58 protein-coding genes and 1 tRNA gene (1 of these 59 cut by a window edge) are annotated in these 54,994 nt (G+C 72.2%); 38 read left to right on the forward strand and 21 right to left on the reverse strand.

All coding sequences use genetic code 11. The annotated features are described in order from the left end of the window. Positions 1 to 349 precede the first annotated feature (349 nt). The 14 genes from VF746_17820 to VF746_17885 form a co-directional block, all read right to left on the reverse strand. Positions 350 to 496 carry a lasso RiPP family leader peptide-containing protein gene (locus VF746_17820; GenBank protein HEX8694284.1) on the reverse strand — a complete coding sequence of 49 codons (147 nt, stop codon included), beginning with the start codon at positions 494 to 496 and terminating at the stop codon, positions 350 to 352. Between the two features lie 212 nt (positions 497 to 708). Next, positions 709 to 837 carry a hypothetical protein gene (locus VF746_17825; protein ID HEX8694285.1) on the reverse strand — a complete coding sequence of 43 codons (129 nt, stop codon included), beginning with the start codon at positions 835 to 837 and terminating at the stop codon, positions 709 to 711. A 100-nt stretch (positions 838 to 937) separates the two neighbouring features. Further along, complete coding sequence (locus tag VF746_17830; protein ID HEX8694286.1) at positions 938 to 1,060, reverse strand: hypothetical protein; 123 nt, start codon at positions 1,058 to 1,060, stop codon at positions 938 to 940. A 35-nt stretch (positions 1,061 to 1,095) separates the two neighbouring features. Then, the gene (locus tag VF746_17835) at positions 1,096 to 2,931 is read right to left on the reverse strand and encodes an asparagine synthase-related protein (GenBank protein ID HEX8694287.1); all 1,836 of its coding nucleotides are present in this window, start codon (positions 2,929 to 2,931) and stop codon (positions 1,096 to 1,098) included. Continuing rightward, entirely contained in the window at positions 2,928 to 3,335 is a 408-nt protein-coding gene (locus VF746_17840) for a lasso peptide biosynthesis B2 protein (protein ID HEX8694288.1), read from the reverse strand. Before VF746_17840 ends, VF746_17835 begins: the two co-directional genes overlap by 4 nt. Beyond that, the gene (locus VF746_17845; GenBank protein HEX8694289.1) at positions 3,335 to 3,655 is read right to left on the reverse strand and encodes a PqqD family protein; all 321 of its coding nucleotides are present in this window, start codon (positions 3,653 to 3,655) and stop codon (positions 3,335 to 3,337) included. The genes VF746_17840 and VF746_17845 overlap by 1 nt, the downstream gene beginning before the upstream one ends. Positions 3,656 to 3,899: 244 nt before the next feature. Then, complete coding sequence (locus VF746_17850; protein ID HEX8694290.1) at positions 3,900 to 4,274, reverse strand: hypothetical protein; 375 nt, start codon at positions 4,272 to 4,274, stop codon at positions 3,900 to 3,902. Positions 4,275 to 4,479: 205 nt separating this feature from the next. After that, positions 4,480 to 5,160, reverse strand: a complete 681-nt coding sequence (gene yihA, locus VF746_17855) for a ribosome biogenesis GTP-binding protein YihA/YsxC (GenBank protein ID HEX8694291.1) — start codon at positions 5,158 to 5,160, stop codon at positions 4,480 to 4,482. A gap of 181 nt (positions 5,161 to 5,341) precedes the next feature. Further along, positions 5,342 to 5,725, reverse strand: coding sequence for a hypothetical protein (locus tag VF746_17860; protein HEX8694292.1), 384 nt, complete (start codon positions 5,723 to 5,725; stop codon positions 5,342 to 5,344). Between the two features lie 364 nt (positions 5,726 to 6,089). Then, entirely contained in the window at positions 6,090 to 7,337 is a 1,248-nt protein-coding gene (gene clpX / locus VF746_17865) for an ATP-dependent Clp protease ATP-binding subunit ClpX (GenBank protein HEX8694293.1), read from the reverse strand. A 63-nt stretch (positions 7,338 to 7,400) separates the two neighbouring features. Beyond that, positions 7,401 to 8,027 carry an ATP-dependent Clp endopeptidase proteolytic subunit ClpP gene (clpP, locus tag VF746_17870; GenBank protein HEX8694294.1) on the reverse strand — a complete coding sequence of 209 codons (627 nt, stop codon included), beginning with the start codon at positions 8,025 to 8,027 and terminating at the stop codon, positions 7,401 to 7,403. A 95-nt stretch (positions 8,028 to 8,122) separates the two neighbouring features. Next, on the reverse strand, positions 8,123 to 9,421 hold the full coding sequence (tig, locus tag VF746_17875; GenBank protein ID HEX8694295.1) for a trigger factor: 1,299 nt from the start codon (positions 9,419 to 9,421) through the stop codon (positions 8,123 to 8,125). Positions 9,422 to 9,466: 45 nt separating this feature from the next. Further along, positions 9,467 to 9,547: transfer RNA gene (locus VF746_17880), tRNA-Leu, on the reverse strand. Between the two features lie 450 nt (positions 9,548 to 9,997). Beyond that, positions 9,998 to 10,240 carry a hypothetical protein gene (locus tag VF746_17885; GenBank protein HEX8694296.1) on the reverse strand — a complete coding sequence of 81 codons (243 nt, stop codon included), beginning with the start codon at positions 10,238 to 10,240 and terminating at the stop codon, positions 9,998 to 10,000. Between the two features lie 474 nt (positions 10,241 to 10,714). On the opposite strand from VF746_17885, the gene VF746_17890 reads away from it, so the two are divergent. After that, a complete protein-coding gene (locus VF746_17890) occupies positions 10,715 to 10,939 on the forward strand; it encodes a hypothetical protein (protein ID HEX8694297.1) in 225 nt (74 codons plus the stop codon). Positions 10,940 to 11,132: 193 nt separating this feature from the next. Continuing rightward, positions 11,133 to 11,471, forward strand: a complete 339-nt coding sequence (locus tag VF746_17895; protein HEX8694298.1) for a hypothetical protein — start codon at positions 11,133 to 11,135, stop codon at positions 11,469 to 11,471. 192 nt (positions 11,472 to 11,663) lie between these two features. Here VF746_17895 and nth read toward each other — a convergent pair whose 3' ends face one another. The 3 genes from nth to VF746_17910 form a co-directional block, all read right to left on the reverse strand. After that, positions 11,664 to 12,329, reverse strand: a complete 666-nt coding sequence (gene nth, locus VF746_17900; protein ID HEX8694299.1) for an endonuclease III — start codon at positions 12,327 to 12,329, stop codon at positions 11,664 to 11,666. Positions 12,330 to 12,599: 270 nt separating this feature from the next. Further along, positions 12,600 to 12,920, reverse strand: a complete 321-nt coding sequence (locus VF746_17905) for a hypothetical protein (GenBank protein HEX8694300.1) — start codon at positions 12,918 to 12,920, stop codon at positions 12,600 to 12,602. Between the two features lie 26 nt (positions 12,921 to 12,946). After that, the gene (locus tag VF746_17910; protein HEX8694301.1) at positions 12,947 to 13,423 is read right to left on the reverse strand and encodes a hypothetical protein; all 477 of its coding nucleotides are present in this window, start codon (positions 13,421 to 13,423) and stop codon (positions 12,947 to 12,949) included. A gap of 126 nt (positions 13,424 to 13,549) precedes the next feature. Here VF746_17910 and VF746_17915 point away from each other — a divergent pair, with 126 nt between their 5' ends. From VF746_17915 to VF746_17935, 5 genes are all read left to right on the forward strand, one after another. Next, on the forward strand, positions 13,550 to 13,822 hold the full coding sequence (locus VF746_17915) for a hypothetical protein (protein ID HEX8694302.1): 273 nt from the start codon (positions 13,550 to 13,552) through the stop codon (positions 13,820 to 13,822). A gap of 207 nt (positions 13,823 to 14,029) precedes the next feature. Then, positions 14,030 to 14,542, forward strand: a complete 513-nt coding sequence (locus VF746_17920) for a hypothetical protein (protein HEX8694303.1) — start codon at positions 14,030 to 14,032, stop codon at positions 14,540 to 14,542. 159 nt (positions 14,543 to 14,701) lie between these two features. Next, the gene (locus VF746_17925; protein HEX8694304.1) at positions 14,702 to 15,574 is read left to right on the forward strand and encodes a glycerophosphodiester phosphodiesterase; all 873 of its coding nucleotides are present in this window, start codon (positions 14,702 to 14,704) and stop codon (positions 15,572 to 15,574) included. Positions 15,575 to 15,651: 77 nt separating this feature from the next. Further along, positions 15,652 to 16,251 carry a BON domain-containing protein gene (locus tag VF746_17930; GenBank protein HEX8694305.1) on the forward strand — a complete coding sequence of 200 codons (600 nt, stop codon included), beginning with the start codon at positions 15,652 to 15,654 and terminating at the stop codon, positions 16,249 to 16,251. Between the two features lie 818 nt (positions 16,252 to 17,069). Then, on the forward strand, positions 17,070 to 18,293 hold the full coding sequence (locus tag VF746_17935) for a tetratricopeptide repeat protein (GenBank protein ID HEX8694306.1): 1,224 nt from the start codon (positions 17,070 to 17,072) through the stop codon (positions 18,291 to 18,293). Positions 18,294 to 18,858: 565 nt separating this feature from the next. Here VF746_17935 and VF746_17940 read toward each other — a convergent pair. After that, positions 18,859 to 18,999: a hypothetical protein gene (locus VF746_17940; GenBank protein HEX8694307.1), complete on the reverse strand. Its 141-nt coding sequence runs from the start codon at positions 18,997 to 18,999 to the stop codon at positions 18,859 to 18,861. 260 nt (positions 19,000 to 19,259) lie between these two features. On the opposite strand from VF746_17940, the gene tilS reads away from it, so the two are divergent. The 5 genes from tilS (at position 19,260) to cdaA (ending at position 24,957) form a co-directional block, all read left to right on the forward strand. After that, the gene (gene tilS / locus VF746_17945; GenBank protein HEX8694308.1) at positions 19,260 to 20,618 is read left to right on the forward strand and encodes a tRNA lysidine(34) synthetase TilS; all 1,359 of its coding nucleotides are present in this window, start codon (positions 19,260 to 19,262) and stop codon (positions 20,616 to 20,618) included. Beyond that, entirely contained in the window at positions 20,611 to 21,171 is a 561-nt protein-coding gene (gene hpt, locus VF746_17950; protein ID HEX8694309.1) for a hypoxanthine phosphoribosyltransferase, read from the forward strand. Before tilS ends, hpt begins: the two co-directional genes overlap by 8 nt. Positions 21,172 to 21,208: 37 nt before the next feature. Continuing rightward, on the forward strand, positions 21,209 to 23,176 hold the full coding sequence (gene ftsH, locus VF746_17955; protein ID HEX8694310.1) for an ATP-dependent zinc metalloprotease FtsH: 1,968 nt from the start codon (positions 21,209 to 21,211) through the stop codon (positions 23,174 to 23,176). A 114-nt stretch (positions 23,177 to 23,290) separates the two neighbouring features. Then, entirely contained in the window at positions 23,291 to 24,160 is an 870-nt protein-coding gene (gene folP, locus VF746_17960) for a dihydropteroate synthase (GenBank protein ID HEX8694311.1), read from the forward strand. Further along, positions 24,157 to 24,957 carry a diadenylate cyclase CdaA gene (gene cdaA, locus VF746_17965; protein ID HEX8694312.1) on the forward strand — a complete coding sequence of 267 codons (801 nt, stop codon included), beginning with the start codon at positions 24,157 to 24,159 and terminating at the stop codon, positions 24,955 to 24,957. Before folP ends, cdaA begins: the two co-directional genes overlap by 4 nt. 205 nt (positions 24,958 to 25,162) lie before the next feature. Here cdaA and VF746_17970 read toward each other — a convergent pair whose 3' ends face one another. Then, positions 25,163 to 25,456 carry a type II toxin-antitoxin system RelE/ParE family toxin gene (locus VF746_17970; GenBank protein HEX8694313.1) on the reverse strand — a complete coding sequence of 98 codons (294 nt, stop codon included), beginning with the start codon at positions 25,454 to 25,456 and terminating at the stop codon, positions 25,163 to 25,165. After that, entirely contained in the window at positions 25,453 to 25,698 is a 246-nt protein-coding gene (locus tag VF746_17975; GenBank protein ID HEX8694314.1) for an addiction module protein, read from the reverse strand. Before VF746_17975 ends, VF746_17970 begins: the two co-directional genes overlap by 4 nt. A 152-nt stretch (positions 25,699 to 25,850) precedes the next feature. On the opposite strand from VF746_17975, the gene VF746_17980 reads away from it, so the two are divergent. The 9 genes from VF746_17980 to VF746_18020 all read left to right on the forward strand — a co-directional run bounded on the left by VF746_17980 (position 25,851) and on the right by VF746_18020 (position 37,051). Then, positions 25,851 to 26,546 carry a YggS family pyridoxal phosphate-dependent enzyme gene (locus tag VF746_17980; protein ID HEX8694315.1) on the forward strand — a complete coding sequence of 232 codons (696 nt, stop codon included), beginning with the start codon at positions 25,851 to 25,853 and terminating at the stop codon, positions 26,544 to 26,546. Beyond that, positions 26,543 to 27,067, forward strand: coding sequence for a DivIVA domain-containing protein (locus tag VF746_17985; GenBank protein ID HEX8694316.1), 525 nt, complete (start codon positions 26,543 to 26,545; stop codon positions 27,065 to 27,067). The genes VF746_17980 and VF746_17985 overlap by 4 nt, the downstream gene beginning before the upstream one ends. Before the next feature lie 3 nt (positions 27,068 to 27,070). Beyond that, complete coding sequence (locus tag VF746_17990; GenBank protein HEX8694317.1) at positions 27,071 to 27,907, forward strand: purine-nucleoside phosphorylase; 837 nt, start codon at positions 27,071 to 27,073, stop codon at positions 27,905 to 27,907. A 132-nt stretch (positions 27,908 to 28,039) separates the two neighbouring features. After that, positions 28,040 to 28,432, forward strand: coding sequence for a hypothetical protein (locus tag VF746_17995; protein HEX8694318.1), 393 nt, complete (start codon positions 28,040 to 28,042; stop codon positions 28,430 to 28,432). Continuing rightward, complete coding sequence (locus tag VF746_18000; protein HEX8694319.1) at positions 28,433 to 29,164, forward strand: GNAT family N-acetyltransferase; 732 nt, start codon at positions 28,433 to 28,435, stop codon at positions 29,162 to 29,164. It begins immediately after the preceding gene. Between the two features lie 311 nt (positions 29,165 to 29,475). Next, positions 29,476 to 32,715 carry an isoleucine--tRNA ligase gene (gene ileS, locus VF746_18005; protein HEX8694320.1) on the forward strand — a complete coding sequence of 1,080 codons (3,240 nt, stop codon included), beginning with the start codon at positions 29,476 to 29,478 and terminating at the stop codon, positions 32,713 to 32,715. Positions 32,716 to 33,157: 442 nt separating this feature from the next. Further along, positions 33,158 to 33,748 carry a signal peptidase II gene (gene lspA / locus VF746_18010; GenBank protein ID HEX8694321.1) on the forward strand — a complete coding sequence of 197 codons (591 nt, stop codon included), beginning with the start codon at positions 33,158 to 33,160 and terminating at the stop codon, positions 33,746 to 33,748. Continuing rightward, complete coding sequence (locus VF746_18015) at positions 33,732 to 34,691, forward strand: RluA family pseudouridine synthase (GenBank protein HEX8694322.1); 960 nt, start codon at positions 33,732 to 33,734, stop codon at positions 34,689 to 34,691. The genes lspA and VF746_18015 overlap by 17 nt, the downstream gene beginning before the upstream one ends. A 440-nt stretch (positions 34,692 to 35,131) precedes the next feature. Beyond that, positions 35,132 to 37,051 (forward strand): Xaa-Pro dipeptidyl-peptidase, encoded by a 1,920-nt coding sequence (locus VF746_18020; protein HEX8694323.1) that lies wholly within the window; start codon positions 35,132 to 35,134, stop codon positions 37,049 to 37,051. Between the two features lie 52 nt (positions 37,052 to 37,103). Here VF746_18020 and VF746_18025 read toward each other — a convergent pair whose 3' ends face one another. Then, positions 37,104 to 37,652, reverse strand: a complete 549-nt coding sequence (locus VF746_18025) for a hypothetical protein (protein HEX8694324.1) — start codon at positions 37,650 to 37,652, stop codon at positions 37,104 to 37,106. Positions 37,653 to 38,176: 524 nt separating this feature from the next. On the opposite strand from VF746_18025, the gene VF746_18030 reads away from it, so the two are divergent. The 17 genes from VF746_18030 to VF746_18110 all read left to right on the forward strand — a co-directional run. Next, a complete protein-coding gene (locus VF746_18030) occupies positions 38,177 to 38,668 on the forward strand; it encodes a chemotaxis protein CheW (protein HEX8694325.1) in 492 nt (163 codons plus the stop codon). A 49-nt stretch (positions 38,669 to 38,717) separates the two neighbouring features. Then, positions 38,718 to 39,080 carry a response regulator gene (locus VF746_18035; protein HEX8694326.1) on the forward strand — a complete coding sequence of 121 codons (363 nt, stop codon included), beginning with the start codon at positions 38,718 to 38,720 and terminating at the stop codon, positions 39,078 to 39,080. Between the two features lie 107 nt (positions 39,081 to 39,187). After that, positions 39,188 to 41,152 (forward strand): chemotaxis protein CheA, encoded by a 1,965-nt coding sequence (locus VF746_18040; GenBank protein ID HEX8694327.1) that lies wholly within the window; start codon positions 39,188 to 39,190, stop codon positions 41,150 to 41,152. A gap of 457 nt (positions 41,153 to 41,609) precedes the next feature. After that, positions 41,610 to 42,254, forward strand: a complete 645-nt coding sequence (locus VF746_18045) for a chemotaxis protein CheC (protein HEX8694328.1) — start codon at positions 41,610 to 41,612, stop codon at positions 42,252 to 42,254. Continuing rightward, positions 42,247 to 45,009, forward strand: coding sequence for a tetratricopeptide repeat protein (locus VF746_18050; GenBank protein ID HEX8694329.1), 2,763 nt, complete (start codon positions 42,247 to 42,249; stop codon positions 45,007 to 45,009). The genes VF746_18045 and VF746_18050 overlap by 8 nt, the downstream gene beginning before the upstream one ends. 9 nt (positions 45,010 to 45,018) lie before the next feature. Beyond that, positions 45,019 to 46,155 (forward strand): DUF4388 domain-containing protein, encoded by a 1,137-nt coding sequence (locus VF746_18055; GenBank protein ID HEX8694330.1) that lies wholly within the window; start codon positions 45,019 to 45,021, stop codon positions 46,153 to 46,155. Further along, a complete protein-coding gene (locus VF746_18060) occupies positions 46,152 to 47,270 on the forward strand; it encodes a tetratricopeptide repeat protein (protein ID HEX8694331.1) in 1,119 nt (372 codons plus the stop codon). The genes VF746_18055 and VF746_18060 overlap by 4 nt, the downstream gene beginning before the upstream one ends. After that, on the forward strand, positions 47,267 to 47,620 hold the full coding sequence (locus tag VF746_18065) for a roadblock/LC7 domain-containing protein (GenBank protein ID HEX8694332.1): 354 nt from the start codon (positions 47,267 to 47,269) through the stop codon (positions 47,618 to 47,620). Before VF746_18060 ends, VF746_18065 begins: the two co-directional genes overlap by 4 nt. Further along, on the forward strand, positions 47,617 to 48,096 hold the full coding sequence (locus tag VF746_18070; protein ID HEX8694333.1) for a roadblock/LC7 domain-containing protein: 480 nt from the start codon (positions 47,617 to 47,619) through the stop codon (positions 48,094 to 48,096). The genes VF746_18065 and VF746_18070 overlap by 4 nt, the downstream gene beginning before the upstream one ends. Before the next feature lie 144 nt (positions 48,097 to 48,240). Then, entirely contained in the window at positions 48,241 to 48,861 is a 621-nt protein-coding gene (locus tag VF746_18075) for a GTPase domain-containing protein (GenBank protein HEX8694334.1), read from the forward strand. A 120-nt stretch (positions 48,862 to 48,981) separates the two neighbouring features. Beyond that, positions 48,982 to 49,386, forward strand: coding sequence for a hypothetical protein (locus VF746_18080; protein ID HEX8694335.1), 405 nt, complete (start codon positions 48,982 to 48,984; stop codon positions 49,384 to 49,386). Beyond that, positions 49,383 to 50,006, forward strand: a complete 624-nt coding sequence (locus tag VF746_18085; protein HEX8694336.1) for a hypothetical protein — start codon at positions 49,383 to 49,385, stop codon at positions 50,004 to 50,006. Before VF746_18080 ends, VF746_18085 begins: the two co-directional genes overlap by 4 nt. Positions 50,007 to 50,153: 147 nt before the next feature. Further along, the gene (locus VF746_18090) at positions 50,154 to 51,347 is read left to right on the forward strand and encodes a DnaA/Hda family protein (GenBank protein HEX8694337.1); all 1,194 of its coding nucleotides are present in this window, start codon (positions 50,154 to 50,156) and stop codon (positions 51,345 to 51,347) included. 2 nt (positions 51,348 to 51,349) lie between these two features. Next, entirely contained in the window at positions 51,350 to 52,966 is a 1,617-nt protein-coding gene (locus VF746_18095; GenBank protein HEX8694338.1) for a DUF4388 domain-containing protein, read from the forward strand. Beyond that, entirely contained in the window at positions 52,963 to 53,820 is an 858-nt protein-coding gene (locus VF746_18100; GenBank protein HEX8694339.1) for a protein-glutamate O-methyltransferase CheR, read from the forward strand. The genes VF746_18095 and VF746_18100 overlap by 4 nt, the downstream gene beginning before the upstream one ends. Continuing rightward, the gene (locus VF746_18105; GenBank protein HEX8694340.1) at positions 53,817 to 54,302 is read left to right on the forward strand and encodes a chemotaxis protein CheD; all 486 of its coding nucleotides are present in this window, start codon (positions 53,817 to 53,819) and stop codon (positions 54,300 to 54,302) included. The genes VF746_18100 and VF746_18105 overlap by 4 nt, the downstream gene beginning before the upstream one ends. Continuing rightward, positions 54,289 to 54,994: the 5' portion of a chemotaxis response regulator protein-glutamate methylesterase gene (locus VF746_18110; protein ID HEX8694341.1), read on the forward strand. Its footprint extends 443 nt past the window's final position; 706 of the gene's 1,149 nt are visible here — the first part of the coding sequence; the start codon lies at positions 54,289 to 54,291; its stop codon lies beyond the right edge, outside the window. Before VF746_18105 ends, VF746_18110 begins: the two co-directional genes overlap by 14 nt.

Here is a 54,994-nt window from a genome sequence, read left to right on the forward strand (position 1 = left end):
GACTCCCAGGGTGGAGAGCGCGTAGCGCGACGCCTGCAGCGGCGTCTGGAGAGGCTCGGCTACAAGGTGGAACTGCGGAAGGCCGCCTGAAGAGCGCGACCCCGGCTCCGTAGTTTCTATTCAGGGAGCGTCCGCGCGTAATTCACCCCGCGCCAATGGTTGGACGCGACCGAGGGATCTACTCCGCGTGTCTGGTGGCCCGGTGCAGTGCGCAGAAGCCGGCCTCGCTCCGGGGTGAGTAGATCCTTCGGTCGCCGCCAAGCATCGTGCCGAGGCAGGTTCGGCGCAGCGGCTCCCTCAGGATGACATCTTCTTTGCACAATCGATCGCAGAATCTGGTATCACTTCGTCAGGCTCTGCCGGGGCCCGGCTGCGGGAAGGGAGGGCCGGGGCGGAAGTTGATGAACTCGAGCGTGCGCCCGTGCTCGCCGCGCGTCTGCTCGACCGCGCTGCCGTGCCTGGTCACCGTCGGGGCGACGTAAGGCTTTCTGTCCATGCTGACATCCTTTCTCTTCCGTGATGCGGCGCAGCCCGTGGCGTGCGCCGCGAACGTTGCCAGCTCCGCCCGCCCTGCTCTCCCTCTTCCGCGGAACACGACGACGACGTGCAGAGAAAACGACCTGGGCCGGTGGGACCTCCGGGCCGCGTCTACTCCTCTACTTCACTGCCTTCCCGCGTCGTCTCCTCCGCGGGCGCTCGTCCACCGGCTCAGCCCAGGGGCCGGCCGCCGCGGAAGCCGATCAGCTCCAGGTTGCGGCCGCCGCGGCCCTGCGTCTGCACGACGGCGCTGCCGTGGGCGGTGACGGTGGGGGCGACGTAAGGCTTCTTCTCGGTCATGTTCGGGTCCTTTCGGTGGATGGGATCCGCGCCTCCGGGCGACGCCGGGAGCGCGGGTCGGTGGCGCGGCGGCGGGATGCCGCCGCGGGTGTCCTGCCGGTCAGCGCTCCTTCGGCCGCCACTCGATCAGCTCGATGAGCACCCCGCGCCGTCCCTGCGTCCGCACCACGGCGCCGCCGTGCGCGGTGACGGTCGGGGCCACGTAGGGCTTCTTCCCGGTCATGCTGACTTCCTTTCCTCTGCGTAACCTTCCGCCGGTCACGCGGCCGAGGCCGCGGCAGCCGGCTGCATCGCTTCCCTCGGGTACCACCGGCCCGACCTCACCACCAGCCACGTCTCCAGCGCCAGCGTGCACAGCAGGTGCGGCAGGTTCTCCACCTCGCCCTGGCGCGCGCGCTCGACGGCCGCGCGGAGCGCATCGGCGCGCACCCAGCCGGCCCGCGCCACCAGCGGGTCGACCAGCAGCGCCCGCAGCCGCGGCGCCTCGCGCTGCAGCGCCCACAGCACGCGCGCGTCGATCCCGCCCTTGCCGCGCCGCGCGCGCACCTCCTCGGGGAGCACGCCGCGCATCGCCTCTCGCAGCACCCACTTGGTGGTCCCCGGACGGGTGCGCAGCGCCACCGGCAGGCCCAGGCCGAGCTCCACCAGCGGGCGGTGCAGGAAGGGGTAGCGCATCTCCAGCCCCTCCTGGAACGGCCCGCGCTCCAGGAACCCCGCCAGCGCCGCCAGCCCCGCGCCGATCTCGTCCGCCCACACGCGCCCCCGCCGCGAGAGCGCCCGCCGCGCCTCGGGCGTGCGCTCGCGCATCCCCGTCCGCCGCGCGAACGCCGGCTCCACCCACGGCGGCACCGTGGCGGGCTCGAGGCGCCGGGCGAGCGGGCGCGGCAGCAGCGGCAGGAGCGCCTCGCGGCCGAAGACGCCGTAGAAGGAGATGCGCTGCGCCACCGCGTGCCGCGTGGCCTCGCGCGCGGCCTCGCGCACGCGGCCCCTCGCCAGCAGGTCGGCCAGGAAGGTGAGCGGCCCGGCCAGGTAGTGGTCCGACCCCTGCCCCGAGAGGAGCACCCGCCCCCCGGCGCGGCGGACCGCGTCGCACAGGCGGCGGTCGCGCGTCCAGTAGGGGAAGTGCGGACGCGGCTCGTCGGCCGCCACCGGCGGCGCCCCGTCGTCCTCCCACGGCCAGGGGTCGCAGAGCGTCTCGTTGCGCACACCCCAGCGGCGGAGCACGGCGCCCGAGAAGCGCGTCTCGTCCCCGTCGCCCAGCGAGTCGACGACGGTGACCGTCCCGCCCACCCCGCCGGGGACCTCGCCCGCCGCGGCCAGCGCCTGGGCCATGCAGACCACCGACGACGAGTCGAGCCCGCCGGAGAGCTGCGACCAGGTGTCGGGCCCGCCCGTCAGCCGGCAGCGCACCGCCTCGGCGAAGAGCGCGCGGAAGCGCTCCACCGCCTCGCGCTCGTCCGCGGCCTCCGCCGGCCGGAAGTCTTCCGCGCGCCAGTAGCGCCGCACCTCCGTCCGCCCGTCCTCGTGCACCAGGATGCCGCCGGGCGGGACGGCGCGGCGCCCCTCCCACACCGTCCGCTCCGGGTCCGCCAGGCCGCCGGCCAGGAAGCCGGAGACGAACGCCTCGTCGAACCCCGCCCCCTCCGCCAGCGCCTCCAGCCGCGAGGAGACCAGCAGCGTGCCGCCGACCGACGCGTGGAAGAGCGGGCGGACCCCGAACGCGTCGCGCGCGGCCACCAGGCGGCGGGCGCGGCCGTCCCACACCACGAAGGCGAAGTCGCCCAGCAGCGCGGGGACCGCCGCCGGCCCACGCGCCTCGAACGCCGCCAGCGCCACCTCCAGGTCCGGCGCGTCCGCCGCCACGGGCCCGGCGCCGCGCAGCACCTCCGCCCGGTTGTCCAGCCGCACGTCCCCCACCGCCGCCAGCGAGCCACGGCGCGCCGTCAACGGACGGAGGAAGGGCGGCCCGGCGGCGCCCGCGAACCCGTCGGCGGCGAGCGTCGCGTCGACGGGGGTCCCCGTCCGGCGCAGGCGGCGCGCGAGATCGCCCGGGAGCGACGGATCGGGCCCGGCGGCGCAGACGAAGGCGCTCATCCGGCCTGGGCGGGCATGGGGAGGAAGGCGGCGACGGTCTCGGGGTCCTCGTTCACCGGCTCGCCGTCCAGCTCCACCCAGGCGTGCGCGGCGAAGGGGAAGGGCTGCACCCCCAGCCTGAGCTCGGCGGGAACGCCGCGGCGGCGCAGCAGCACGTACAGCGCGAGCGACTGCTCCAGGCACACCGCCCGCCCGGGGAAGAAGGCCGCCGCCACCGCCACCGCGTACGCCGTCCGCTCCGCCAGCCCGCGTGGATCGGCGGGGCCAGGGCGGACGACGGCGCCCAGGCCGCGCGCCCGCGCCACCGAGCGCCCGAAGCCCCGCGCCTTCAGGTGCAGCCGCACCGCCAGCAGCAACAGCGCCGCGCGCAGCACGCCGGGCGGCGAGGACCCGCGCGAGCGCATCACGCCGCCTCCAGCACGCCGAGCGAGACGAGACGCGCCGCCAGCGCCGCCGCGTCGCGCTCCAGCACCTCGCGCGGGGCCTCGTACTCGGCCTCCAGCGCGTCCACCGCCTCGGCCAGCGTGGCGCCGCCGCCCAGCAGCTCCCACAGGCGCGTCGCCACCTCGTCCAGCCCGTAGAACTCGCCCGCGCGGTGGTCCAGCAGCACCGTGCGCCCCCCGTCGCGCGTGCAGGTGACGGAAGGCGCCGCGCGGAAGCGCGCGCCCGGCGCCGGGGCGGGCGCCGCGGCCGAAGCCTGCGTGCGTCGGAAGAGGCGGAACAAGAGCGTCGGGCTCCCCGGTTGCGGAAGGACTGTCGAACGTGGCAAGCGGAAGCTATCCCCGCTTCATTTGTGTCGCAATCACGCCGACGCACGTCCTCCGACACTCGTACGCAGTGGACGAAAACCCCAACGGTGTGGACGGATGTGCGTGCGCAGGGTGGCTTAATCCGTACGGTTGTGGACGCGAAGCGGCCCGGGCGCGGAGAGACTCCACGCCCGGGCCGCGGCCGGTCCGAATGGCGCCTTACGGCTTGAGGACGATGGCGGTGTTATTGTTCAGCTCCCAGTCCACCGTTTCGCCGCCGTTCAGCGCCAGCGGCTGCGACACGATCTCCGAGCCGCGCCGCAGCCGCGCCACGAAGCGGTACGAGCCCGAGATCGAGGGCGCGCGGAAGCGCAGCGAAGCGTTCTCGCGCGGCGTCACGCTCCCCAGCAGGTGCCGCTCGCCCTGCAGCGAGACCACGTAGACGGTGGCCGCCGAAGCGATCGCCAGGTTGTTGTGCACCAGCAGGGTGGCCTCCTCCCGCCGGTCCGAGCCGCGCCGCCCGCCGAAGCACCCCGCCAGCAGCGGCAGGGCCAGGACGAGCGCCGCCGCCCGCCGGATGCGCGCGCGCAGCATCTCACTTCCTCCCGTCGAACCTTCGTTTTGGTGGATGATCGACTACCCCGCGAGGGGCATGGGGTGTGCCATCCGCGGCGCACCATCGCCGGCCTCACACGGAGGAAACGGAGCTCACGGAGGATTCTCTCTCCGCTGACTCCGTCGACTCCGTGTGAGGCCAATCAGTTTGGGAGGCCAGTCAGTCTGGAAAGCCTGTGCGGGTTCAGCCGCCCTCCTCTCCGGCATCGTCCTCCCGGTCTTCGTCCCCCTCCTCCCCGCCCTCTCCCTCGCCCGCGTCGGGGAACAGCAGCGCCGAGAGCGTCTCCAGCAGCTCCTCGCGCCCGTCGCCCTTGAGCGCCGAGAAGGCGATCGCCTGGTCGGGGTCGATGCCGAGCTTGCGGACGGCCTTGGCGACGGCCTGCTCGCGCGCGGTGCTGCCCAGCTTGTCGCTCTTGGTGAGCGCGAAGAGCACGGGCACGCCCAGCTCGGCCAGGTAGTCCACCGAGCGCAGGTCGTCCTGCGTGGGCCCGGTGCGCACGTCGATGAGCTGCACCACGCCCACCAGGTCCTTGCTGGCCGAGAGGAAGCCGTGGATCAGCGGCTGCCAGCGGTCGCGCAGCTCCTTCGGCACCCGGGCGAAGCCGTAGCCGGGGAGGTCCACCAGGAAGAAGTCGCCCAGGTCCGAGCGCACGCGGTAGAAGTTGATCTCCTGCGTCTTCCCCGGCTGCTGCGACACGCGGGCGATGGCCGTGCGCGTGCGCCCCAGCAGCCGGTTGATCAGCGAGCTCTTCCCCACGTTCGAGCGTCCCGAGAACGCCACCTGGGCCACGCCCCGCGCCGCCTCGGGCTGGGCCTGCCCGATCTGGCCGATGGCGCCGGCGAACTCGACCGACTTGATCTTCATCGAGTGCGAAAGTGCGAGAGTGCGAGAGTGCGAAAGTGCGAGAGTGCGAGAGTACGGACGTACGAGGTACGGAGTACGATGTGCGAGGACTCTCGCCGCGCGGGGGACGTTCGCACGCGGGGAGGAGAGGCGCAAGGCGGGGGAAGCAAGGCGGGGCGCTCCGGAGGGCGGAGCGCCCCGCTCACTCGGGGTCGCGCAGGGCCTGGATCCAGTCGGGGACGGCGCCCTGCTTGGCGTAGCGGCCGGCGAGGAGGTCCAGGAGCGCCCGCCTTGCCTCGGCGCGGTCGGGCTCGGTGAGCAGGCCTTCGACCAGGAGCGAGAGCGACGCGGCGGCGCTCGCCTCGGAGACCTCGGCCAGCGAGGCCATCTCGCGCGTGAACCACTCGCGCAGCTTGCGCAGCGTCTGCGCGCGCGGCACGGCGGTGCGCCCGTCGACGAAGCTCTGCAGCCACGACGGCGCCATGTCCATGGCGTCGGCCACCTTGCGCAGCGAGGTGCGCTCCACGGCGCGCGCGGCGGCGTAGCGCAGCGTCTCGACCGAAACGCTCGCCCGGGGAGGGCGCATCACGCCCTCCCCGCCGGGGCGGCACGGCCCCGGTGTTCTCTTTGTACACTATGGTTTCTTTTACACTCGGAAGACTACGGCCTCAACGGCGTTCCAACAAGAGCGCTGATTTCGGGCGCATCTGTGCACTCTGTTCACTTTCGTGACGGGAGAGTACGAAAGTACGGAGTACGGGAATGTCGCGCGCCGAAGTTCGTAGGGTCGAGGCATGCCTCGACCGTCGGATGCTCGCCGTGCACCAATACCTGGGGACTCGCCCCTGCAAGCCAACCATCACCACGAACGAAAACGCGCGAGGGCGGCTTCTCCGGCCGCCCTCGCGCTTTCGTACTCCCGTACTTTCGTACTCCCGTACTTCTTTTCCCTACGCTTCCTTCTTCTTCCTCGGCTCCGCGGCCAGGATCAGCAGCGGCGGCACGCTCTCGCTCACGCACTCGGGGGTGACGACGACTTCGCGCACGTCCTCGCGCGAGGGGATGTCGAACATGATGTCGCGCATCAGGTTCTCGATCACCGCGCGCAGCCCCCGGGCGCCCGTGCCGCGCTCGATGGCCTGCTTGGCGATGGCGCGGATGGAGGCGGGGTCGAAGGTGATCCCCACGCCGTCCATCCCGAAGATCTTCTGGTACTGCTTCACCAGCGCGTTCTTCGGCTCGGTGAGGATCTTCACCAGCGCGTCCTCGTCCAGGTTCTCCAGCGTCACCACCACCGGGAGTCTCCCCACCAGCTCGGGGATCAGCCCGAAGCGCAGCAGGTCTTCCGGCTCCACGTCGCGGAAGGGGTTCGCCTTCTCCTCGTCGGTCCGCGCGCCCGGCCCCTCGCCGCTGAAGCCGATCTGCCGCTTGCCCGTCCTGGCCTCGATGATCTTGTCCAGCCCGTCGAACGCCCCGCCGCAGATGAAGAGGATGTGGCGGGTGTTGATCTGGATGTACTCCTGCTGCGGGTGCTTGCGCCCGCCCTGCGGCGGCACCGAGGCGGTGGTGCCCTCCAGGATCTTGAGCAGCGCCTGCTGCACCCCCTCGCCGGAGACGTCGCGCGTGATGGAGGGGTTCTCGCTCTTGCGGGCGATCTTGTCGATCTCGTCGATGTAGATGATCCCCCGCTCGCACTCGGCCACGTTGAAGTCGGCCGCCTGCAGCAGCCGCACCAGGATGTTCTCCACGTCCTCGCCCACGTAGCCCGCCTCGGTGAGCGTGGTGGCGTCGACGATGGTGAACGGCACGTGGAGGATCCGGGCCAGCGTCTGCGCCAGGAGCGTCTTCCCCACCCCGGTGGAGCCGATCAGCATGATGTTGGACTTGTCGAGCTCGACGTCGTCCATCACCCCCTGGTGGTTCACCCGCTTGTAGTGGTTGTAGACCGCCACCGCGAGCGACTTCTTGGCCTGCTCCTGCCCCACCACGTACTGGTCGAGGACCTCCTTGATCTCGACCGGGGTGGGCACGGGGGTGGCCGCGCTGGTGGCCTCCTTGATCTCCTCCTCGGCGAGGATCTCGTTGCACAGCGAGATGCACTCGTTGCAGATGTAGACCGAGGGCCCGGAGATGAACCGCTTCACCGAGTCCTTGGACTTGCCGCAGAAGGAGCAGCGGAGGTGCTTGTCGCTAGGCATGGCGCTACTGCCGGAGGTTGGCGGCCCCGCCGCCGGGGCGGCGGCGGGGCGTTCGGGATGGGATCAGCGGGTCTCGGCCACGGCGTGGGCCACCTCGACCACCTGCCCGCGGTGCTGGATCACGTGGTCGAGCAGGCCGTAGTCCTTCGCCTCCTCGGGGCTCATGAAGCGGTCGCGGTCCAGGTCCTCGGCGATCTTCTGGGGCGTCTGCCCCGTGTTGTCGGCGTAGATCTGGTTCATCCGCTCGCGGATGTACAGGATCTCGCGGGCCTGGATCTCGATGTCGGCCGCCGTCCCCTGCCCGCCGCCCGAGGGCTGGTGCAGCATGATGCGGCTGTTGGGCAGGGCGAAGCGCTTGCCCTTGGTCCCCGCCGCCAGCAGGAAGCTCCCCATGCTCGCCGCGATCCCCATGCAGTAGGTGTTCACGTCGCAGGAGAGGAACTTCATGGTGTCGTAGATGGCCATCCCCGCGTACACGCTCCCGCCGGGGGAGTTGATGTACAGGTAGATGTCCTTCTCCGGGTTGTCGGCCTGGAGGAAGAGGAGCTGCGCGATGATGACGTTGGCGACGTCGTCGTTGATCGAGCTGCCCAGGAACACGATGCGGTCCATCAGCAGGCGCGAGAAGATGTCGTAGCTCCGCTCGCCGCGGCTGGAGCGCTCGATCACGTACGGCGCGTAGATCGGCATGGTGCCTCGTTTTCCGTCTCTCGGGGTTTTCCGCTCTTGCCCCCACGCTCCCGGCGCGGCGCGCCTCGCGTACACCGCCCGGGGCGGCGGGTTCGTCAGCCCAGCGTGTTCTGCTGCCGGAGCCAGTCGAACACCTTGTCCTCGGTGATCTCGGCCTCCAGCGCCTGCATCTGCCCGCGCTTCTCCAGCTCCAGCCACACGTCGCTCTCGGTGCGCCCCTGCGCCCGGGCGATCCGCTCCACGCGCTCGTCCACCTCGTCCTGCGTGGCGCGCAGCCCCTCGCGGTCGGCCAGGTGCTCGATCACCAGGATGCGCTTGAGCGCGGCCTCGGCCTGCGGGCGCATGATCTGGCGCAACTGCGAGATCCGTTCCGCCTGCTCGGGGGTGGGCTCCGGCCGCTTCCCGCCGCGGTCGGGGTCCAGGCCCATCATGAAGTCCAGGTAGCGCGCCACCATCGACTCGGGGACCTCGATGGGGTTGGCCTCGACGATCTGCCCCACCAGGGCGTCGCGCACGGCCTGCTCGGCGCGGCGGCGGGCGTCGTCCTGCAGGTCGGCGCGCACGCGGGCCCTGAGCGCCTCCAGGGTGTCGAACTCGCCCAGCGACCGCGCGAGCTCGTCGTCGAGCGCGGGGAGCTCGCGGCGGCGCACCTCGTCCAGCCGGATGCGCATCTTCTGCGTCTGCCCGCGCAGCTCCTCCTCCACGTAGTCGTCGGGGAAGGTGACGTCGAACTCGCGCTCCTCGCCGGGGAGGAGCTGCATGATGGCGCGCTCGATCGGCTCGATGGCCTGCCCCTCGCCCAGCGCGAAGCGGTACGGCTGCGGCTCGGCGTCCTCCTGGTCGAGCGCGGTGATCTCCACCACCACCTCGTCGCCCTCCCCGGGGCTCGCGCCCTCGACGGGGTGCAGGGCGGCGCGCTCGGCGCGCAGCCGCTCCAGCACGGCGTCCACCTCGGCGTCGCCCACCTGCTCGGAGGGGCGGGGGACCACGAAGCCGCCGGTGCGCGCCAGGGAGAGCTGGGGCTGCACCTCGAACTCCACGTCGTAGTGCAGCTCGCCGCCCTGGCCGTGGTAGTGGAGGTTCTGCACCTCGCCCTGGTTGATCGGCTGCAGTCCCTGGCTGTCGAGCGCTTCCCGGTAGGTGTCCTGGATCACCTTCTCGACGGTCTGCTGCTCGATGGCCGCGCCGAACTGCTTCTCGACCAGCCCCTCGGGGATCTTCCCCTTGCGGAAGCCGGGCATGCGCACGTTGCGCGCGTACTGCGCGGCCACCGAGCGGCGGATCTTCTGCACGCGCTCGCCCGGGACCACGATGGAGAGGCGCCGGCTCGACGACGAGGGCTCGCTGACGGTGACGGTGAGGTCGGTGCCGCTGGTGGTGGTTTCCGCTGCCATTCCGGATCTATCTCGCGCTTGCTTGCGGCCAGGAAGAACGGGGAGTGCGAAAGGGGGGACTCGAACCCCCACGGCCGGAGCCACCAGATCCTAAGTCTGGCGCGTCTACCATTCCGCCACTTTCGCCCGAAACGAACCGCAAGATACAGCCGGGGCGACGGCGAGGTCAACCGAAAGGCACGCCGGGTAACGAAAGGCGCGGCAACGCCCTCGCGCCGTCCACGGTGGATCCCCAGGCGTGCGTAGGCCGAGGGTGCGAAGTGCGAAGTGCTCCCCGGCGGACTCCGGCGCGGCGGCCGGGGGCCCTCTCCCTGGCGCCCGAGGCGCCTGTCCCTCCCCCAAAACAGCCTGGGGGAGGGACCTCGGCGCTTCGCGCGACGAACCCGAGCGCGGGACGACGTGGGGTGCGCGGTTGAAGCCTCGCGGGGTTTGCGAGGCTTTCCGTGGTTCCAGCGGGTGTCTTCAGGCACTCGCGCCGAAACGGCGATCGCCGCGAGAGAAGCGTGGGCTCGCGGCGACCGGGTGTCCTGGGCCTCGCCGCGTACGGCCGCGCGGCACGGCGGACGGGGCCCGGGGTCAGCCCACCTCGGCCGGGGCCATCACGCCCAGCACCCGCTCCATGGCCATGGTGTGGCTGCAGGTGCGGTGGGTGCGGAAGTAGCCGCAGTCGCAGTGCCAGTGGCCTTCGCGGAAGTCGACCTCGTGGTGACCGTTCTTCCCGTCGAACTCTACTTCGAGGCTGCGGAAGTGAATGCGCTCCGGCTCCGAGGCGTACTCCTTCGCCTTCTGGATCTTGTTGATCATCCCGGAATCGAGCATTTCACCCTCCTCGGTGGATGGAAAAACATGAACGCCCGCGCAGCCATCGAGCTACGGGGCGTTCCTCATGGAGCGGTGCAGGGAGCGGGCTCGCTGCAGAAGCCAGGGATTTTCATGACCCACCTCCTCTCCTCGCAGCGAACCGCGGGTGGCGCCGCTCTCACCGGCGCCGACGCGCGGGCGGCGCACGCCGTCCACGCTGTCTGACTGGTCCGAAGCGCAAGGTAATCGCTCCCCCACTCCGCCCGCAACACCCTCGTGAGCGGTCGCGACGGGCCCGCCGCCGCTCGCAAGATCCGTTCTCCGGCCCAATCCCGCGCCGCGCCTGGCTGTCGAGGAGCGGTGGCGGATTCGGCGCGCCGGAGAAAGGCCGCGGCGGAGGAAAAGCAAACGCATGTCGTTGCGGGAACGCCTCTTGCGGCCGGGGCACGGCGTCGGCGCAAGAGGGGAGAGACCGCATACGCTGGAGGGAGCATGGCGGACCTGAAGCAGACCACCCAGACCCCGGGCGGGGGGAGCACCGCGGCCGGCAGCGGGATGACGCCGAAGGGGGCGGAGGGCGACCACAACCACGGCGCGGAGTTCGGCGCCTCCGAGCCCGGCACGGCCGGCACGGACCGCGACTTGGACCGCTCGGGCACCTCGAAGAACCAGGGCCACGGCCATCCGCGCGAGGAGCGCGGCGCGAGCCACGACTGAGAGGTACGGAGTACGGAGTACGAAAGTACGGGCGTGACGAGCCGGCGCGTCCCGCCCGTACTTTCGTGCTTTTCGTCCATCGCCCGTGCACGCCGTGCGAGTTCATTTCTGCCGAAGATTTTCCGAAACCGGGAGATCCGACGGGGGTATCATCCCGCGGTGGTTCGTCATGATTTCTCCCGGAGGGAAAACGATGCGGCCGATGATCGACATGGGGGCGGCGGGCGGCGTGGACCCCGGGCGGCTGGAGCGCGGGGTGGGGCTCCAGACGCTGCGGGTGGGGCCGGGGCAGTACCAGGTGACGGGCGGGCGCGAGGTGCACTGGGTGGACCTGCGCTCGCCCTGGAACCCGCGCTGCGACTGCGGCGACCACCTCTGGCGCGAGCGCGTCTGCAAGCACATCCTGGCCGCCCTGCTGCGCGAGGGAGACCCGCAGGTGATCGCCGCCGTGGGCGCGCTGGTGCGCGAGCTGCGCGCCCGGGCCACCCCGCCGCCCCGCCTCGGGCGCCGCCTGTATCCGATCGGCTCCTGACGCGGCCCGGGGACAATTCGCAGCAGGACAGCGCGTCACGCCGCCGGGCTCCTCCGTATCCTTTGAGCGCCGCCATCGGCGCTCGTCCCAGAGCCGCACGATCCAGAGCAGTTGAAGCCTCGCGCGGTTCGCGAGGCTTTCTGCCGTCGTTGCCGCGGCTTCAGCCGCCCGGACCGGGGGTCGCCGCGCCGCTCACCGGTGCTCGGTCACGCCGACCTGGCGGCAGAATTCGAGGACGGGGCAGGTGGAGCACTTCGGCGCGCGGCCGGTGCAGACGTGCTTGCCGAAGGGGACCAGCAGCTCGTTGATGGTCACCCAGTAGCGCTTCGGGAGCACCTCGCCGAGCGCGGCCATGGTCGCCTCCGGGGTGGAGGCGCGCACGTAGCCCCAGCGGTTGGTCACCCGGTGCACGTGCACGTCCACGCCGATCCGCGGCTCGCCGCAGGCGATCCCCATCACCAGGCTGGTGCACTTGGGGCCCACGCCGTGGAAGCCGAGCATCACCTCCTCGCTGCACGGCAGCTCCCCGCCGTGCCCGGCGACGCACGCGCGGGCGATCTCCAGGATCTGCCGCGCCTTGGCCTCGTGGAAGGCGCAGGTGGCGATCAGCGCGTCCAGCTCCTCCAGCCCCAGCGCGGCGACCTGGGCCGGCGTGCGCGCCCGCGCGAAGAGCCGCCGCGCCGTGGGCAGCGTCACCTCGTCGCGCGTGCGGACGGAGATCAGGCAGGCGGCGAGCTGCTCGAACGCGCCGCCGAACCCCTCGTCGCGCAGCTCGAACAGTGCCGCCCTGGGGAACGGCCGCACCGCCGCCCGGATGCGGCGCATCACCTCGTCGACGTCGAACGGGAGCTTCGGCACGGGGCGCGGACCTCGGCGGCGGAACGCGGGTGATCGGGGAGATGAAGGACGAGCCCGCCGGGACCATCGCGCGTCCCACCCCACGAGACGGGGCGAGTAGATCCCTCGGGTCGCTACCGCGCCCCTCGGGATGACACCGTCTGGCGCGACGACTCACCTCCGCGGGAGCGGGCGGAGCGGACCCGCAGAAAGTGTACAGAGGATACACTGCGGGGGCGCCGGGCGATTCGCAAGCCCCGGCGCCCCCGCAGCCGTGGAGAGCGGCGTCCGTCAGTCCGTGCGCGTGCCGCCGACGGCCGGGTCGCCCTTCCCCTCCCCGCCGCGCTCCTTGATGATCCCCATGGGGGTGTCGGGGCGCTGGTCGCTGGCGGTGTTCGGCTCGCGCTGCCGGTCTTCGGACACGCCGGCCACCTTCTGGCCGAAGCCGCCGGGGCGCTTGCCGGGGTCGTCCTCCAGCCCGGGGGCGGAGAAGTCGGGGCCGCCGTCGGGGGCGTCCTGGAAGCCGGCCTCCGCGAACGCCTCCTCGCCGAGCGGGTCCTCGTTCTCGATCTCGTCCCGGTCGAAGCCCGGGTCCTGCCTGCGCTTGGTCATCACGCCTCCTGTCCGGGGTTCCTCGGTCAGTACCGCAGCCCGCGCCGCGGCTGGATGGTGTACTCGACGTCGTAGCCGTGGCGCTCGGCCCAGCGCCGGAGCGCCCGGTCGCCGCCGCGGCCGTACGTGGGGCTCTCGCGCGGCGGCACGCGCCGGGCCTCGTAGTCGTAGCCGCGGTCGTAGCCGCGCGCCGGCCCGGGGGGCACCCAGCCCACGCCCGCCCCCCAGCCGGCCCACCCCAGCACGGGGTCGAAGCCCAGCGGCGCCATGGCGAACGGCATCCACCCGGTGGCGTCGTACGGCGGGAGCCCGGCCCCGTACCCGGCGTCGTAGCCGCGGAGGTGCCGGTCGTACCCGCGGCTTCGGGGGCGGTCATAGCCGCGGCGGTACCCCCGGTCGTAGCCGCGCCACCCGCCGCCGTACTCGCGTCCGTACCCGCCCGCGCGCCAGCCCCGGCCGTGGCCCGGCGGGTAGTCGCGCCCGTATCTGCCGGATCCTCGCATCTTCGCCTCCTGTCGGGCGTTGCGGCAGCGGGAGGCGTATCCGCAAGGAGCGTGCGTGCCACCCCCGCGGAACGGCGATTGCACCCCCGCCCGCCGAAGCCGTCAGTCCCGGAGGTGGGGTGCCCGATGAGCGTGCTGCTGGTGTGCCTGATCGCGCTGTTCGCCCTCGCCGTGGCCCTCCCCTGGGCCGCGGCGCACTACCTGTCGAGGCTCCCGTACGCCCCCGAGTGCCCGCTCTGCCGGGCCGTCACCGTCGACCCCGGGCGCACCGGGGTGCTCGACCGCGTCTGCGCCGTGGCCGCCACCACGCCGGTGCGGCGGTGCGCGCGCTGCGGCTGGGCCGGGCGCATGCGCTGGCGGCTGGCGGCCGAGCGCGTGCGGCGCCACACGCGCGACTGAGCCTTCCCCGCGTAGCAGCTTTCCACGACCCGGACGGGTCCGTAAGCCACCGTCCGCCCGGTCTTCCGCCTAAGCCGTTCCCCCGTTTGAGCTTTTCAAAAGCGGGCCCGGAGCGCGTCCGTCGCTGGTTGCGGGCGCACGGGGGGCCGTCTATGTTCAGCCGTCGTGCCGACCCAGTCCGTGCAGCCGAACCCCGCAAGAAGGTTGATGACCAGGAACGCCGCCACTCCCGGTGCCGCGCAGGCTTTCGTGGAACAGCGCCGGGCGCGGATGTGCCGCCTGCTCGGCCGCGTCCCCGAGCGCGTGGGCAACGGCTCGGCGCCCCTGCCGCCGGAGCGGCTGGGGTACCTGCGGCGCGAGGCCGAGGACCTGTACTGGAACGAGCTGGTCTGGGAGGAGCTGACCGACGAGGAGGCGGTGGCCGGCGGGCACCTGACGGAGATGGTGTTCCCCGGGTTCCTGGCCTTCGTGGACGGGCTGCTGGTGGAGCCGCCGGGCACCGACTCGCAGCGGCCGTGCTGCCCGCACCCCGACGCGGTGGAGGAGATCCTCACCTTCCTGGGCGAGCGCTACGCCGAGGCCACCCTCGACCTGGAGTCCGGCATCGACTCGCAGAAGGTGGTGTGGGCGCGGCTGATGACGCGCCACCTGGTGGACCTGGTGCTCGCCCGCCTGTACCGCCTGGACCGCGCCGAGCAGGAGATGCTGGAGCGGGACTGAACTGCAGGGGACAGGGGACAGGATACAGGGGACAGCCGGCGGGCTCCGCGGCTGTCCCCTGTCAGTTTCGCACTTCGCACTTTCGCACTCACGCACTCACGCACTCACGCACTCCGCAGTTGCAGGCTGTCCCCTGTCCCCTGTACCCTATCCCCTACCATGCCCTCCCATCGCCCCGGCCACCGCTACCTGGCGGGCGCGCCGCTCCTGATCGCCCACCGCGGCGGCTCCGCGCTGGCGCCGGAGAACACGCTCTTCGCCTTCCGCCAGGCGCTCGACTGGTGGCGCGCCGACCTGCTGGAGACCGACGTGCAGCCCACGCGCGACGGCGACGCGCTGGTGATCCACGACCCCACCGTCGACCGCACCACCGACGGCGCCGGGCGCGTCGCCGACTTCACCACGGCCGAGCTGAAGCGGCTGGACGCGGGCTTCCGCTTCACCCCCGACGGCGGCGCCACCTTCCCCTTCCGCGGCCGCGGCGTGCGGTTCTCCACCCTGCGCGAGGTGCTGGAGGCGCTCCCCGGGGCGCGGGTGAACGTGGAGATCAAGGACGCCCGCGCCCAGCAGGCCGTGTGGGACACCGTCCACGAGCTGCGCGCCGTGCACCGCGTGCTGATCGCCGCGGGAGACCGGAGGAACCGCGCGCGCTTCGGACGCTACGCGGGGCCCACCAGCGCGTCGGCGCAGGAGGCGTACGCCTTCTACGCGCTCCACCTCTGCCGCGTGGCCCGCTTCTGGAGGCCGCCGGTGGACGCCTTCCAGATGCCCGAGCGGCACGGCGGCCGCCAGGTGCTCACCCCCCGCATGGTGGGCGAGCTGCACGCGCGCAACGTGGCCGTGCACGTGTGGACGATCGACGAAGCCGACGACATGCGGCGCCTGCTGGAGTGGGGGGTCGACGGCCTGGTCACCGACCGCCCCGACCGCCTGGGGCGGCTCCTCCACGAGCTGCACGGCCGCCCCCTGCCGCCGGGGCCGGCGGAGGGGGAAGCGGAGCCCTGGCTGGAACGGTTGTTGCGCGCCGGCTGAGGCCGCCCGGCGCCGGGGACCAGTCCCGGCGCGCGGGCGCGTCCGCACGCCTTCCACCGCACGCCAGGAGCCTGACGATGGCGCGCTACGACCACGCCTACCGCTACCCCCCCGGCGGGCGCGGCCCCGGCCCGCGGGACGACCCGGGCCGCGAGGCCGCCGCGCGCGAGGCCTACACCCCCGGCGGCTTCGGGCCCGAGTGGCTGCGGCGCGCCGGCGGCAGCCCGTACGACGGCGACTTCCGCCCGCACGGCGGCCGCGGCGGCGGCGCCGAGTTCGAGGGCGGCCGCGGCGTGGGCGCGCCCTGGAGCGAGGAGGAGGGCACCGTCTACGGCCCCGCGCGCTACGGCCTGGGCCCCTACTACCGCCGCCTGCAGCAGCGCCGCCGCCCCGACGACGAGCTGAAGCAGGAGGTGGAGGAGGCGCTCTTCTTCGACACCTGGGTCGACGCCGAGTCCATCACCGTCGAGGTGCGCGACGGGATCGTGACCCTGCGCGGCGAGCTCCCCGACCACGAGGAGGTGCGCTACGCCACCGACGACGCGTGGGACGTGGACGGCGTGCGCGGCGTGCGCTCCGAGCTGCGCGTCGACTCCTCGAAGCGCAAGCCGCTGGACTGGGTCGGCGGCAAGCGCGAGAGCCAGGGCCGCGAGGGACACGGCGCAGGGAACGGGTAGGGATCGCGCCCGGGATCAGGGCGGTAGAACACGTCCCGGGCTGAACAAGGGGGGCGCCGGATCGCACCGGCGCCCCCCTTGGCACTCCCCGACAAAAGTCCCCGTCGAACCAATCCGCTACGAGCCCGACCCGTAGTAGCCGTCCGGACCGCGCGTGCCGAGCGAGAACGGGCGCCGGGCCGGCGGGAACGGCGGCAGCTCGGCAGCGCCCGGCCGGGGCTGTCCCGGCGCTCTCGTCGCCCGGGGAGCCTCACCGCCCGCAGGCACAGGCTCGGTTCCCTCCACATCCCCCATGAGGCTCCGCTCCTTTTCGGCTGAGCGTGGGCAAGGATCGGGACGCCCGGCCCTGGTGTGTGCCGACAGGGCGTAGCTACCGCGCGCGTTGCCGCGGCGGTCACAGCCGAGCCCCCAGCACCGGGCGTCCCGATCCGCAGCACACGCCCGTCAACGGCTCTGTCGGGGCATGCGCCGACACTGGCGCGTGACAGTAGGGTAAAAGGCGGAATAGGTGCGTGAAAGGGATAGACACGAAGCGGCCGGGGGCTTTCCCGCGGGAAGACGCCCCCGGCGCAATCCCGGGCATTTCGATTCTCCGACCGCTACCGATGGGACAGGGGCGGCGAACGGGCCCGGCGAGCTCGACTGGCTTGCCCGGGTCCGTTTCACGCCATATCGTCCACGGAGAGCACCGCGCTGTCGCTTCCCGCCGCCTTCGCCTCCGCACCACCCGGAGGCGCTGACTCCTGGTTCAACGCATGACAAAGCCCCAGAGCCCGAGACGACGCCCGCGTACCGAGTTCCGTGTGCCGCCCCCGCTGGTGCAGCGCATCGACGCGGCAGGCTTCACCGGGTCCGATCTGTTAGACGACGAAAACGGACCGTCCGCGCTCGTGTTCTGGCAGTGCTACCGCGACGTGGAGCTCTGGGCGCGAGCCGGTGTCCGCGAAGGCCTGTTTCGACCGGGACGAGCGAAAGCCCGCGCCGGCGAGATCGAAGCGCTGGACCAGGCCGCTCTCGCGGAGGCGAAACCGCACCTGGCCGCGCTGCTGGAGGTGGTGCGCTGCCCCGAGGCCGCCGAGGCTTCGCGGATCGCGGACGCGTGCTCCGCGCTGGCCGGGTGGTTCGAGGGACGGGGACGGCTGCGCTGCGCGGTGGATTTCGCGGTATGCGCGTACCTCGCGAGTCCGCGGCAGGCGGGGCTCGCGGTCCGCGTGGCGCGGCTCACGCGAGTGCTCGCCGAATATCCACGCTCCACGAGCTGGTTCGACTACTCGATCTATCTGGCGCGGAAAGCCCACGACTGGCAGGCGTATGCCGAAGCGCTCGCAGGGCTTGGGAACCTGTACTTCCAGCTCGGCAACTTCCCGCGAGCGAGACACTATCACCGGCGCTGCCTGCGGGCCGCGACCCGCAACCATCTGCGCGAGATGGCCGGTGCGGCATATCACAACCTGTTCGTCCTGGAAATGGATGCCGGCAACGTCGAGCTGGCGGAGAGCCTCGCGGCCAGGGCGTTTGCCTCATACGGACCGACCTCGCCGTCCGTCGCGAGACTCGCGCGCGACCTCTCGCGGCGCTGGACCGTTCTCGGACACTTCGAGCGATCGTTGCCGCTGGCGCTGGAAACCCTCAACCACTTCTCGACGCCTGCAGACCGGGCTCTGGTTTGGGCGGACGTTGCGCGTGCTGCCGGAGGTGCCGGACAGATAGCGATCTTCGAAGACGCCTGGGCTGAATCCTGGACTCTTGTCCGGCGGGGAGTGACGGACCCCGTCACCGCTGACGTGTTGATCGACCTTGCGCGCGGCGCAGCCTCCCTCGCCCAAGTGCGCCGGGCCGCGCATGCAGCGGGTAAGGCACTCGAAGTCGCGCGCCAGAGAAAGGAAGGGCGTACGGTCCTCGAAGCAGAATCCTTGTTGGACAGCTTACATCTCCAGACTCCGGAACCTCACCCCACCGGGCTCCCCACGACCGAGCAGTTGCCGGAGCTGGCCGGCGGCATTCTACGGGCGCTGCGAGAATTGCGCGCGGCAGCGGTGTAGCCACGCCGCCGCGCGCGACCGCTCGGAAAACGACAGGGGATCAGTGCCCGCTCCCCAACCACCCGCCGGCATCCTTTGCGGGGGTCGACGGCGCCACCTGGGGTCCAACCGGGTTTTCGCTTCTGCACGCGGCTGTGATGAGCACGAGCAGAAGTGATGCGGTAATGATGCGGAGCTTCATCTTGCTTCCTCCGGTAAAGTAAGTGACCCTCGCGCGCAGGACTTTCCCGCGCGGAAGCAAGATAGTGCCGCCGCACCTGGAACGCCGCTCATTTTGCGTCTGGGGACCTTCGCTAAGTAACCAGAGTGCCGGTCTGCCCGTCCGGCGGGGCGTGGGGAGAGGTGCGTGGCGCGCTTGCGGGGAAAGCGCCGGGCGGGTGTTCAGGTCGGAATCGCCTCGCGTCCATCCACGCCGTCGCGAGTGGCGCAGAACTCCAGCGAAGCCGACGCGCTGGGCGGCCGGCCTCGACTGACCCGTGGTCGGACCTGGGACTGCGGGCGTAAAGGAGCGACGCGCGGCCGCCGTTCAGCCGCCGCGCGCGAGCCGCTCCCGAAGAGATGGGGGTCAGTGATCGCTTCCCATCCAGTTGCCGGCCTCCTTCGCCGCGGGGGATGGTGACACCTGGGATCCGACCGGGTTTTCGCCTGTGCACGCGGCAGCGGCGAGCACGAGCAGGAGCGATGCGGCGGCGACGCGGAGCTTCATCTTGCTTCCTCCGGTGAAGGTAGGTTGACGTTCGCGCGCAGGACTTTCCCGCACAGAAGCAAGGTAGCGCCGCCACATCCGGAATGCCGCTCATTTTGCGTCCGGAGACCTTCGCGAAGCAGCCAGAGTGCGGGTCGGCCCGTCCGGCGGGGTGGGAGGCTGCCGCGGCGCGCGGACGCCGGCCGCATCCCACCGTTCTCCCGCGCGTTCCCTCTCGTTAACTTCCCGCCGGGCTTCCTCTGATCCCCCGGCTTCGGCGCATGCGGAACCCTCCCTCGCTGGCGGAGCGCTTTCGGGCGAACCTGGAGCGGCTCGGCCTCGCGCGCGGCGACGCGCACGTGCTGGTGGCGCTCTCGGGCGGGGCGGACTCCGTGGTCCTCCTCCACCTGCTGCGCTTCGCCGCGGCCGACCTGGGCGTCGCGGTCTCCGCCGCGCACTTCGACCACGCCATGCGCCCCGGCAGCGACGCCGACGCGCGCTGGACGGCCGGCCTCTGCGCCTCGTGGGGCGTCTCCCTCCTCGCCCGCAGGAGCGATCGGGCGCTGCGCACCGAGGAGGAGGCGCGGGACGCGCGCTACGAGTTCCTCCGCGCCGCGAAAGAAGAGGTCGGCGCCACGCACCTGGCCACCGCGCACCACGCGGACGACCAGGCCGAGACGGTTCTCTTCCGCGTGCTGCGGGGGACGGGGATCGCGGGGCTGGCGGGGATCCCCGCGAGCGACCCGGGCGGGCTCGTCCGCCCGCTCCTTCCCTTCTGGCGCGCGGAGCTCAGGCGCTACGCCCGCGCGCACCGGCTGCGCTGGCGCGAAGACCCCACCAACCGCCTGGCCGGGCCGGCGCGCAACCGCATCCGCCACGAGCTCCTCCCGCTGGCCGAGCGCGTGGCCCCGGGCGCGCGGAGGAGCCTGGTGCGCCTCGCCGCCCTGGCGCGCGAGGAGGAAGCGACGTGGGAGCGGCTCCTGGCCGGGGCCGCCGCGGGCCTCGCGCGCGAGGAAGACGGGGCGCTCGTTCTTGTCCGCGAAGCACTTGCGGGTTATGATTCGGCCGTGGCCGCGCGGCTGCTGCGCGGCGTCCTGCGCCGCTACGGGATCGTCCTGGACCGGACGGGAACCCGCTCGGCGCTTCGGTTTATCTGCCGGGCACCCAGCGGCAGGCACCTCCTCCTCCCCGGCGGCGTCCGCGTCTCCACCGAGTTCGGCGCCGCCCGCGTCGAGCGCACGGGCCAGGACCGGCCGCCGGACCGGCCGCTGCTGATCGAGGGCGACAGCGGCCGGGGAACGTGCCTGATCGGCGGGCGCGAGCGGCGGGCCGAGTGGCGGACGGACGTCTGGAACGGCGGCAGGCCCGCGGCGGACCGGCCGGTGCTGCCGCGGGACCGCGTGGACGGGCCGCTCTTCCTGCGCGGCTGGCTCCCGGGAGACCGGATGCGGACGCCCGGCGGGACGAAGACGCTCAAGAAGCTGTTCAACCAGGCGCGCGTCCCCCGCTCGGCCCGCTCCCGCGCCGCCGTGCTGGCCGACGCCGCGGGCGCCGTGCTCTGGGTGGCGGGGATCGGGCAGGCGGTGGCGCCGCCCCGCCCCGGAGAGCGGGCACTCACCCTCGACCTCGACGATGCCTGACACGGACCTGACCCTCGCCCGCACCGGCGGCCGCGCGCTCTCCCGCATCGTCTACAGCGAAGAGCGGATCGCCGCGCGCGTGCGCGAGATGGGCCGCGAGATCTCGGCCGCCTATCCCGACGGCGAGAAGCTGCTGGTGCTGGGGCTGCTCAAGGGGTCGTTCATCTTCCTGAGCGACCTGGTGCGCGAGATCACCCGCCCGCTGCACGTGGACTTCCTGGTGGCCTCCAGCTACGGCAGCGGCACCACCAGCTCGGGGCACGTGCAGCTCCTCTACGACCCCAACGCCGAGTTCGCCGGGAAGCACGTGATCCTGGTGGAGGACATCGTCGACAGCGGCACCACGCTCTCGCGCCTGATCCCCGTGCTCGAGGAGCGCGGCCCCGCGTCGCTGGAGATCTGCACCCTGCTGCACAAGCACATCGCCACCAGCCTGATCCGCGAGCCCCGCTGGGTGGGCTTCGACGCCCCCCACGAGTTCCTGATCGGCTACGGGCTGGACCACTCCGAAGACTACCGCAACCTCCCGTTCATCGGCAGCCTCCCATCGTGAGGCCGCCGAGCGCGGGAGGACGCCCAAGAAGGTGAAGATGGCCGAACGCAACGAAGCTCCCCCGACCGGGCCCCGCTGGGGCCGGATCACCCGCACCGCCAGCTTCTGGGCGCTGCTGGTGGTGATCTCCATCCTGCTGGTGCAGCTCACCAACGGGCCGCGCCAGACGCAGGAGATCGACTACTCGCAGCTGAAGGCCCAGCTCGCCGCCAACAACGTCGACAGCGTCACCATCGTGGCGGGGCAGAAGGCGTACGGGGTGCTGAAGAACGCCATCAACGGCCGCAAGGGCCCGATCCGGCGCTTCAGCGTGGTCCTGCCCTTCGGCCAGTTCGACGAGAAGCTGCAGGAGGACCTGAGGAACGCGCAGGTGGTGGTCAGTGCCCGGCGCGAGGACATGAACTGGTGGGTGATGGTGCGCGGGCTCCTGCCGTGGCTCCTGCTCATCGGCTTCTGGGTGTTCATCTTCCGCCAGATGCAGGCGAGCGGGAACAAGGCGTTCCAGTTCGGCAAGAGCAAGGCGAAGCTCCTCACCGGCGACACCCCCAAGGTCACCTTCGACGACGTGGCCGGGTGCGACGAGGCCAAGGAGGAGCTGCAGGAGATCGTGGAGTTCCTCAAGGACCCCAAGCGCTTCAGCCGCCTGGGCGGGCGCATCCCCAAGGGCGCGCTGCTGGTGGGCCCGCCGGGGACGGGGAAGACGCTGCTGGCCCGCGCGGTGGCCGGCGAGGCGGGGCGCCCCTTCTTCTCGATGTCGGGCTCGGACTTCGTGGAGATGTTCGTGGGCGTGGGCGCCAGCCGTGTGCGCGACCTCTTCGAGCAGGGGAAGGCCCACGCACCCTGCATCATCTTCATCGACGAGATCGACGCCGTGGGGCGCCACCGCGGCGCGGGGCTCGGCGGCGGCCACGACGAGCGCGAGCAGACGCTCAACCAGCTGCTGGTGGAGATGGACGGCTTCGAGTCGAACGAGGGCGTCATCCTCCTCGCCGCGACGAACCGCCCCGACGTGCTCGACCCGGCGCTGCTGCGCCCCGGGCGCTTCGACCGGCAGGTGGTGGTCGACAGCCCCGACGTGCGCGGCCGCGAGGGGATCCTGCGCGTGCACCTGAAGAAGGTGCCCACGGCCTCCGACGTGAGCGTGCCCGTGCTGGCGCGCGGCACGCCGGGGATGAGCGGCGCCGACCTGGCCAACCTGGTCAACGAGGCCGCGCTCCTGGCCGCCCGGCGCAACAAGGACATGGTCTACATGGCGGACCTGGAGGACGCCAAGGACAAGGTGATGCTGGGCGCCGAGCGCCGCAGCCTGGTGATGAAGGAGGAGGAGAAGCGGCTCACGGCGTACCACGAGGCGGGCCACGCCATCTGCGCCATGAAGGTCGAGGGGAACGACCCGCTGCACAAGGTGACGATCGTCACCCGCGGGCAGGCGCTGGGGCTGGCGTTCACGCTTCCCGAGGACGACCGCGTCTCGCTCACCCGGCGGCAGATCGAGGCGCGCCTGGTGATGGCGTACGGCGGGCGGGTGGCCGAGGAGCTGGTGTTCGGCCGCGAGCGGGTGACCACGGGGGCGCAGAGCGACATCCAGCGCGCCACCACCATCGCGCGCAACTACGTGACGCACTGGGGGCTCTCCGACGCGGTGGGCCCGATCCTGGTGAGCGACAACGAGACCGAGGTGTTCCTGGGGCGCGACCTGGGCCACCGCCGCACCGTGTCGGAGCGCACCTCGCAGCTGGTGGACGAGGAGATCTCGCGGGTGATCACCGGCGCCTACGCCCGCGCGAAGGACGTGCTGAGCGAGCACCTGGACCTGCTGCACCGCATGGCCGCGGCGCTGCTGGAGCGCGAGACGCTGACCCGGGAAGACGCGGAGACGCTGGCCGCCGGGAAGGAGCTACCGCCCTTCCGCACCGGCGCGCCGCTCCCCGCGCCCGAGCCGCTCCCCGCGGCGGCCCGCGACCGCGCGCCGGGGCAGGTGGAGCTCAAGCCGCGGCTTGCGTGACGGCGGTACGGGGTACGGGGTACGAGGTACGTGTGGGCTGAGGTGGCGGCGCGGACCGGCGTGCGCTACCTTCGCGAAACACGGCTCCGCACCACGTACCCCGTACCTCGTACCATGACGGAAGCTCGGTCGCGCGACGACGTCTGGGTCCTGCGCGGGCGGACGCTCTCGCTCGAGCGCCCGCTGGTGATGGGGGTCCTGAACGTCACGCCCGACAGCTTCAGCGACGGGGGCCGGTTCCGCGACGCGGGGCCGGCCCTCGCGCGCGCGCGGCAGCTGGCCCGGGAGGGCGCCGACCTGCTCGACGTGGGCGGCGAGTCCACGCGGCCCGGCTCGGGCGGCGTGCCGGCGGACGAGGAGCTGGCGCGGGTGCTCCCGGTGCTGGAGCGGGTGAAGGCGGAGCTGGACCTCCCCGTCTCGGTGGACACGCGCAAGGCGGCGGTGGCGCGCGAAGTGCTCGCGGCGGGGGCCGACGCGGTCAACGACGTCTCGGCGCTCGCCGACCCGGAGATGGCCGGCGCCGTCGCTTCGACGGACGCCGGGCTGGTGCTGATGCACATGCGCGGCACGCCCGAGACCATGCAGACGCTGACCGACTACCGGGACGTGGCCGAGGACGTGGCGGAGGAGCTGGCGGGGCCGCTCGGGCGGGCGCTGGCGGCGGGGATCGCGGCGGAGCGGATCGTGGTGGACCCGGGGGTGGGCTTCGCCAAGACGGCGGAGCAGAACCTGGAGCTGATCGCGCGCCTGGACGTGCTGCGCCGGCGGCTGGAGCGGCCCGTGCTGCTGGGGCCCTCGCGCAAGGCGTTCATCGGGCGGCTGCTGGGAGGCATCCCGGCGGAGGAGCGCGACGCGGGGACGGTGGGGGCGTGCGTGGCGGGGCTGGCGCGGGGCGCGCGGATCTTCCGCGTGCACGAGGTGCGGGCGGCGCGCCACGCGCTGGACGTGGCGGAGGCGGTCTTCCGGGCGGCGGAGGGGGCGTGAGCGAGCTGCTGGAGCGCCTCGGCTTCCTGGTCCCCGGCTGGAAGGACCTGCTGGAGATCCTGATCGTCGCGGCGGTCATCTACCGCATCCTGCTGGTGTTCGCCGGCACGCGGGCGATCCAGATGCTCCTGGGCGGCTTCCTGCTGGTGGGCGTCTACGTGGTCTCGCGCATCCTCAACTTCACCCTGCTGGAGACGCTGCTGCAGACGCTCTTCAACTTCGGGGTGATCGCGGCGCTCATCGTCTTCCAGCCGGAGCTCCGGAACGCGCTGGCCAGCCTGGGGCAGAACCGCCTCTTCCGCGTGTTCAACCGCGCCGAGCAGCGCTACGCGGCCGAAGAGGTGGCCGAGGCGGTGGAGGAGCTCTCGCGCGACAAGACGGGCGCCATCATCGCCATCGAGCAGGAGGTGGGGCTGGGGGAGTACGCCGAGAGCGGGACGGCGCTGGAGGCGCGCGTCTCGTCGCCGCTGCTGGTGAACATCTTCACCCCGTACTCGCTGCTGCACGACGGCGCCGTGATCGTGCGCGGCGACGACATCGTGGCCGCGGGGGTGATCCTCCCGCTCACGCAGTTCCCCGTCACCGACAGGAGCCTGGGGACGCGGCACCGCGCGGCGCTCGGGCTCTCGGAGGAGACCGACGCGCTGGTGGTGGTGGTGTCGGAAGAGACGGGGATCATCTCCGTGGCGCACCGCGGCCGCCTGCAGCGCGGCCTGACCCCCGAGCAGCTCCAGCACGTCCTCAACGCCGGCCACCTCCCCTCCGCCCCCGCCGCCGCGCCGCGGGTCACGTCGTGAGGAAAATCGCCCCGTCTACTCAGTTTCGATGAGCAAACGCGTCCAGCAGGCGCTTCCGCGCTCAGCATAGTCTTCCGCGTTGACGTCCTTGGCAGCGCGATCGAACATCCGGATCAACTGCTCCTGCCGAGCGGCATCTCCCAACTCACGTGTGAACGCCGCCTCTTTCCAGCATCCCAATCGTACGCGCCCACGGGATCTCATCTCAGAGCCGGTGTAGCCAGTAATCTGGATCGCGCCGCTGGTGCATCACGGTGAGGACGTGGATTCGCTCGCTCTCAATGCGATAAATGAGCGTGTAGGGGAACCGGTAGCCGTACTTTCTCCTGAACCCCCATTCGTCGGGAGACCCGGTTTCGGGGTTGCGCTTGATGCGGGCGAGCGCTGCACGCACGTCCGCCGCGAATCTCTTCGCCCGGCCAGGATTCTCTTTCCGATAGAATCGAACCGCGTCCTTCAGCTCCGCCTGCGCTTCGTCATGGAGTATGACTGGCTTCACCGAGCGATTTCGTCGAGTTGGCGGAGGGCTTCTTCGGCCGGGATGCCTTTGACTTTCCCCGTACGGAGTTCTTCGCTACGGCGCTCGAGCTCCGCGACCTGGGCAGCATCGAGCTCCTGATCCACCAGACTGGCAAGCAACGCGTCCACGATGGCTTCCCGCTGTTCCTCCGGGAGACGCAGCGCAGCCTCGGTAAGCTGCGCGGCCGTCAGTCCGTTAATCTGGTCGGCTGTAAGGGGCATTGGACTCTCCTCTTGTAGGTTGCGGGCGGCAGACGCACGGTAAGTTAGCGAGCCGATCCGCGTCACCGGAAGCTCCCGTGCGAGATCCGCCACCGGGCGAACACCTCGCGTCGGCTTGCTCCGCCCCCGCCCGGGGCGTACAATCCTTCGCCATGGAAACGGACGTGCTGGCGGCGCGGGTCGCGGAGGTGAGGGAGCGGATCGAGCGGGCGAAGGAGCGCGCCGGGCGCACCGACCCCGTCACCCTCGTCGCCGTCACCAAGACGCACCCGCCGGAGGTCGTCCGGGCGGCCATCGCCGCGGGCGTGGCCGACGTGGGCGAGAACCGCGTGCAGGAGATGGAGGAGAAGGTGGCCGAGGTGGGCCGCGGCGCCGTCCGCTGGCACCTGATCGGCCACCTGCAGCGCAACAAGGCGGCGAAGGCGCTCCCGCTCTTCGACCTGCTGCACTCGCTCGACTCGCTGCGCCTGGCCGAGGCCCTCTCCGCCGCCGCGGCGAAGGCCGGCACCACCGTCCGCGCGCTGGCGCAGGTGAACGCCTCGGGCGAGGAGACCAAGGGCGGCTTCGAGCCGGAGGAGCTGGTGGACGCGCTGGGCCGCATCGCCCTTCTGCCGGGGATCGAGGTGGCGGGGCTGATGACGATGGCGCCGTTCACGGACGACGAGGGCGCGATCCGCCGCGCGTTCCGCAGGACACGGGAGCTGGCGGAGGACGCCGGGCGGCAGCTCCCCGGCTTCCGGGCCCGGCACCTGTCGATGGGAATGAGCAACGACTACGAGATCGCCGTGGAGGAGGGGGCCACCCTCGTCCGCGTCGGCTCCAGCATCTTCGGGGAGCGGGGGGCATGATCGACCTGACGCCGCTCGACGTACGCAAGAAGAAGGGCGACTTCCGCCGCGTGATGCGGGGCTACGACCCCGAGGCGGTCGACAACTTCCTCGACGAGGTGGTCGCCCGCATGGAGGAGCTGGTCCGCGAGAACAGCGCGCTGAACACGCGGGTCTCCTCGATGGCCGAGGCGATCACCGAGTACCGCGAGCGCGAGCGGGCCATGAACGACGCGCTGGTCAGCGCCCAGCAGATCCGCGAGGGGATGCGCGAGCAGGCCCAGCGCGAGGCGGACCTGGCCATGCGCGAGGCCCGCGCCGAGGGCGAGCGCATCATCGCCGACGCCAAGCGGCAGGTGACGCTGGCGCTGGAGGCGCTCCGGCGGGTGCAGGCGCAGCGCGTGCGCTTCCTGCGCCTCTTCCGCGCGCTGGTGGAGCGCCAGCTGGTGGAGATCGAGCAGGAGGAGGAGCGCACCACCACGATCTCGCGGCTCGACGCCGAGGTGGACCGGGCGGAGGCGCTGGACGAGGAAGGGGTCTAGTCCGTGACGGAGACGACGACCGGCTCGCTCGCGGCGCGCATCGCCGAGGCGGTGGAGGCGGTGCGCGCCCGCAGCGCGCTCGCGCCGGAGGTGGGGATCATCCTGGGGACGGGCCTCGGCGCGCTGGCCGCGCGCATCGAGGTGGAGACGGCGATCCCCTACGAGGAGCTGCCGCACTTCCCGCTCTCGACGGTGGAGTCGCACACGGGGCGGCTCCTGCTGGGGCGCCTGGGCGGGAAGGCGGTGGTGGCCATGCAGGGCCGCTTCCACCGCTACGAGGGCTACACCCTCCAGGAGGTCACCTTCCCCGTGCGGGTGATGCGGGCGCTGGGGGCGGGCGCGCTGGTGGTCTCCAACGCCTGCGGGGGGATGAACCCGCTGTGGACGCCGGGCGACCTGGTGCTGATCGCGGACCACATCAACCTGCTGGGCGACAACCCGCTGTGCGGCCCCAACGACGACGCGCTGGGCCCGCGCTTCCCCGACATGAGCCAGCCGTACGACCTGGACCTCCAGCACCTGGCGAAGGAGGTGGCGCTGGAGCTCAGGATCCCGCTGCGCACGGGGGTCTACGTGGCCGTCCCCGGACCCAACCTGGAGACGCGCGCCGAGTACCGCATGCTGCGGGTGATGGGCGCCGACGTGGTGGGGATGTCCACCGTCCCCGAGGTGATCGTGGCCCGCCACGGGGGGATGCGGGTGATGGGCCTCTCCATCATCACCGACGCCTGCCTCCCCGACGCGCTGGAGGAGGCGAGCATCGAGCGGATCATCGCCACCGCCAACGCCGCCGAGCCGAACCTGACGCGGCTGGTGGAGGGCGTGGTGGCGCGGATGTGAATCCCGCAGTGCCCAGTGCCCAGGTACAAGTGCCCAGTAACCACCTGGACCGGGCACTGGGCACTGGGCACTGGGCACTTCGCACTTCGCACTTCGCACTTCGCACTTCGCACTTCGCACTTCGCACTTCGTATGAACGGACGATACTTCCGGTGGTGCGCGCTCGCCCTCATCCTCGCTGCGGCGGCGTGCGGCGGGGACGGCGGCGCGGCGGAGGGCGGGGACGACGTCGACACCACGCTGGCGCCGCCGGGCAACCCCGTCCCGCAGGCCGGGCCGCAGACGGGTCCGGCGCCCGGCACCGAGGCCGCGGACGCCCTGCCGGAGTCGGTGATGCCACAGCCGCAGCCTGGCGGGGCGCCCACGCCCATCGTCCGCTCCGAGGCCGACCGCCCCTCGCGCGCTTCGCCGGCCGGGCAGCGGTACTCGGACTGCGTGGCCCAGGCGCGCTCCAAGTCCGACGCCGAGCGCGAGATGATGATGGAGACCTGCAGCCGCCTGCCGGACGCTCCCAGGCGGCAGTAGATGCTCTCCGCACCGGCGCGCGCCGCGGCGGACGCGTACTGGGCGCGCGTCTTCGGGTGCGCGCCCGAGCGGCTCCGCCCGGCCGAGCCGCTCGTCCTCCCGCACTCCCCGGAGCTGGCCGACTTCGCCGGCGCCTACCTCCACTCATTCGGCGCGGCACCGATCGTCTCCCTCCCTCGCTCGCTGGTCGATTCGCACGGGGAGCCGGCGGCCGCCGCGGCGCGGGACGGCCTGGGCGACGAGGCCCGCTGGCGCGCCGTCTTCGGAGCTCGCGTCGAGGCCGTCGTCGGCCCGGCGGCGATCCGCTACGCCGATGCCGGGACGCTCCGGCCTCTCCCGCCCGATCCCGGCACCCGTCTCCTGGCGCCCGACGACGCCGACGCCCTCGACGTGCTCCGCCGCGCCTGCATGCCGGAGGAGTGGGAGCACGGCGGGAGCGAGTTGAGTGACGGTCCGGTGGCGGGGGTGTTCGCGGACGGCGTGCTGGCCGCCGCCGCCGGCTACGAGGTGTGGGGCGAGACCATCGCGCACATCGCCGTCGTGACCCATCCCGCCTTCCGCGGGCGCGGCCTCGGCGCGGCGGCGGTGAGCCGGATCGCCGCCGAGGCGGTGGAGCGCGGGCTGCTGGCGCAGTACCGCACGCTCGAGGCGAACGCGCCCTCGCTCGCCATCGCGGACCGGCTCGGCTTCCAGCCGTACGCGCGCAGCCTGGCCGTCCGGCTGGCGCTCTGATACCAGGTTCCGCGTTCGAGATGTCATCCTGAGGGCAGATGTTCTTGCTGCAACCGGACAAGGCGGCTGGATCACCTCTTGACGTGGAAGGACTCGACCTCGGGCTGACTAAGGAAGAGATCGTCGCGTTCGTGCGCGAGGGCCGGCGCGAGCCCTGACGGACATCCCCCGAACGGTTCTTGCAGGGCGGGGCTCGGACCCGCGCGGGCGCGGCTTGCCGCGCCCGTTATATTTGCCGGATTCGCCGCCAGTCCATCACCGCCCGGCCGCTCGCCGAGAGCAGCCGGAGACGTTTTCGTTCAGCCGAACCGATGCGGGAATACCCGGAGCTTCCGAAGACCACGGGCGAGCTGGAAGAGGAGGTGCTCGCCCGCTGGCAGGCCGAGAACACCTTCCGCCGCAGCCTGGAGAAGACCGCGGACGGCGAGACGTTCGTGTTCTACGAGGGTCCGCCCACCGCCAACGGCCGCCCCGGCATCCACCACGTCCTGAGCCGCACGCTCAAGGACGCGGTCGCGCGCTTCCGCACCATGCAGGGGCGCCACGTGCCGCGCATGGCGGGGTGGGACACGCACGGCCTGCCGGTGGAGATCGAGGCGGAGAAGAGGCTCGGCATCAGCGGCAAGCGCGAGATCGAGGAGATCGGCATCGCCCGCTTCAACGAGGTGTGCCGCGAGAGCGTGTCCACCTACCTGGAGGACTGGCTGCGCTTCTCGGCGCGCATCGGCTACTGGCTGGACTACTCGCGGCCGTACGTCACCTACCACCCGGACTACGTCGAGTCCGTCTGGTGGCTGCTGAAGCAGATCGCCGACCGCGGGCTCTTCTACCGCGGCCACAAGATCCTGCCGTACTGCCCGCGCTGCGGCACCGGCCTCTCCAGCCACGAGGTGGCCCTCGGCTACAAGGACGTCAAGGACCCGTCGCTCTACGTCACCCTGCCGGTCCTCGGCCGCGACGGGGAGCCGGACGGGCGCGAGCTCCTGGTGTGGACCACCACCCCGTGGACGCTGGTCTCCAACGTCGCCCTCGCCGTGCACCCGGAGCTGCAGTACGCCGAGGTGGAGTGGGAGGGCCGCCGCCTGGTCCTGGCCCGCGCCCGCGTGGCGCCGCTCTTCGGGTCCGAGGAGGCGGCCGTCCGCACGCTCGCGGCGGACGAGCTGGTCGGGCTCGGCTACCGGCGGCCGTTCGACTGGGTGGACCCGCTGCAGTACGGGCCTCCGGACGCGGCGGAGCGGGCGTGGCACGTGGTGCCGGCGGACTTCGTCACCGCGGAGGACGGCTCTGGCGTCGTGCACATGAGCCCGGCGTTCGGCGCCGACGACTACGCGGTGGGGCAGCGCTTCGGCCTCCCCGTCCTCCAGCCGGTGGACGACCGCGGCGCGTTCCGGGCGGACCTGCCGCTGGTGGGCGGGAAGTTCGTGAAGGACGCCGACACCGACCTGGTGATCGACCTCAAGAAGCGGGGGATGGTCTTCCGCTCCAGCAAGGAGGAGCACAGCTACCCGCACTGCTGGCGCTGCTCCAGCCCGCTGCTGTACATGGCGCGCGACTCGTGGTTCATCCGCACCACGGCGCTGCGCGAGGAGCTGCTCGGCAACAACGCGCGCATCAACTGGTTCCCGCCCGAGATCGGCAGCGGGCGCTTCGGCGAGTGGCTGGAGAACAACGTCGACTGGGCGATCTCGCGCAACCGCTACTGGGGGACTCCGCTGCCGGCCTGGGTGTGCGAGACGAATCGCGAGCACGTGCGCTTCGTGGGCTCGTACGACGAGCTGCGCGGGCTGGCGGGGGGGCTCCCCGAGGGCTTCGACCCGCACCGGCCGGGGATCGACGAGATCGTCTTCGGCTGCCCGGAGGGCGGGTGCGGCGGGACGATGCGGCGGACTCCCGAGGTGATCGACGTGTGGTTCGACAGCGGGGCGATGCCGTTCGCGCGGCACCACTACCCGTTCGAGAACCGGGAGAAGATCGAGGGCGGGCCGAAGGTGCGGGAGTTCCCGGCGGACTTCATCTGCGAGGGCGTCGACCAGACGCGCGGGTGGTTCTACTCGCTGCTGGCGATCTCGACGCTGCTGGGCAGGGGGCCGTCGTACCGCAACGTGGTGGTCAACGACATGATCCTGGACGCCGAGGGGCTGAAGATGTCGAAGTCCCGCGGCAACGTGGTGGACCCGATGGAGGCGATCGGGCAGTTCGGCGCCGACGCCATCCGCTGGTACCTGGTCACCTCGAGCCACCCCTGGCTGCCCAAGCGCTTCGACCCCGAGGGCGTGCGCGAGGTGCAGCGCAAGACCTTCGACACGCTGCGCCAGACGTACCGCTTCTTCGCCCTGTACGCCAACCTGGAGGGGTGGGCGCCGGGCGCGGACGACCCGCGGCCGGAGGAGCGCTCGGTGCTGGACCGCTGGCTCCTCTCGCGGCTGGCCTCGGTGACGGCGGAGGTGACGGAGGACCTGGAAGGCTACAACCTCACCCACGCCACGAGGGCCGTCGCCGAGTTCGTGGTGGAGGAGCTGTCGAACTGGTACGTGCGCCGCTCGCGCGACCGCTTCTGGGGGAGCGCCGACGCGGCCGACACGCGGGCGGCGTTCGCCACGCTGCACCAGGCGCTGGTCACGGTCGTGCGTCTCATGGCGCCGATCGCCCCGTTCCTCCCCGACTGGCTGCACCGCGCGCTGGCGGGCGACGAGATGAGCGTGCACCTGGCCGACTTCCCCGCGGTCGAGCGCGCGTGGATCGACAGGGAGCTGGAGCGGGGGATGGAGGCGGTGCGCACGCTCTCGACGCTGGGCCGGGCGGCGCGCGAGGAGGCGGAGGTGGTGGAGCCGGACGGCCGGCGGCGCCAGGGGATCAAGGTGCGCCAGCCGCTGGAGGTGCTCTACGCGGTAATCCCGGCCGGGGTGGAGACGGGCGAGGACCTGCTGGCGATCCTGCGCGACGAGCTGAACGTGCACCGCGTGGAGTTCATGCACGAGGCGGAGGAGCTGGTGAGCTTCAGCGCCAGGCCGAACTTCAAGGCGCTGGGCGCGGCGTTCGGGAAGCTGACGCCCAGGGTGGCCGACGCCATCCGCGCGCTGGACTCGGCGGCGCTGGCCGGCTTCCGCCGCGGCGAGCCGCTCGCGGTGCAGGCGGACGGGCAGGCGGTGGAGCTGGCCGCGGAGCACCTGGAGGTGGTGCAGCTGGCGAAGGGCGACTTCGTGGTGGAGTCGTCGGACGGCTTCACGGTGGCGCTCGACCCCGTCATCACCCAGGAGCTGCGCTGGGAGGGGATCGCCCGCGAGGTGGTGAACCGGGTCCAGAAGCTGCGCAAGGAGAGTGGGCTCCAGGTGCAGGACCGCATCCGCCTGGGCGTGTTCGGCGACGGCGAGCTGCTGGACGCCATGCGCGCCTTCGGCGAGCTGGTCAAGCGCGAGACGCTGGCGGTGGAGCTGGAGATCGGATCGACCACCGATTTCCACGGGTACGAGGCCGTCCGCGAGGTGGACCTGGACGGGGTGCCGGCGACCATCGCGCTGGCGCGGGTGGAGCCGGGCGGGGGAGGATCGTAGCCCGGCTTCGGCGCCGCCGCGGCAGCCCTCACCCGCCGCCCTGGAGCGGCAACCCTCTCCCAGGTCTGGGAGAGGGTGGGCTCGACGGGATTGGTGCGGGGGGCAGTTTCGTAGGGTCGAGGCCTGCCTCGACCGATGGATGCCGGCAGGTGCGCGAGCGGCGGGCGATGTGCCGGCGCCACCCTCGCACGGACTCGCATGCCCGCTACGGAACTTCATCCTCACGACGGAGACCCGCGTGAGGGATGCGCGCCCGACAGGGCCGGGACCCCGGAGCGCCGGGGGTTGGGCGCGGAGGGGGCCCGGCGCCGTTGGGCACGGTCGTATCGTGCCCTACGGCGCGCGCAGCCCGGCCCGGAGCGCAGCGGAGGGACACGCCCGAAACCGCGGTGCGAAGTGCGAGGTGCGAAGTGTGGTTCCAAGCCACTCTGGATGACGACGCATGACTGAATCGGTGATGACGGAGAGCATGCGCGGGGCGCGGGCGCTGAGCCAGGCGGACGCGGAGCGGCGCAAGCTCGGACTGTACCTGGGCACCGTCGGCGGGGTGATCCTGCTGGACCAGGTGACCAAGTTCGTGGTGGAGCGCTCGCTGCAGCTCTACAACCCGGTGCCCGTGCTGGGCGACGTCTTCCGCCTCACCTACATCTTCAACCGCGGGGCGGCGTTCGGGCTGAACCTGGGCCAGAGCTCGCGGTGGATCTTCATGGGGCTGGCCGCCGTCGCGGTCGTCGTCCTCTGGCTCATGTACCGCGGGACGCCGTGGGGCGACAAGCTGCGCCTGATCGCCATCGCCTCGGTCACCGGCGGGGCGATCGGCAACCTGATCGACCGGGTGCGCTCCTCGCGCGGGGTGGTGGACTTCCTGGACTTCGGGGTGGGCGACGTGCGCTGGCCGGTGTTCAACGTGGCCGACATCGCGGTGACGGTGGGCGCGCTGATGCTGGCCTTCAGCCTCTGGCGCGAGGAGAAGAAGATCGAGCACGAGCTGGACCCCACCGCGGACCCCGTCGCGGATGACGCCGGGGAGTGAGGAGACGGTCGAGCTGGTCGTGGAGGAGGCCTCCGGCGACCGGCTCGACGCCTGGCTGGCGGCGCGGCTCGGCGTCAGCCGCTCGCGCGCCGCGCAGTGGATCGAGGAGGGCCACGTCCGCCTCAACGGCGCGGCCCCGAAGAAGAAGGACCGCCCCGCCCCCGGCGACCGCGTCTCGGTCGCCGTCCCCCCGCCCGAGCCCTCGGACGTCGCCCCGGAGGCGATCCCGCTGGACATCGTCTACCAGGACCGCGACCTGGCGGTGATCGACAAGCCGCCCGGCCTGGTGGTGCACCCCGCCGCGGGCCACCGCTCGGGGACGCTGGTGAACGCGCTCCTGCACGCGGTGGGCGACCTGTCGGGGATCGGCGGGGTGCTCAGGCCGGGGATCGTGCACCGGCTGGACAAGGACACCTCGGGACTGCTGCTCATCGCCAAGAACGACGAGGCGCACCGCGTCCTCTCCGACGAGCTGAAGCGTCGCCAGATCAGGCGTGCCTACCTCACCGCCTGCTGGGGCCACCTCCCGCAGGAAAAGATGACGGTGGACGCGCCGATCGGGCGGCACCCGACGGACCGCAAGCGGATGGCGGTGGTGCCGGACGGGCGCCCGGCGCGGACGCACTTCTCCCGCCTGGAGCGCTGGCCGGCGGCCGACCTGCTGCGCGCGGAGCTGGAGACGGGACGCACGCACCAGATCCGCGTACACCTGCTGCACCTGGGCCACCCCGTCGTCGGCGACCGCACCTACGCGTCCGCGCGCGAGCGGGGGGTGAGCGGGCCGGAGCGCGGCTGGGCGGCGGGGCTGGCCAGGCGCGTCCCCCGCCAGTTCCTCCACGCGGCCGAGCTACGCTTCACCCACCCCACGACGGGCGAGCCGATGCGCTTCGAGTCGCCGCTGCCGCCGGACCTGGCGGACGCCGCGGCGTGGGCGCGGGTCTGACGCCGGGGTGATTCCCCGCGCTGATCCCCCGCCGGAGTTGTCCCTTCCGTCGTTCGCAACAGGCCGCCGGTGTCCTCGTCACCGTTCACAGAGGACGATCACGCCTGATTCCATCCTGCTGCCGGCAGGCCGGCTCGCGGACACCATCGCGACCGGCTTGGCACAGGCGGCCGGGAGCATGTACCCGTTCGCTCCGATCTGCCTACTTCCACGAATCCCACGACAGCCCGGCGGCTCTGCGCCTCGCCCTGCGCCCACGCGGGCAGGGGTGGCTGCGATGCGCTGACCACTCAGGAAGGGAAGCAGGCGAGCTCGGGCGCTTCTGCTCCCCCTTTCGCACCGGCACGGAATCGGTAACCTTCACGTCGCCCGCTTGCCCGGCCCGGGTATCCGTCGCTCCCGTCTTCCCTCGGCTGAACGAGCACCACTGAGACGCGCCCATGACTGAATGGCTCTCGCGCCGCGCCGGCATCGCCGCCGCGCTCATGCTGGCCTGCGCCGCGCCGCTGCACGCGCAACGCGCCGGACCGGTCTTCGTGAACGGCATGGCGCAGGTCGTTCCGGCTTTCGCCGATTCCGCGCAGTGGATTCGCCAGAATCTCTGGGTCGAAACGGACTTCGACTCCGACCGCGACGGCCGCAGCGATCGCGTGCACGTGGCGGTGACGCGGCCTCGCCAGACGGAGACCGAGGGCCTGAGGGTGCCGGTCGTATACGGGTCGAGCCCCTACTTCGCCGGCGTCGCGCGCACGTCCGCGTTCTGGAACGTGCGCCAGGAGCTGGGCGATCCCTCCCCGCCGCGCGGCTCGATGCTCGGCCCCCCGCACGATTCGACCCGCACCCGCATCTCGAACCAGCTCGTGCGTACGTGGGTGCCGCGTGGCTTTGCCGTCGTGCATTCGGATGCGCCGGGCACCGGGCGCTCCCAGGGATGCGTGACGGTGGGCGACACGCCGGAGCGTACCGCGATGAAGTTCGTCGTCGACTGGCTGAACGGACGCGCGAAAGGCTATACGACTCCGAACGGCGCCGAGGAGGTGTCGGCGACGTCGTGGTCGACGGGCAGGGTGGGGATGATCGGCACGTCGTACGAGGGCACGCTGCCACTCGCCGCGGCGACGACGGGGGTCGCGGGACTCGAGGTCGTCATCCCGGTCTCCGCGAACACGTCCTACTACCACTACTACCGTTCGAACGGGCTGGTGCGCTCGCCGGGTGGGTATCTCGGCGAAGACGTGGACGTGCTCTACGACTTCGTGGCCAGCGGCCCTCCCGCCACGCGCACCGTGTGCGACCGCATCTGGAAGGGCGGCGTCTTCGCCTCAGGGCAGGACCGCAGGACCGGCGACTACAACGACTTCTGGGCTGCGCGCGAGCTGCTGCCGTACGTGCGGAACATCCGGGCGGCGGTGCTGCTCGCGCACGGGCTCAACGACTTCAATGTCATGCCGTCGCACAGCGTGCGGATCTACGAGGCGATGAAGGCGGCCGGACTGCCCGTCTCGCTGTACCTCCACCAGGGCGGCCACGGAGGCGATCCGCCCGCCGACATGGTGAACCGCTGGTTCACGCACTACCTCTTCGGCGTGGACAACGGCGTCCGCCGCGACCCGCCGGTGTGGATCGTGTCGAGCACCGCCGCCGATTCGGCCGCTGCAGCGGCGCGTGCGTCGGGCCAGCGTGGTGCGATGCCGGCGCCGGTTCCGTTCGCGTCGTTCCCGGTGCCGGGGTCGGCGCCCGTCCGGCTCTATCCCACGGATGGCGGCAACGGCATCGCCCCGCTCGCCCTCCAGCCCTCGCGAGGGCTCGACTCCATCGTCGACGACGCCGCCGTCACCGGCAGCGCCAGTGCCGGCGCGCCACGCTCGGCCCATCGCCTGCTCTTCGCGACGGCGCCCCTGACGGATTCGCTGCGCATCTCCGGCACGCCGCGCGTCACCATACGCGTAGCCGCCGACCGGCCCGCGGCGAATCTCAGCGTGTGGCTCGTGACCCTGCCCTACGACTCGACCCGGATCGGCGCCGCCAGCCGCGCCGGCGTGGTGACGCGCGGGTGGGCCGACATCCAGAACCACGCGTCGCTCACGCGCGGCGGCGTCTACGAGTCGAAGCGCCGCGGTGATCCGCTCGTCCCGGGGAGGTACTACGACCTGACCTTCGATCTCGAGCCGGACGACCAGGTCATCCCGGCGGGGAGGCAGCTCGGGATCATGATCATGTCGAGCGACCCGGAGTTCACGCTCTGGCCGAGGGCGGGAACACGGCTGACGGTGGATCTCGCGGGGACGTCGTTCACGGTGCCGGTCGTGGGCGGCGGCGCGGCGTTGATGCGCGCGGGCGGCGTACGGCGGAATCCCTGATCGAGGCGAGACGAAGCGCGTCGGAGCGCTCCCCAGGCCGGGCGGTGCGTCCTTACGGCGACCGCGTGTAGACGAGCCGGTAGACGAGCGGCGCCGACAGGCGAGGGCTGGTCATCGTAGCCACCATCGTCAGCCTCGTGCCGTCCGGGCTCACCGTGAAGACGTTCTGGCGCTGGCCGTCTTCCGAACGGAAGGTCTGCACCAGCGCCTGGTCCTCCCACGTGGTCGTCACCACCACGCAGGCGTCTCGCATCTCGGTGCAGGGGCGGCCCGTCCGGCGGTGCCAGAATACCGGCTGCCCGTTCGCCGGGCTCGAGACGGACGGGTACCCCGGCATGTCTACGCTGACATTCTCGTCGAAGGAGAAGATCAGCCGCGGGTAGGGGACGTTCGTCGTCCGCAGCCGCGAGCGCGCGACCTGGCGCACGACGAAGTTCATCCCCGCGATCGACGCGTTGATCTTCGCGTCGATGTCGTCGCTCTGCTCCGGGTCGAGCGTCCAGGCACCGCTGAACCGCGGGCTCTCCTGCGCCAGACCCCCGGCACTCGCCAGCGCCAGGAGAGCGACGATCGCCAGCAGCGGAACGCGTTGACGGCACATGGCGCGTTGGTTCAGGGGCTGGAAGAGGCCGCAAGCCGGCGACGCAGAGATCTCCCGTACCACGATCGGGACGCGTCCCCTGGCCAGGGAGGGCCCGGTCGCATCCGCTTCGACTGCAAACCCCGCGCTTGGAGAAGCGGCCGAGCCTGGAGATCGGGGATCACCTGCCGGGGGCGGCGATGGATGGCCTTCCACACCAGCGCCGTCACGACGGCGCCGGGTGACGAGGCCGGGTCATGTCGTAATAAATTTTCGCAGGGGCGGCTTGCGCTGTAAGTTTTTGTGCCAGCCCGCCTTTGCGTCGTACGGGATCGTCATCGCGGCCTCATGCGCCGGATGTTTTGCGCTCGCCTCTCCACGACATCCGCACGCTGCCTGACGCGCCGCGGAAATGGCGGCACCGGCGCGGCACCCTGGCACCCTCGCGGTCCCGGTGTGCACGGGGCCGTTGCTTGACCCGCAAAGGTGCCCCCGCTATACTGTTCCGCTCACCTCCCCGAGCGGAGTCTCCCCCCAGGCCGGCAATGCTCCACACCGACACCGAAGCCGATGCCGCCGCCGTGGCGGCCGACGAGGTGGTCGAGCCCGAGCGCATGGTGCTGTTCGTCGTGGACGGGCACCGCTTCGGGATCCCCATCGACCGCATCCGCGAGATCATCCCCAGCCGCCCCTACACCCCGCTCCCCGGGAGCGGCGCGCACGTGTGCGGGCTGATCAACCTGCGCGGGCGCATCGTCACCGTGCTGGACCTGGGCGCCCGCCTGAACCTCCCCCCCGCCCGGCGCCACCCCGACCACAGCATCGTGATCGTGGAGCACCAGGGGAAGCTGGTGGGGATGGCGGTGGAGGAGGTGGCGCGCATCGCCAGCGTGGACCCGGGCTCGCTGGAGACCTCGGCCGAGACGCTGCGCTCCCTGAGGGTGGACCGTGCCTACCTGCGCGGCGTGGGCGAGGTGGACGAGGAGATCTTCGTCGCGGTGGACCCCGACGAGCTCTTCGCCGGCATCCTGGCCTGACCCGGCCCCGTGACTTTCCAACCCATCCGCCCCTGAGACCGGAGGCTCGATGAGTCAAACCGTGTTGATCTGCGACGACGCCATCTTCATGCGGACGATGATCGGCGACATCCTCACCCAGGCCGGCTTCCAGATCGTGGCCGAGGCCGAGACCGGGCTGCAGGCGGTGGAGAAGTACCGCCAGCACAAGCCCGACCTGGTGACGATGGACATCGTGATGCCCGACATGGGCGGGATCGACGCCGTGCGCGAGATCATCAAGGAGGACCCGAACGCCAAGATCCTGATGTGCAGCGCCATGGGGCAGCAGGCGCTGGTGATCGAGGCGATCCAGGCCGGCGCCCGGGACTTCGTGGTGAAGCCCTTCCAGCCTTCGCGCGTGCTCGAGGCCGTGCAGCGAGTCCTCGGCTGAACCCCGTTAGTCCTTAGTGCTTAGTCCTTAGTGCTTTAGCTTTAGTACCCGCTCACTAAGGACTGAGGACTCAGGACTAAGGACTTTCCAAGGATGTAACCCCGCCCATGGAGCTGTCCCAGTACGCGGAGCTCTTCCTCTCCGAGTCGCGCGAGCACGTCTCGACGATCAACCACCTCCTGCTGAGCCTGGAGAGCGACCCGGGCTCGCGGGAGGCGGTGGAGGGGGTGTTCCGCGCCGTGCACACCATCAAGGGGATGAGCGCCACCATGGGCTACCGGCCCGTGGCCGACCTCTCCCACGAGATGGAGAACCTGCTGGACCGCATCCGGCAGGGGAAGGCCGACGCCTCGCCCGAGACCATCGACCTCCTCTTCCAGGCGTGCGATGCGCTGGAGAAGGCGATCGAGGCGGCGGTCGAGGAGGCCGACGAGGAGCCCGACCTGGAGGCGCTGCTCACCAGCCTACGCGCGGCCGCCGGCGACGACCGCGCCTTCGACTACTACGCCCCCGAGGTCTCGCTCGACGACGGCGACCCCGGCACGGTGGAGGTGGCCGCGCACCCGCAGCAGGAGGCGCTCCGCGTGCGCGTCGCCGTGGCCCGCGGCGCGCTGCTGCCGGGCGTGCGCGCGTTCATGGCGCTGCGCCGGGCGCGCGAGCTGGGCGAGGTGAGCGGCGTGGAGCCCGCCGAGGCCACCTTCGACGCGGCCGACTTCGCGGGGGTCGTGCGCTTCGTGCTGCGCACCCCGAACCCCGGGGACGAGGTGCGCGACGCGCTCCTCTCCGTGGGCGAGGTGGACGAGGTGGAGGTCGTCGAGCACCGGCCCGATGCGCCGGTCGCTTCCGCGCCGGCGGCGGAGGAGGAGGCGCAGGAGAGCGCGGGCGGCCGGGTGGCGGTGGGCGCGGCGGGGCGGGTGCGCAGCTTACGCGTGGACCTGCGCCGGCTGGACGCGCTGATGAACCAGGTGGGCGAGCTGGTGATCGTGCGCGACCGGCTGCGGAGACTCGCCACGGGCGCCGAGGCCGAGTTGGCCGAGAGCGTGGACCAGGCGTCGCGGCTGATCGGCGAGCTGCAGGACGAGATCATGCGCGCCCGCATGGCGCCGGTGTCGCAGGTGTTCGACCGCTTCCCCCGCCTGGTGCGCGACGCGGCGCGGGCGCTGGGGAAGAAGGTCGACTTCGTGATCGAGGGGAAGGAGATCGAGCTGGACCGCTCGATGCTCGACGAGATCGGCGACCCCGTGGTGCACCTGCTGCGCAACTCCCTGGACCACGGGATCGAGACGCCGGAGGAGCGCCGCGCGGCCGGCAAGCCCGAGACGGGGACGCTGCGCCTGCTGGCCAGCCGCGAGCGCTCGCGCATCCTGATCCGGGTGGAGGACGACGGCCGCGGCATCCAGCGCGGCAAGGTGCTGCGCAAGGCGACGCAGACGGGCCTGGTCTCCCGCGAGGAGGCCGAGGCGATGAGCGACGAGGAGGTGCACCGCCTGATCGTGCGCCCCGGCTTCTCGACCGCCGAGACGGTGACGGACGTGTCGGGGCGCGGGGTGGGGCTCGACGTCGTCGCCACGCGCGTCCGGGCGCTCGGCGGGCTGCTGGAGATCGAGAGCCGCGCGGGCGAGGGGACGCAAATGACGCTGCAGCTCCCGCAGACGCTGGCGATCGTGCGCGCCCTGCTGGTGCGCCAGAGCGGGGAGACGTACGCGCTCCCGCTCACGCACGTGGGCGAGACGATCCAGCTCCTCCCCGACGAGGTCGGCACGGTGAAGGGGAAGACGGTGGCCTTCATCCGCGACGAGGTGGTGCCGCTGCACGCCATGCGCTCGATCCTGCGCACCAACGGCGCGCCGCCGGAGGGGCCCAAGCGCGCGGCGGTGATCCTGGAGGTGGGCGAGCAGCGGGTGGGGATCGAGGTGGACGCGCTCCTGGGCCAGCAGGAGATCGTGGTGAAGCAGTTCGACGCCACCAGCGACACGCTGCGCCTCTTCTCGGGCGCGACGATCCTCTCCGACGGGCGGCCGGCGCTGATCCTGGACGCGGGGAGCCTGCTGGGGGCGGCGGCGAACGGATAGGGCCCCCTCCGGCTCGCTGGGGCTCGCCACCTCCCCCGGCTGCGCGGGGGAGGCTGCAGGGCAGGCTTCGGTGAGCGCGGGGGAGATGGGCGTAGGGCGGGAGTGACTTACGGCACGGTGCGGGAGACGGGTCTTCGTAGGGGCGAGGCATGCCTCGCCCGGCGGATGCCGGCAGGTGCGCGAGCGGCGGCCGATGTGCTGGCGCCACCCTCGCACGGACTCGCATGCTCGCCCCTACGGAACTTCATCCTCACGACGGAGACCCGCGTGAGGGATGCGCGCCCGGAGGGCCGGGGCACGGGCGCGCCGGGGGTTGGGCGCGAACGTGACCCGGCGCGGTTGGGCACAGTCGTATCGTACCCTACCGCGCGCGCAGCCCGGCCCGGAGCGCAGCGGAGGGACACGCCCGAAGCCGTAGTTGCCGTTGAAGTTGCAGCTTGATGTTTCTCTTCAGAGGATGACGAACGGGAGCGATCCGACGATGACGCTCGACCTGCGGGACCTGGGGGCGATCCAGCTCGACGCCCTCCGCGAGGTGTCGAACATGGGCGCGGGCCACGCGGCCACCGCGCTGTCGCAGATGACGAACACCCGCATCATGATCAACGTCCCCCGCCTGCAGGTGACGGCGCTGGAGGACGTCCCCGACATCATGGGCAACCCGTCGGAGGTGGTGGCGGCGGTGCTCATGCACATGCTGGGCGACCTCACCGGGCGGACGCTGCTCATCTTCCCGCGCAACGCGGCGATGCGCCTGGCCGAGATCCTCATGCACCGCCAGCCGGGGACCAGCCACGTCTTCGGCGAGCTGGAGCAGAGCGCCATCAAGGAGGCCGGCAACATCCTCTCCGCGGCGTACATGAACGCGCTGTCGGACTTCATGGGGCTCATGCTCCTGCCGTCCGTCCCCTCGCTGGTGATCGACCTCTGCGGGGCCGTGCTCACCACGGCCTACACCAACTTCGGGCACGAGCGCGACTACGTCTTCTGCATCCAGACGGAGTTCCTCATGGAGGGGGACGAGGTGGTGCAGGGGCAGTTCCTGCTGCTGCCCGACGTGGAGTCGCTCGAGATCATCCTCCAGGCGATCCGCCTTGCCTGAGCTGCTGGACCCCGCCGCCCCCGAGCCGCCGCAGCGCCCGCCCCACTCGGAGCGCGACCTGCGCATCCTGCGCGGCTTCGCGCAGCGCATCGACGCGGCCGACGCGGGCGCGCACAACAACCTGGGCGTCCTCTACTTCAACAAGGGCCTCCACGAGGAGGCGATCCAACAGTTCCAGCGCGCGCTGGCCATCGACCCCAAGATGGTCGTCGCCCAGCGCAACCTGGAGATCGCCTACTTCAACACCGGCTACTACGACCGCCTGATCAGCGAGCTGCGCGAGCGGCTGCGCGACGACCCCACGGACGTGGAGGCCAGGACGCGCCTCGCTCAAGCCTACCTGAACACGGGCGACCATGCGGGCGCCGTCGCGGAGCTGAAGCGCGTGCACGCGCAGGCGCCCGACGACCTCGGCGTCCTCATCCAGCTGGGCCAGGCGGAGAAGGCGGGGGGGAACTTCGAGGCGGCGATGGAGTGGTTCCAGCGCGCGCTGGAGGCGGACCCCGACTCGGCCGTGCTGCACTTCTACGTGGGCGAGCTCTTCTACAACCGGGGGCTGAACGACGACGCGCTCCGGGAGCTCGTGCGCGCGGTGGAGCTGAACCCGGACCTGGCCGACGCGCACTACGTGCTGGCCTTCGTCTACGGCGACATGCAGGACATGGAGAAGGCGGCCGCGTCGTCCAGGCGGGCGATGCAGCTCAACCCGCAGTTCGCCAAGGCGCAGGCCAACCTCTCGCTCGACCGCTACAGCACGGCGCGCTACCAGGAGCTGGTCGGCGGGCGCGTCCGCCGCCCCGAGGTCGCGACCGGCGAGGCGCTGGCGCACTACAACCTGGGGATCGCCTTCCGGCAGAAGGGCCTCTACAACGAGGCCCTGCGCGAGTTCCAGCGCGCCCTGGAGCGCGGCGAGGAGCCCCACCTGGCCCGCCAGGCGATGGCCGAGGTGCACCTCCTCCAGGGGAAGACGTCGCAGGCGCTCGACCTCTACGACCGGCTGCTGGCCGAGGACGAGAAGAGCCCCAAGCTCTGGAACGAGCGCGGGGTGCTGCTGCACCAGACGGGCGACGTGGCCGAGGCCGAGGCGGGGTACCGGCGGGCGATCGAGAACGACCCGGCGTACGCGCTGGCGTGGAACAACCTGGGCGTGGTGCGGCTGCACCGCGGCGACGCGGAGGGCGCGGAGCAGGCGTTCGGCGAGGCGGTGACGCTCCGCCCCGGCTTCGTGGACGCGTGGTGCAACCGCGGGCTGATGTACCTGCGCCGCGGCCGCCACGGCGCGGCGCTCGACGCCTTCCGCGCGGCGCTCAAGTCCAACCCCGAGGCGGCGTCGGCGTGGAACGGGATCGGCGCGGTGCTGATGGAGACGCGCCGCTACGACGAGGCCCGCAACGCCTTCGTCCGCGCGGTGGAGGCCGACCCCGACCACGCGGAGGCGCGCTACAACCTCTCCTTCGTCCTCTCCAACCTGGGCGACTTCGAGGGGGCGCTGCGCGAGACCAAGCGGGCGCTGGAGCTCAATCCCTACTACACCACGCCGCGCTACAAGCTGGCCATCGACCTCCAGTTCGAGTACGCCGAGGTGCTGGCCCCCGAGCTGGACGCGGCGGAGCGCCTGGGCGAGGGCCAGGCGGTGGAGAGCTTCGCCTTCGACGACGCGGCGCTGGACGCCATCTTCCAGGAGCTGGCGCCCGCCCCCTCCGCGCCCGAGGCGCCGGCCGGCCCGCCCGCGGACGCGTTCGCCCTCGCCGAGGACTACCTGTCGAAGGGGCTGCTGGACCGTGCGCTGGCGGAGATCCGCCGCGTGGCCGTCGCGGGGGCGGACCCGGTGCAGGCGGCGCTGCTGACCGCGCAGCTCTTCCTCCGCCAGGGGCTCGACGGCGAGGCGCTGGAGCGCTTCGACGCGGCGGTCGCGCGGCTGGAGGGGAAGCCGTGGGGCGAGGACCACTCGCGCGCCTTCGCGGGCCGCGCCCGGGCGTCGCTCCGCCTCGGCAGGTTGGACGACGCGCGCGAGGCGGCGGAGGCCGTGCACGAGCACGACCCGGACCGCGTCGAGAACCTCCAGGTGCTCGGCGAGACGCTCCTCCTGCAGGGCGAGGCCGGCGAGGCGGTGCGCGTCTTCTCGCGCGCCTGCGAGCTGTCGCCGAAGGACCCCGCGCTCCTGCGCCACCTGGGGCGCGCGGCGGTCGCGGCGGGGAAGCCCGACGACGCGGAGCGGGCGCTCAGGCTGGCGATCCGGCACGACCCCGACTTCGTGGCCGCGCGGCTGGAGCTCGGCCGGCTGTACCTGGACCGCGGGCGGACGGACGACGCGGTAACGGAGGCGCGGGCCGCGCTCGACGTGCTGCCGACGTACGCGGACGGGGCGCTGCTCCTGGCGCAGGCGCAGCGCGCGGGGGGGCGCTTCGGCGAGGCGGTGGACGTGCTCGTCGACCTGCTGGAGGGCGACCCGTACCACTTCGACGCGCTCCTCCTCCTGGGCCAGGTGCTGATGGACGAGGGGCGGCGCTCCGACGCGCGCACGGCCTTCCTGCGCGTGCTGAAGTTCGACCCCGACCGCGCCGAGGCGCTCTTCCACCTGGGGAGCGTGGCGGCGGCGGAGCGGCGCTTCCGCGAGGCGATCGAGCACTGGCGGCGCGCGGTGGAGGCGGACCCCGACGGCGAGTACGCGGTGGCCGCGCGCGAGAACATCGCCACGGCGCTGGACCTGGCGCACGTCTTCCACACCGCGGCGGCGCCCGCGCCCACGGGCTGAGGCCGGGCGATGGCGATCGAAGGACCGCTGCGCGAGCTCGCGCTCTCCGACGTCTTCCAGCTGCTGGACCTGTCGCGCAAGACGGGGACGCTCACCATCACCCACGAGTCGCGCCACCGGCCTGCGGTGGTGCGCTTCGACCGGGGCGCGGTGGTGGGCGCCGAGCTGGGCGAGGCGCACGAGCGCATCGGGCACCTGCTGCTGCGCGCCGGCAAGGTCACCGAGCGCCACATCGAGCACGCCCGCCGCGCGCAGGACCGCGAGCCGGGGCGGCCGCTGGGGGCGATCCTCGTCGAACAGGGCGTCATCTCGGCCGACGACCTCAAGCGCCAGCTCCGCTTCCAGATCCAGGAGGCGATCTTCGAGCTGATCCGCTGGAAGGACGGCTACTTCCGCTTCGACGAAGTACCGGTGCCGCAGAACGGGGGCGTGGGAGTGCGCGTCCCCACCGAGAGCCTCCTGATGGAGGCGGCGCGGCGGATCGACGAGTGGAGCACGCTGGAGTCCAAGGTCCCCCACATGGGGGTGATCCCCGCGCTGGTGAGCGAGTCGGCCGAGGGGCCCACGCTGGACCTGCACCCGTCGGAGTGGGAGGTGCTGGCGGAGATCGACGGCGTGCGGACGCTCAAGGAGATCTCGGCCACGCTGGGGCGCGGCGACTTCGAGATCGCCAAGATCGTCTACGGGCTGGTGACCACGGGGATCGTGGAGATCCTGGAGGAGCGCCCCCCCGAGACGGCCGCGCCGATGGAGCGCCCGCTGCGCGACGCGCTGGGCGAGGCGCGCCTGGCGCTCTCGGACGGGCACCCCGACCGGGCGCGCCGGCTGCTGGACGACCTCTCCCGCGCCCACCCCGACCGCCCCGAGGTGTGGCTGATGCTGGCCGAGGCGCAGCGCAACCTGGGGCGCTGGGGCGAGGCGGTGATCTCGCTGGGCCGCGCCGCCGCGCTCGATCCGCTGGCCGCGACGACGCACTACCACCTGGGCTTCGCCGCCGCGCGCACGGGCGACTTCCACCGGGCGGAAGAGGCGTGGGCCACGTATCTCCGGCTGGAGGACGGCGACGCCGCGCGCCGCGAGAACGCCGAGCGCGCCCGCGCCGCGGCCGACGCGCTCCTCTCCGCGCTGGACCGGGAGGTGGGATGAGCGCTTCTCCGCAGCAGGTGCGGCAGTGGAGCGAGGAGGTGGCCGCCGACCCGGGGAGCCGCGCCTTCCTCCCCCTGGCCGAGCACTACCGCGCCGCCGGCCGCCACGACGCCGCGCTGCGCCTGGTGGTGCGCGGGCTGGAGCGCCACCCGTACGACGTGGAGGCGCACCACCTGCTGGGCCTCCTCTACCGCGACGCCGGCGACCTGGTGCGCGCCGAGGACGAGTGGGGCACCGCCGTGGCGCTCGCCCCCGAGCACCTGGCCGCCCGCCGCGAGCTGGGCCTGTTCTACTACGCGCGCGGCGACTGGGAGCAGGCGGTCAGGCACCTGGACCGCGCCCGCGAGCTCGACGTGATGGACGACGAGGTGCGCCTGGCGCTGGAAGAGGCGTGGGCGCGCTCCCGCGAGGGCGGCGGGAGGGGACGCGGGAGAGGGGACGGGGGACGGGGGACAGGGGACAGCCGGCAGGTCGTCGCCGAGACGCCGGCTCCGGCCGCGCCTCCCGCGTCCGCCGACGCTCCGGCCGCGCCGGTCTCCCCCGCCCCGCCGTCCGACGAGGCCCGGGCGGACGCCGGCGCCGCGTCTCCGGCCCCCGCGCCGTCCGACGCCGCAGCGCCGGCCGGGACGACCGACAGCAGTTCGCACTTCGCACTTCGCACTTCGCACTTCGCACCTGCCGCGCCGACCGAGGCGGAACCGTCCACCGGCGGATGGCAGGGCGGGCGCGAGTTCGAGGTGCTGGCGGGCGAGCTCCACGCGCTGGCGGGCGAGCGGGGGATCGTGGGGGCGGTGATGCTGGACGCGCAGGGGTTCGTGGTCGCCGGGGAGCTGCACGTGGGCGGGCGCGACCGGGGGCCCGAGATCGCCGCCGTGCTCTCGCCCGCGTCGTTCGAGGCCGAGCGCAGTCTGCGGCACCTGGGGCTGGGGAGCTGGCGGGGGATCCTGGTGGAGACGCCCGAGCACGTGGTGCGCCTGTCGCCGACGGCGGACGGGGGGATGGTGGCCGTGGCGGGGAGCCGCGAGGTGCCCACCGGGTGGGTGCTGCGCGTGGCGGGGCGCGCCCGCGAGGCCGCCGAGCGCTTCCTGGCCGCACTGGGTTCGGAGGGCCGGTGAGCGCCTACGGCGAGCTGCTGGACCGGGTGAACCGGGTGAGCGGCGTGCGCGGCTCCATGGTCGTGGCGCTGGACGACGGCCTGGTGGTCGAGGAAGACCTGATGTACGGCGTCCCCGGCGAGGCGGTGGCCGCGCTGGTGGCCTCCATCTTCCGCCGCGCGCGCCGGAGCGTGGAGGCCGCGGAGTTCGGCGCCGCGTCGTTCGTGCAGGTGGAGGGCGACGAGGGGCTGCTCTTCGCCGCGGCGCCGCCGCAGCTCGGCGACCTGCTGCTGGTGGTGATCGCCGAGCGCTGGGTGAACGTGGGCCTGGTGCGCCTGGAGGCCGCGAAGGTGGTCGAGGCGCTGGGATGAGGCGCGCCGACCTGCCGCAGTTCGTCGGCGCCCTCACCGAGCCGGTCGACCGGTTCGCGCGCGAGGCCGGACTGCGCCTGGTGCTGCTGATCAACGAGAGCGGCCAGGTGCTGGCGCAGCGCGGCTTCGCGCGGGCGCTGGACGTGATGGGGGTGGCGGCGCTCGGCGCCGGCATCCACGCCAGCAGCCACGCGCTGGCGGTGATGGTGGGCGAGGGCGGCTTCAAGCACCTGCACCAGGGCGGGGCGGCGGCGCAGGTGTTCCTGGGCCCCTTCCGCACCCCGGCCGAGGACCTGATCGCGATCGCCGTCTTCGGAGAGGACTCCTCGCTCGGCCTGGTGCAGGTGTTCTTCGCCGAGTTCGTGCGCGAGGTGGCGGCGCTCCCCGGCTGGGCCCAGCTGCGCCCCACCGCCGACGCCGAGGCGTTCGAGCGCGACCTGGAGGCGGGGCTGGAGACGGTGTTCGGGGAAGGATGAACGGCGAGTGCGAAGGTGCTTTAGTCTTTTAGTCCTTAGTCCTTAGTAGCTCCGCACTGGGCACTGGGCACTGGGCACTAAAACACCAAGCACTAAGGACTAAAACACTTAGCATTCAGTACTTTACGGCGAAGCGGAGACCGAATGTCCCTGGTCAACTACTCGACCCGCGAGATCACCTCGAAGATCGTCTACTACGGTCCGGGGCGGAGCGGGAAGACCACGAACCTGCAGTACATCTACGGCCAGGTGCCCGAGGAGCGCCGCGGCCGCATGGTGTCGCTGGCCACCGAGACCGACCGGACGCTCTTCTTCGACTTCCTCCCGCTGGACCTGGGGACAATCTCGGGGTTCCAGACGCGCTTCCAGCTCTACACCGTCCCCGGCCAGGTCTACTACGACGCCACCCGCAAGCTCGTCCTGCAGGGCGCCGACGGAGTCGTGTTCGTGGCCGACAGCCAGCGGGCGCAGGCCGACGAGAACGTGGAGAGCCTGCGCAACCTGCACGTGAACCTGCTGGAGCAGGGCGTCGATCCGCGGCAGATCCCCATCGTGCTGCAGTACAACAAGCGCGACCTCCCCGACGTGCTGAGCGTGGAGGAGATGGACGACCTGCTCAACTACCGCGACCTCCCGCGCTACGAGGCGCGCGCCCTGGCCGGCGCCGGCGTCTTCGACACCCTCCGGGGGATCAGCGAGCAGGTGCTCCGCCGCCTCTCGCAGCGCTTCGGCCGCGGCGTCACCCCGGCGGGCGCGGGGGCGTAGCGCACACCGGAGAGCGGTGTTGCGGCGGACGTGTGCTCCGCGTGGCGTATTCGCACCGACATCTGGACGGACTGGACCCGGGTGTTAGATTGGTGAGGACACCCGAGCGGAGGAGGCTGCATGGCCAGCAAGAAGCCCTGGCGGACGGTTCTCGTGCCGGAGGAGACGGGCCGGTTCACGCGTGAGCAGATCGACGCCGTAATCCTCAAGGCCAAAGAGGAGCGCGAGCGGAAGGCTGCCGCCAAGGCGGGCAAGCCGCCGCGGCAGCATCGAGGCGAAGCAAAAAGAGGTGGTCACATGGCGAGCAAGAAGCCCTGGCGCACCCTGGTCATCGACGAGAGCGAGGTCTGCGGCCGGTTCACCCGCACGCAGATCCGCGAGGCGGTGCTGGCGGTAAAGGCGGAGAGCGAGCGGAAGGCTGCAGCGAAGGCGGCGCGCGCCCGGAAGGTATCGGGTCGCGGTGCCGCCTCCAAGCAGGCCAAGGCGACTGCCGCGCAGTCGCGTAAGATGCCCAGGGCGGCGTGACGGCGGACGGGTACGACCGCAGCGTATTCATCAACTGCCCGTTCGACAGCCGCTACCGCCCGCTCTTTCGCGCCACCGTGTTCACAGTTCACGACTGCGGCTTCACCGCCCGTAGCGCGCTGGAGGTGGAGGACAGCGGGGAAGAGCGTATCCGCAAGATCAAGCGCATCATCCGCGAGTGCCGCTACGGCATCCACGACATCTCGCGCGTCCAATCCGACCCGGCGACCGGCCTCCCGCGGTTCAACATGCCCCTGGAACTGGGGCTGTTCCTGGGCGCGCAGGAGTACGGCGACGAGGAGCAGCGGCGGAAGCGCTCCCTGGTGCTGGACACCGAGCCGTACCGCTACCAGAAGTTCTGCTCCGACATCGCCGGCCAGGACATCCGCTCGCACCGCGACCAGCCCACCCGGGTGATCGCCGCCGTTCGCGCGATGCTCGCCACCGCACTGGGAGGCGCGGCCCGCGTTCCCGGTGAAGCCAGGATCCGCGCGCGCTACAGCCAGTTCCGGGCGGAGTTGCCCACCCTGTGCCACGGTCTCCACGTCAGGCCCACCGAAATCCAGTTCGTGGAGATGCGTACGTTGATCCAGGAGTGGCTGGACACGCATCCCCTCTGATCAATCGGGTTCTTGACGCACAAGCAGGAGTTTAGCCTTCACCCGCGCCCTGCCGGGCTGGCTTCTTCGGGCTGATGCGGATAGGTTTTTCCAGTTCCCCCCACCACGAGAACACCCGGCCCCCGACCCGACGCCCGAATCCAGCCGATGAGGTTCGAGCAGGATCCCCGCTTCACCTTCGACACCTTCGTGGAGGGCCCCGGCAGCCAGATGGCCGCGGCCGCGGCCCGCCGCGCCGCCGAGAGCCCGGGGACCAGCTACAACCCGCTCTTCCTGCACGGCGAGCCCGGGGTCGGCAAGACGCACCTCCTGCACGCCGTCGGCGCGCTCGCGCTGGCCGTCCGCCCCGAGCTGCGCGTCTACCACCGCACCGCCGAGGAGATGGTGGACGACCTCTCCAGCGCCGTGGGCGCGGGGACGGTCGACACCTTCCGCGACGAGCTGCTGGAGAGCGACCTGGTGCTGCTGGACGACGTGCACCGCCTCGCCGGGAAGGCGCGCACCCAGGAGGAGCTGCTCGCCGTGTGGGACGAGCTGGTGTGGACGGGGATCCAGGTGGTGCTCGCCAGCCGCGTCCCCCCGGCCGAGATCCCCGACCTGCACGACGGCCTGCGCGCCAGGCTGGCCGGCGGGCTGGTGATCGACATCCCCCCGCCCGAGCCCGAGACGCGCCTGGCCCTGGTCCGCCGCGGCGCCCGGGAGCGCGGGGTCGAGCTGGCCGAGGGGGTGGACCTCAGGATCGCCGAGCTGCCGCTGGAGGGCGCGCCCGAGCTGCACGCGGCGCTCGACCGCGTCGCCCGGGTGCAGGCGGACGAGGCGCGGCGGGTGGCGCCGGGCGAGGTGGCGGCGGTGGTGGGGCTCGCGGCGGAGGCCGAGGAGCCGGCCGACGAGTTCAGCGCCTACCTGGCCGACATCGTCAGCACCGTCGAGCAGCTGGTGGAGACCGACCCGTGGCGCAAGCGCCTGGCCGAGGCGATCCTGCGCTACGAGGGGGAGGGGATCCGCACCCGGCGGCTGGAGCACGCGCTGGAGGCCGACAGCGCCCCCGACGTCGACACGCTCCTCTCCGGCTTCGCGGCCGACCTGGAGCGGCTGCGCGCGATCGCCGCCGAGCTGATCGCGCTGGACCCCACCGCGGCCTCCGCCCACGTCCTCTCCGACCCCGACCGCGTGGCCGAGGCCGAGGCGCTCCTCCTCTCCGCCCGGGCCGCGGCCGAGCGCAAGGCCGAGGCGGCCGCGCCCGCCGAGCCCACGGTGGACCGCTGGTACTTCAACAATCCCGAGAAGGTGGCCTGGGGGTGGCTGGCGCTGGAAGACCGGCTGATCGAGGAGCTGGCCTGACGATGGCGATCAAGGGAAACCTGCGCGAGGCCGGCCTCCCCGACGTGCTGCAGCTGCTGGCCATGGGACAGAAGACGGGGTGCCTCTCGCTCACCGACCGCTCCAACTTCGGCTACATCTACTTCGACCGCGGGCGCATCACCTACGCCTCCATCGTCAACCGGCGCGACCGGCTGGGCGACCTGCTGGTGAAGAACGGGATGCTGGACGCCGCCGAGCTCTCGGCGGCCGTCGACGAGCAGGCGAAGAGCCCGGGGACGCGCCTGGGCGAGATCCTGGTGCGCAGGGGCGCCATCACCCGTGCTCAGCTGGAGCACCACATCCGCGTCCAGATCGAGGAGGCGGTCTACTTCCTCTTCACCTGGAACCAGGGGAGCTTCCAGTTCGAGCCCGGCCAGCGCCCCGAGGAGGGGGCCATGCTGGTGTCGATCAACCCCGAGAACCTCCTGCTGGAGGGGGCGCGGCGGATCGACGAGTGGAGCCTGATCGAGAAGAAGATCCCCTCGCTGGAGCTGGTGTTCGAGATCGACCGCTCCAAGTCCGTCGAGGGCCTCGAGCTCTCCGACGAGCAGCGCAAGCTCCTCCCGCTGGTCGACGGGAAGAGGAGCGTGCAGGAGGTGATCGACGAGAGCGGGATGGTGGAGTTCGACGTGGGCAAGGCGATCTTCGGGCTCATCCAGGCGGGCCTCGCCCACCCCGTGGGCCGGCGCGCGGCGCAGGCGCGCGAGGTGCCCCAGGCGCGCATCGACGAGCACCGCAACCTGGGGATCGCCTTCTACAAGACCGGGATGTACGAGGAGTCCACCCGCGAGTTCCGGCGCGTGGCCGACCTGCAGCCCAACAACGCCGACGCCCGCTTCCACCTGGGGCTGATCGGGCTCAGGAAGGGCGACGACCGCTTCGCGCTGCGCTACCTCAAGGAGGTGGTCGAGCTGGGCGGGGTGCGCCCCTCGGCGCTGCACGACATGGCGCTGGCGCTGGAGCGGCTGGGGCGGGCGGGCGACGCGCGCATGGCGCTGGAGGAGGCGGCGCGGCGGGCCCCGAAGCGGCCGCAGGTGCTGCTGTCGCGCGCCATCCTCCTCCTCAAGCAGGGCGACCCCCACGCGGCGCGCGAGGCGTTCGCCAGGTACCGCGAGGTGCTGGGCGAGGCCCGCCCGCCGGCCGCGTACTACGCCTTCGCCCCGCTGGCCGAGGCCGCGGCGGGGCGGGCGGACGAGGCGGTGCGCCTGGGCGAGGAGGGGGCCGAGGCGCACCCGCACTCGGCGTACGTGCACCTGCACCTGGGGGCGGTGCGCGAGCGGCGCGGCGAGTGGGCCGAGGCCGAGGCCGCCTACCGGCGGGCGGTGGAGGAGGACGGCGAGGTGCCGCAGGCGCGCAAGGCGCTGGGTGACGCGCTCTACCGCCGGGGGAGCTACGACGAGGCGGCCGAGGAGTACCGCAGGGCGGTGCAGCTCGCCCCCGCGCTCGGCGACGACGTGTACTTCCGGCTGGGGAACATCCACTACAAGCGGATGGACCGCGCCGAGGCGGTGGCGCTGTGGCGGCGGGCGCTGGAGCTCAACCCGCACAACACGGTGGTGCGCACCAACCTGGAGCTGGTGGAGAACGTGCTGCGATGAGCGGGACGCCGCCGCTGCCGCCGTACCTGTCCTTCACGCTGCCGCTGGAGGGTGACGAGGAGGAGCTGGAGAAGCTCAAGCGCAAGATCGAGCGCGACCGGGGCTTCAACTGCTCGTTCTACAAGGACAAGTGCCTGCGCCGCCGCATCGCGGTGCGGATGCGGGCGCGCGGGCAGCACACCTTCGCCGAGTACGCGGCCCTGCTGGACCGCGACGCGGGCGAGTACGAGCACCTGCTGGACACGCTCACCATCAACGTCACCAAGTTCTTCCGCAACCAGGAGACGTGGGCGGCCATCGAGCAGCAGGTGGTGCCGCACCTCTTCGCCCGCCCCGGGCCGGTGCGGGTGTGGAGCGCGGGAAGCGCGAGCGGCGAGGAGGCGTACACCGTCTCCATCCTCTTCCACGAGTGGGCCGAGCGGCACCACCGCAGGCCCGAGCTCGGGCGGGTGCGGATCGTGGGCACCGACATCGACCGCCGGAGCCTGGAGGCGGCGGAGCGGGGCGTCTACCCCGAGCTGTCGCTCTCCGAGACGCCGCCGCACCTGGCGGAGAAGTGGTTCTCGCCGGGGCCGCCCTTCCGCATCCGCCCCGAGGCGCAGCAGGGGGTGAGGTTCCTGCGGCGCGACCTGATCTCGGGCGAGCCGGAGCGCGAGCAGAGCCTGATCCTCTGCCGCAACGTGGTGATCTACTTCGACCGCGACATCCAGGAGCGGCTCTTCAAGGACTTCTACGACTCGCTGCTCCCCGGCGGGTTCCTGGTGATGGGAAAGGTGGAGACGCTGATCGGGATCGCGCGGACGCTCTTCCGCCCGGTCAACAACCGCGAACGGATCTTCCAGAAGCCCGCATGAACCGGCAGACCTTCGTGCGGGTGGCGCACCACGCCACGGGCGGCGCGCAGGACGTGCTGGTGACGCTGGGGCTGGGCTCGTGCGTGGCCATCCTGCTGCACGACCGCCTGGCCCGGGTGGGCGGGCTGGCGCACGTGCTGCTGCCGGAGCCGGCGCTCGCGCGCGACCAGTCGAACCCCGCCAAGTTCGCCTCCACGGCGGTGCCGCTGCTGCTGAAGGAGCTGGAGGGCCTGGGCGGCCGCACGGGGCGGATGGAGGCCCGGCTGGTGGGCGGCGCGTCGATGTTCACCTCGCTGATGGTGCCGGGCTCGCTCAACATGGGCGAGCGCAACGTCCGCGCGGCGCGCGAGGCGCTCCGGCGCGCGGGGATCCCCGTGCTGGCCGAGGCGGTGGGGGGCGACTTCGGCCGCTCGGTGCGCTTCACGGTGGGCGAGGGGAAGACGGTGGTCACCTCGGTGGGGAAGCCCGATGTCGTCCTCTAGGCCTTCGAAGCCCCGCTCCGGGAAGACGGGGGAGGCCCGCCGGCACACGGTGCTGGTGGTGGACGACAGCGCCTTCATGCGGCGGGTGATCAGCGACATCCTCTCGGCCACCGAGGAGTTCCGGGTGGTGGGCACCGCCAGGGACGGCAACGACGCGCTGCGCAAGGTGCACCAGCTGGACCCCGACCTGGTGACGATGGACGTGGAGATGCCGGGGCTCGACGGCCTCTCGGCGCTCGGCTACATCATGAGCGAGACGCCGCGGCCGGTGGTGATGCTCTCGGCGTACACCACGGAGCGGGCGGAGGCGACGATGCGGGCGCTGGACTACGGCGCGGTGGACTTCGTGGCCAAGCCGTCGGGGACGATCTCGCTGAACCTGGAGTCGGTGCAGGACCGGCTGCTGCAGGCGCTGCGGGCGGCGGCCGCGGCGAACCTGTCGATGCTCCCGGTGCGCGTGTACCAGCGCGCGGAGGAGGCGGCGAAGCGCCCGCCCGCGGCGCGCCGGCTGCGGCGCGGTGCGGCCCAGGGGCCGGAGGTGGCGGTCTGCATCGCGGCGTCCACCGGGGGCCCGCGGGCGCTGGTGGAGCTGCTGCCGAAGCTCAGGGTGCCGCTGGGGGCGGCCGTGCTGGTGGTGCAGCACATGCCGGCGCGCTTCACCCGCACGCTGGCCGAGCGGCTGGACGGACTGC

This window comes from Longimicrobium sp. (assembly GCA_036389795.1).
GTDB lineage: Bacteria > Gemmatimonadota > Gemmatimonadetes > Longimicrobiales > Longimicrobiaceae > Longimicrobium.

Excerpts from the sequence above, each read along its gene's own strand:
- VF746_17820 (HEX8694284.1), bottom strand. The coding sequence starts at position 496 with ATGGACAGAAAGCCTTACGTCGCCCCGACGGTGACCAGGCACGGCAGC.
- VF746_17825 (HEX8694285.1), bottom strand. The coding sequence starts at position 837 with ATGACCGAGAAGAAGCCTTACGTCGCCCCCACCGTCACCGCCCACGGC.
- VF746_17830 (HEX8694286.1), bottom strand. The coding sequence starts at position 1,060 with ATGACCGGGAAGAAGCCCTACGTGGCCCCGACCGTCACCGCGCACGGC.
- VF746_17835 (HEX8694287.1), bottom strand. The coding sequence starts at position 2,931 with ATGAGCGCCTTCGTCTGCGCCGCCGGGCCCGATCCGTCGCTCCCGGGC.
- VF746_17840 (HEX8694288.1), bottom strand. The coding sequence starts at position 3,335 with ATGCGCTCGCGCGGGTCCTCGCCGCCCGGCGTGCTGCGCGCGGCGCTG.
- VF746_17850 (HEX8694290.1), bottom strand. The coding sequence starts at position 4,274 with ATGCTGCGCGCGCGCATCCGGCGGGCGGCGGCGCTCGTCCTGGCCCTG.
- yihA (HEX8694291.1), bottom strand. The coding sequence starts at position 5,160 with ATGAAGATCAAGTCGGTCGAGTTCGCCGGCGCCATCGGCCAGATCGGG.
- VF746_17860 (HEX8694292.1), bottom strand. The coding sequence starts at position 5,725 with ATGCGCCCTCCCCGGGCGAGCGTTTCGGTCGAGACGCTGCGCTACGCC.
- clpX (HEX8694293.1), bottom strand. The coding sequence starts at position 7,337 with ATGCCTAGCGACAAGCACCTCCGCTGCTCCTTCTGCGGCAAGTCCAAG.
- clpP (HEX8694294.1), bottom strand. The coding sequence starts at position 8,027 with ATGCCGATCTACGCGCCGTACGTGATCGAGCGCTCCAGCCGCGGCGAG.
- tig (HEX8694295.1), bottom strand. The coding sequence starts at position 9,421 with ATGGCAGCGGAAACCACCACCAGCGGCACCGACCTCACCGTCACCGTC.
- VF746_17885 (HEX8694296.1), bottom strand. The coding sequence starts at position 10,240 with ATGCTCGATTCCGGGATGATCAACAAGATCCAGAAGGCGAAGGAGTAC.
- VF746_17890 (HEX8694297.1), top strand. The coding sequence starts at position 10,715 with ATGGCGGACCTGAAGCAGACCACCCAGACCCCGGGCGGGGGGAGCACC.
- VF746_17895 (HEX8694298.1), top strand. The coding sequence starts at position 11,133 with ATGCGGCCGATGATCGACATGGGGGCGGCGGGCGGCGTGGACCCCGGG.
- VF746_17905 (HEX8694300.1), bottom strand. The coding sequence starts at position 12,920 with ATGACCAAGCGCAGGCAGGACCCGGGCTTCGACCGGGACGAGATCGAG.
- VF746_17910 (HEX8694301.1), bottom strand. The coding sequence starts at position 13,423 with ATGCGAGGATCCGGCAGATACGGGCGCGACTACCCGCCGGGCCACGGC.
- VF746_17915 (HEX8694302.1), top strand. The coding sequence starts at position 13,550 with ATGAGCGTGCTGCTGGTGTGCCTGATCGCGCTGTTCGCCCTCGCCGTG.
- VF746_17920 (HEX8694303.1), top strand. The coding sequence starts at position 14,030 with ATGACCAGGAACGCCGCCACTCCCGGTGCCGCGCAGGCTTTCGTGGAA.
- VF746_17925 (HEX8694304.1), top strand. The coding sequence starts at position 14,702 with ATGCCCTCCCATCGCCCCGGCCACCGCTACCTGGCGGGCGCGCCGCTC.
- VF746_17930 (HEX8694305.1), top strand. The coding sequence starts at position 15,652 with ATGGCGCGCTACGACCACGCCTACCGCTACCCCCCCGGCGGGCGCGGC.
- VF746_17940 (HEX8694307.1), bottom strand. The coding sequence starts at position 18,999 with ATGAAGCTCCGCGTCGCCGCCGCATCGCTCCTGCTCGTGCTCGCCGCT.
- tilS (HEX8694308.1), top strand. The coding sequence starts at position 19,260 with ATGCGGAACCCTCCCTCGCTGGCGGAGCGCTTTCGGGCGAACCTGGAG.
- hpt (HEX8694309.1), top strand. The coding sequence starts at position 20,611 with ATGCCTGACACGGACCTGACCCTCGCCCGCACCGGCGGCCGCGCGCTC.
- ftsH (HEX8694310.1), top strand. The coding sequence starts at position 21,209 with ATGGCCGAACGCAACGAAGCTCCCCCGACCGGGCCCCGCTGGGGCCGG.
- folP (HEX8694311.1), top strand. The coding sequence starts at position 23,291 with ATGACGGAAGCTCGGTCGCGCGACGACGTCTGGGTCCTGCGCGGGCGG.
- VF746_17975 (HEX8694314.1), bottom strand. The coding sequence starts at position 25,698 with ATGCCCCTTACAGCCGACCAGATTAACGGACTGACGGCCGCGCAGCTT.
- VF746_17980 (HEX8694315.1), top strand. The coding sequence starts at position 25,851 with ATGGAAACGGACGTGCTGGCGGCGCGGGTCGCGGAGGTGAGGGAGCGG.
- VF746_17985 (HEX8694316.1), top strand. The coding sequence starts at position 26,543 with ATGATCGACCTGACGCCGCTCGACGTACGCAAGAAGAAGGGCGACTTC.
- VF746_17995 (HEX8694318.1), top strand. The coding sequence starts at position 28,040 with ATGAACGGACGATACTTCCGGTGGTGCGCGCTCGCCCTCATCCTCGCT.
- VF746_18000 (HEX8694319.1), top strand. The coding sequence starts at position 28,433 with ATGCTCTCCGCACCGGCGCGCGCCGCGGCGGACGCGTACTGGGCGCGC.
- ileS (HEX8694320.1), top strand. The coding sequence starts at position 29,476 with ATGCGGGAATACCCGGAGCTTCCGAAGACCACGGGCGAGCTGGAAGAG.
- lspA (HEX8694321.1), top strand. The coding sequence starts at position 33,158 with ATGACTGAATCGGTGATGACGGAGAGCATGCGCGGGGCGCGGGCGCTG.
- VF746_18015 (HEX8694322.1), top strand. The coding sequence starts at position 33,732 with ATGACGCCGGGGAGTGAGGAGACGGTCGAGCTGGTCGTGGAGGAGGCC.
- VF746_18020 (HEX8694323.1), top strand. The coding sequence starts at position 35,132 with ATGACTGAATGGCTCTCGCGCCGCGCCGGCATCGCCGCCGCGCTCATG.
- VF746_18025 (HEX8694324.1), bottom strand. The coding sequence starts at position 37,652 with ATGTGCCGTCAACGCGTTCCGCTGCTGGCGATCGTCGCTCTCCTGGCG.
- VF746_18030 (HEX8694325.1), top strand. The coding sequence starts at position 38,177 with ATGCTCCACACCGACACCGAAGCCGATGCCGCCGCCGTGGCGGCCGAC.
- VF746_18035 (HEX8694326.1), top strand. The coding sequence starts at position 38,718 with ATGAGTCAAACCGTGTTGATCTGCGACGACGCCATCTTCATGCGGACG.
- VF746_18040 (HEX8694327.1), top strand. The coding sequence starts at position 39,188 with ATGGAGCTGTCCCAGTACGCGGAGCTCTTCCTCTCCGAGTCGCGCGAG.
- VF746_18045 (HEX8694328.1), top strand. The coding sequence starts at position 41,610 with ATGACGAACGGGAGCGATCCGACGATGACGCTCGACCTGCGGGACCTG.
- VF746_18055 (HEX8694330.1), top strand. The coding sequence starts at position 45,019 with ATGGCGATCGAAGGACCGCTGCGCGAGCTCGCGCTCTCCGACGTCTTC.
- VF746_18060 (HEX8694331.1), top strand. The coding sequence starts at position 46,152 with ATGAGCGCTTCTCCGCAGCAGGTGCGGCAGTGGAGCGAGGAGGTGGCC.
- VF746_18070 (HEX8694333.1), top strand. The coding sequence starts at position 47,617 with ATGAGGCGCGCCGACCTGCCGCAGTTCGTCGGCGCCCTCACCGAGCCG.
- VF746_18075 (HEX8694334.1), top strand. The coding sequence starts at position 48,241 with ATGTCCCTGGTCAACTACTCGACCCGCGAGATCACCTCGAAGATCGTC.
- VF746_18080 (HEX8694335.1), top strand. The coding sequence starts at position 48,982 with ATGGCCAGCAAGAAGCCCTGGCGGACGGTTCTCGTGCCGGAGGAGACG.
- VF746_18090 (HEX8694337.1), top strand. The coding sequence starts at position 50,154 with ATGAGGTTCGAGCAGGATCCCCGCTTCACCTTCGACACCTTCGTGGAG.
- VF746_18095 (HEX8694338.1), top strand. The coding sequence starts at position 51,350 with ATGGCGATCAAGGGAAACCTGCGCGAGGCCGGCCTCCCCGACGTGCTG.
- VF746_18100 (HEX8694339.1), top strand. The coding sequence starts at position 52,963 with ATGAGCGGGACGCCGCCGCTGCCGCCGTACCTGTCCTTCACGCTGCCG.
- VF746_18105 (HEX8694340.1), top strand. The coding sequence starts at position 53,817 with ATGAACCGGCAGACCTTCGTGCGGGTGGCGCACCACGCCACGGGCGGC.